Genomic DNA, 57,671 nt, shown 5'->3' on the forward strand with positions numbered 1-57,671 from the left:
CATTGATTTTAGAAATATTTCAATGCCTGTTCCTATTTCGACAGGGATGGACAGTCGAGGCACGTGTGCTTCTATGAGTGATTCACTAGGGTTTATTGTTTTGGCCGTATGCTGCACCCGATGGAAGATGTTACCACTGTAAAAGTCTATAAATACCAATCATCGAATTATGTTGAATGGAGATTCTATAAATGGGGCTGGAGTATGTGATGAAATGATGGGTATTCCAAAACCTGGAAACTCTTCGATTTACTATCTTTCCGTCCATATCCCGCCTTTCAGTCCATCAGGAACATTCTGTTTGGTGGTCGATATGACAGGCGATGGTGGATTGGGTGAGGTTATTAGTAAAAACAATTCAGTAAATATTGATTCATTATGTGGAAGGATGACAACAAATAGGCATGGCAATGGAAGAGATTGGTGATTGGAAATTATTTAAAGGATATTCTGCATTAGGTGATTCAGCCTTTTATGAATATCTGATTTTACCTGATACAATGATTCAAAGGATATAAATGTAGGTGGCAATTCTTGGGCAGGTTTGGGTAATCTTTGTTTTAATAAAGAGGAAATAAAATTGCTTTGTCAGTTTTGCAGGTCTGATAGAAACATTTGATTTTGATCGTTGCACCGGAGTGTTTTCAAATTCAAGGATCATTCAGTCGTCAATTTCAAAATAGTTTACAATTCTTTGGAGCTTGCTTCTCTCTAATTCAATCTGCTCTACATTGCAGATGAAATGGAAGTGTCTCGACTCTTTCAGCTTGATCTAGTTCATCAAATCCCTTTTTAAACAAGGATACTCTTGCTGTTATTACCACTTCTCGATATGGCGGAGGAGGTAATTTACGGCTAGCACCGGATAATAAAATTTACTGGTACATTGAATGGGGATCCGGGTGGAACTTTTCCTTATCCTTATCAATACATATGTACAGTCAGTATAATGTGAATTTGAGTGTAATTGAAAATCAGAATGTTGTTCAGGGCGGGTTGTAATCTTAATCCTATTTAGCTTTTACCTTGGCGGGAGAGAACTTATTAGGGATTACCAAATAATCCTGACTATGAGGATGGCACCCTTACTTGGGGTATTCATGCGATTCTTTGACGAATGACATTGATAAAATTTTGGAGAATGAATTAATTATTTATTCGAATCCATTCTCTGATATAATTATTTAATTCCCCGGAAAAGTTCAAAAAAGTAAGTGTTTATAACGGTTTTGGTCAAATTATTCTTGATAAGGTTAAATGAAAAAAAAACGAACTTAATCTTTCAATCTTCTGCCGGTACATATTATCTGGAATTTATCTATGAAAGGACTGTAGTTAGACGAAAAATGATTAAGATGAAATAAATAGTTTAATGATCAAGTCTTTTCCTGCTTTTAATATAATTATTGGACCTCTTTAATTTTTTGTAAATTTGTTTTGCAGAAAAAAATGAAACTAATAAACTGAGAATACATTGACTTTAAACTTTGAATTACACAAACCCCATCCTTAATAGTCAACTTCCTATCCGCCATATCCGCCAACTCATTAATATGAGTAACGATCACAAAAGTCTGGTTCATCGATTTACGGAGATCAGAAAAGTTGATGCAATGATTTTGCGGAAGCTGGATCCAGATTACCACGCTTGGTTTCATCTGCAAAAACAACAGCAGGGAGTTGATCAATGCTCTTGCAACAGCAACACGTTGTTGTTCGCCACCATAATTCAGACGGTCGATGTTCTTCACGGTCACTTAACCCTAATTGATTTAAAGCGCTTTCGCTTTTTGTAGCATCTGATTTGGAACTTCCGCCGATCCAGAGCGGCATCATGATATTTTCCAAAGCTGTGAATTCTGGTAAGGTGATGCGCCCTGAAAAACAAATCCGATCTTCTGGTTCCTAAACTGGCGATTTTTGTCACGTAGTTGTGGACTTCGATTCCATCGAGTGTCAAAATTCCGCTATCGGCATTATCTAATGTTCGAGAATAAGTAGTGTACTCTTTCCGGCACCTGAAAGCGCCGACAATGCTTACTATTTCTCCTTTATTTATTGTAAGATCGACTACCTTTGAGGACTTGTAAAGATTCGTACTTCTTGAATATTGCATTTGCTTTAATCATACATTAGCAAATGTACCTTGTGAAATTATCCACGTTTTATGACGAACTTATTGTTGGTTTTAATTTTTTATTACATTGGTCGTTGGGATTGAACTTTTTATATACAAAAATGACTCATGAAAATTAAATTTTACCTAACAAGTATTTTCTTCTTAATGGTCTTTTGTCATATGCCAGTGGCAGCAAAGAGGGGAGAGCCCATAATTTGGTTAGGTCTATTCTATTTCATGTGATAGTTCAAAAGTTTATGCTGCAACGACTGGAGGATTTATAGGTCTGATAATAATGGAAATTCATGGGTAGAAAAACATTAGCAGCGACAAAATTGTTGCATCGCAAGATAGCCTTGTCTATATTTATGTTACCGATGGTTTTAATTCTCAGTTAAAAAGTCAGTTGATTATGGTGATAATTTGTACAAGTGAATTCTACTCTTCCTAGTTTCAAATATTACTTCGCTTGCCATTTTAGGGTCTTACGTTTTTGTTGGGACAGGAAATGACGGTCGCTTTATGTCACCTGATTCCGAGGCTACCTGGATCGCTTTCGTTATATACTATCGATGCAGGTTTTTTTAAAACTAGCGAAATTACAAAATGGGAAATATTTGCAGTTACAATGCTGATACTGTTGTCATACTTCGATAGATACCGGTCAGACCTGGACATTTCAGGTTTTGGTTTTATTTATAATTACGGGTCAGAAAGCCTTACTTGGTTAATTGTTTAGGAGTAAAGGATTCATTGATTTTGCAGGAACAGCTATGGGTTTGCATAAGTCAACTGACAATGGATTACACTGGGACCAAATGTTAAATGGAATACCCGCAGCTACAATTTATGCAATAGCATCAACGGCATCTGCAGTATTTGCTTCAACGTTCAATAACCTTTATGTTTCATTTGATGATGGAAATTCCTGGGCGCTCAGTGATTCTGGAATTTCTAGCCATAAATGTCTATGATATAAAATCTGAGGCCAAAATGTTTTTATAGGAACATCATCTGCAGGGGTATTTCTATCTAATAATGACGGATCAACCTGGTCTGAAATGAATAATGGTATTGCAAATGTGACAGTCTGCAAAATTGAAGCAATACAGAATTCTTTATATTGTGTAGGGAGTAACGGATTTTATTATTCGAATGATCAGGGAGACAATTGGACTAAGAGTAATGGAGGTTTGACAGTTAATTATTTTAATTTAATGACGATCGCCGGATCAATTGTATATTGGTAGCTATGGAATTGGGTTTTTAAGTCGATTGATTTTGGAAACAACTGGACTTACAGTGCCTTTGACAGTACTAATATTTATGTATTGTATTCTTCAACCAATAATGTCTTCGCCAGCAAATCTTATGGTTGCAATTTGGGTCCTCATTTGGTATGGAGTCGATTGATAATGGCCTAGCATGCCCATTAAGTGATAGGGATTACAACATTGCCATTTAAAGACATGGCTACATTTGGAAGATATATTATTGCTGGTGGTGACTGTGATATTTAGTTGTCAGCAGATACGGGAAGAACCTGGACAATTATGTACACTTCTGATTTGCCCCGATACCGGTAATATCATCAGACTTACCTCTTCATTGTTTGTGAAGGTTCTTTGATTTTCCTTGCCACTGATGGTGGGGGTTTGTAATGTACTAGCGATACCGGTAGATCATGGGTCAGTAAAAGCATAAACATGTCCCGGCTAAGTCATACTACAAACATGGCCGTTGCGGGAATATACTTTTGCTGGCGGAGATCAAGGAGTCTATTATTCTACGGACAATGGTGATAGTTGGCTAGCAGCAAATGATGGAATTGAAATTTTTACTCAATACTATAAATAGACCTTATGTAAATGTCTAATAATTGATTCCACTTACATATATGCCGGCCTTTCAAATAATTCGATACTCTAAAGATCTCTATTTGATTTTGGAATTACAACTAATGCCGATAATTTTATTAAAAATTCTTCCGTTTCAATTTTCCCTAACCCTGCTGCTGATAATCTTAATATAGTTAGTTCGTCGAAATCAGTCCGTCGAAATTTTCAATTCAATTGGCTTTAAATACATTCTGAAAAATGTTTCTCCTAAAACGATGACGATCAATATTGAAAATTTGGCAAATGGATTTACATTACCCAGATTAATTTAAAGAGTGAATCTCTTATCAAGAAAATTGATTATTAAATAGGGTCAATGTCAAACCAATATTTGGTGAATTTATTAAGAATAAAATATACTTTATGGAAGATTATATTTCTTTCCAAGAAATTGACAATAAGCCAATTAAGTCGAAAACACGAATTTCTTTTCGAAAACAGTTTTTGTATTCAAAGGTTTTGCAGCAAATTTACAGGTAAACTTTTATTTTCAACTGTTTAACAGTATTTATAAAGCGGAATACTGATTTATTTATATGGATTACTCAAAGGCTGACCTCGTGGCCCGTAAGACATTTTATTTTATGTAAACATTTAAATATTTTCGTTAATTGCAGGTACATTTATTCACCGCAATAAATCACCAAAAAAAGTGTATCATGAATGAGCAAAAGACATGAAAAGTAATTTTCCTACGCTCGAAATACGCATTCAAAAATTGATACATTTGCTGAGGATGCTAAGAAACGTAATGAACAATTACTTTCTGAGATCCAAAACTAAAGGACGGGTTGACGGACGAACATGCAAGGTTCAACGTCTTGAAGAAGGTTATCGAAATTTGAAAGAGATCGAATCCTTCAACCAAACAAAGTATTAGTAATATGAAAGAAAAATTAGTGATGTCATCGGCGAGGTAGATCGTAGTATGTCGATGATAGATGATAACCACAAGTGAATCCACCCGAATGGGAGAATTACTGTCCATAAAAGTTTCCATTGCAAGCCACTTATCCGCTCCGATAACTCCGAAGAGCAGGAGAAAATTCCAGGCCGCTGAAAGTATCAATAAGCGCATCAAAGGACTTTGAAGACAACTATGCTGTCCAAAGACAAGCAGGAGATCTTATGCATGAGCGCCCTTCAGTTTAAGTGAAGCAATGGGAGCCTCAAAGCAGGAAAAAAGCCAGTTCAGATCAGGAAGCAATAGAACAAATCGAATACCTTACGCTTCTTGTCGACGAATATCTTGCGCAGGAAAAATTTTCTAAATAGGGCGTTCTTTGAAAATATAGTTTTGTGCATTTGCAAGATGATCCGGTTCGGTTTCTTGAATCGGTTTGTGCCTGCTCTTTCCCATTGACTTAATTCATTCCCGCATTACTTCCGGATCCTTACATAAACTCAACATTTCAATACAATTGGAGCTTCTCGTTCAATGACTACTATGGCAGGCTGCTCTTACCTCGGTAAGATTCCCTCAAAAGACAGCAGAAACCAGAACGGTCAGACCGCTCCACCCATGACTTAGGGGTTTAACAAGTCCCGGAATTAATGCGGGTTTTTTTTTACGTTTTTGTTGGTCGACTTTCGTCCTTCGAAAACGAAAAACTAAAAACGAATTACAAAAGACTAAAAACGAACAACCCAAATATACCATACCCCAATTATGCCTGAAATATCATTATTATATCTACTCATCGGAGTAATAGTTGCCCTGATCGTCGGATATGTCCTTGCGAACTCACTTGCTAAAAAGGCTGCTCTTCAAAAAGAACAGGTCGCAGGTGACAAAGCAAAGATCATTATCAAAGAAGCGGAATCAGAGGCAGAAGTGCTTAAGAAAAATAAAATTCTTGAAGCAAAAGAAAAATTCTTGCAACTGAAATCAGAACACGAAAAAGTGATCTCTGAAAAAGATAAGAATATCAATGCTGCTGAAAACAGAATCAAACAAAAAGAAACTGCTTTAGCTCAGAAGATCGAACAGACTCAGAAAAGAAAAGAATACGAAACTCTTCAGGCCAATCTGAAAAATCAGTTGGATATAATTGAAGGGAAAAAGAGGAACTTGGGAAAACAACATCAACGTCAGGTTGAACAGTTGGAAAAGATCAGCGGACTTAGTGTTGATCAGGAAAAGAGTCAGCTTGTTGAAGCATTGAAAGCAGAAGCGAAACCAGATGCCATGTCGTACATCAAAGACATCATGGAAGAAGCTAAACTTACTGTCAATAAAGAAGCGAAAAGATCGTCATTCAGACGATTCAACGTGTCGCTACTGAGCATGCTGTTGAAAATGCTGTCACAATTTTCAATATTGAAAACGACGAAGTAAAAGGACGTATCATCGGTCGCGAAGGCCGAAATATCCGCGCCCTTGAAGCTGCAACAGGAGTAGAGATCATCGTTGATGATACTCCTGAAACGATCATCCTTTCCGGATTCGATCCGGTTCGCCGTGAAATGGCTCGCCTTGCTTTACATCAACTTGTAAGCGATGGCCGGATTCACCCAGCGCGTATCGAAGAGGTCGTTGCAAAAGTGAAACGTCAGCTAGATGATGAGATCGTTGAAATTGGAAAACGTACAACTATCGACTTAGGAATTCACGGACTTGCTCCTGAACTGATCCGAATGGTCGGTCGTATGAAATACCGTTCTTCTTACGGACAAAATTTACTTCAGCACTCGCGCGAAGTGGCAAACTTATGTGCTACCATGGCTGCTGAACTTGGACTGAATGTAAAACTGGCTAAACGTGCCGGACTATTGCACGATATCGGAAAAGTTCCTGATGATGAGCCGGAATTACCGCATGCTATTTTGGGTATGAAACTGGCTGAGAAATTCAAAGAGAATCCTGAAGTATGTAATGCTATCGGTGCCCATCACGATGAGATCGAAATGAACAGTATGATCTCTCCAATCGTTCAGGTTTGTGATGCTATTTCCGGTGCACGTCCAGGTGCACGTCGTGAAGTTGTTGAATCATACATCAAACGTCTGAAGGACATGGAAGCTCTTGCGCTTTCCTATCCTGGTGTTGAGAAAACTTTTGCAATTCAGGCCGGTCGCGAATTGCGTGTAGTTGTTCAAAGTGAAAAACTGACGGACAAACAAGCTGAAGTACTTTCTTTCGACATTGCTAACAGAATTCAGACGGAGATGACTTATCCGGGTCAGGTGAAGATCACTGTGATCCGTGAAACAAGATCGGTGAATTACGCTAAGTAATTAATTTTATAAGTTCTTTAAATTATAAATGCTGATGTAAGTTTATTGCATCAGCATTTTTTAAAAAACAGAATGTCAGCAGACGAATTCGATATTATTATTGATCCAAACAGGAGAAGGTCCAATTTCAGAAAAGATCTTTGGAATTACCGGGGACTGTTTTATTTTTTGTCATGGCGTGATATTCTTGTACGTTATAAGCAAACAGTACTAGGTGTTTTGTGGAGTATCATCCGACCACTGATGACAATCTTTGTATTTACAATTATATTTGGAAGGCTTGCTAAACTTCCATCAGATGGTGTTCCATATCTCTTACTCGTTTCTGCAGGAATGATTCCATGGCAGTTTTTTGCAAACTCATTTACCGAAGCCAGCAATTCTCTGATCGCAAATGCAACCATGCTCAGCAAGGTTTATTTTCCACGTATAATTATTCCTGTAAGTTCTGTTGTTGTTTCATTCATCGATTTGCTCATATCATTTGCAATCATGATCGGAATCTACATCTGGTACCAGTTTGTACCGGACTGGCATCTGATATTTTTACCATTATTTATTTTGCAGGCAATTTTTGTAAGCATGGGACTTGGATTTTTAGTCAGTGCTTTGAATGTAAGGTACCGTGACTTCAGATACATCGTACCTTTCATTGTTCAGTTTGGTTTGTATATCTCACCCGTCGGATTTAAGACAAGTGTTGTTACCGGAGATCTGAAATATCTGTATGCTCTGAATCCAATGGTCGGAGTTATCGACGGCTTCCGTTGGTCACTACTCGGTGGAAATTTTAGTCTTGATAAAAGTACATTCGCGATCTCGTTGATCATGTCTGTCATCATATTTATAATCGGTTTCAATTACTTCCGTAAAGTAGAAAGAAACTTTGCTGATATTATCTGATCATGTCTGTAGTCATTCGCGTAGAAAATCTTACAAAGAAATATATCCTTCGGCATGAAGCAGGTCATTCCTATGTAGCTTTACGTGATGTGATTTCAGGTTCAGTGAAACGTGCTATCAAAAGAAAAGACACGTGTTACAAAGGAAGAGTTTTATGCTTTGAATGATGTATCATTTGAACTGAAAAAAGGAGAAAGAGTAGGAGTTATCGGAAGAAACGGTGCCGGTAAATCTACTTTGCTGAAAGTACTTAGCAGGATCACAGAGCCAACAACAGGCAGGGTCTCACTGAAAGGCAGAGTTGCAAGTTTACTTGAAGTCGGAACAGGATTTCACCCTGAACTTACCGGACGGGAAAATATATTTCTTAATGGTTCTATCCTCGGAATGAGAAAACAGGAAATTCGCAGGAAGTTCGACGAGATAGTAGACTTTGCAGAAGTGGAAAAATTTCTGGACACTCCTGTTAAACGATATTCATCGGGAATGTATGTCCGGCTTGCTTTTGCAGTTGCAGCACATCTTGAACCCGAGATCCTGATAGTAGATGAAGTGCTTGCAGTCGGTGATGCAGAATTCCAGAAGAAATGTCTGGGAAAAATGAATGACGTAAGTAAATCCGATGGCCGCACAGTTATTTTTGTTAGTCATAACATGGGGGCCATCAATGCTCTCTGCAGTAGTGCTATCCTGCTTGATAAAGGTCGTATCAAAGCCAATGGAAATACGGAAATGATTACCGGAATGTATTTCGGAGGCGGATTTGCTGAAGAAGGTGAATTTATTGTAGGTAAAGCCGGTAATCATGAAAAAGTGATTATAGAAAAAGCGATTCTTCGAAATGACAAAGGCACGGCACTGAATAATTTTCAATTTGGCGAAAGCATCAGTGTTGAAGTTGAACTTAATTCGCTGGAAGAATTTGAAAAACCATATTTGTGGCTTGGAATAAAAAATGGAAGAGGGCCGGTTACCGCTGCAACAGCTATGGTCGACGGATTTCGTCCTGATAAATTTGTAAAAGGAAAGAACATCGTTAAATGTACTTTCCTGAATGCACCACTCATGCCGGGACAATATTCCATCAATATGGGAATCCGTGCATCAGATGGATTGACACTGATAACAGAATCAAAAGATGTAGCAATTTTCAGCATATCAACTGTTCTTTCCGAAGTCGGATTGAACGGCGGACTGGCTGATACTCTTGCTTCAGATACCGTAAGCCCGGTTATTCCTTATGAATGGGAATTTGAAGGCAATAAAAAATATAAATTTGACATTAAGAACTATGTTAAATAACAAATCAATATTAATTACCGGTGGTACAGGGTCTTTAGGAAAAGAACTGGTAAAAACAATTTTGCATAAATGGCCTGAAGTTAAGAGACTTGTTGTTTTTTCACGCGATGAACAAAAGCAATATCAGATGGCTCAGTAATTTCCTGAATCAAAATATAAAAGCATGCGCTATTTCATTGGTGATGTCCGTGATAAAGAAAGGTTAAAACGGGCATTCTCAGGTGTTGATTATGTTATCCATGCAGCAGCAATGAAGCATGTTCATATTGCAGAATATAATCCTGATGAGTGCGTAAAAACAAATGTTGGCGGTGCTGAGAATGTAATTAAAGCAGCTCTTGATACAGATGTAACCAAAGTAGTTGCGCTTTCAACAGATAAAGCATGTGCACCAATTAATTTGTATGGTGCAACAAAATTAACTTCTGATAAATTATTTATTGCAGCAAATAATATCAAAGGAAATAAAGACCTGGTATTTTCAGTTGTACGTTACGGAAATGTAATGGGCTCAAACGGTTCTGTAATTCCCTTTTTTCTTAACAAGAAAAAAACAGGAACGCTCCCGGTTACAAATTCTGATATGACACGTTTTAATATCACACTCAAAGAAGGTGTTGATATGGTCTTATATGCTCTTGACACAGCATGGGGCGGTGAATTATTTGTGCCTAAAATCCCATCTTACAAAATTATGGATGTTGCAAATGCAATTGCTCCTGAATGTAAGCATGTGATCACCGGAATCCGTCCCGGTGAAAAGATCCATGAAGAAATGATCACCAGTTCCGATTCATTCAGCACCTATGACCTTGGACAGTATTACGTAATTCTGCCTCAGGTTCCAAACTGGAAACTGGATGATTACATTAAAAAATTCAATGCTAAAAAAGTGGAAGAAGGATTCAGTTATACTTCCAATAATAATACTGAGTGGGAATCAGTTGAAAGTTTACGGAAACTCATTGTTGAACATGTTGACTCTGATTTTAAAGTGTAATGAATAAAAAAGTGATCCCATACGGAAGACAGAATATAACAGCAGATGATATCAAAGCTGTTAGCGATACCCTGCAATCTGATTTCCTGACTCAAGGTCCGGCAATAAAGGAATTTGAAAATAATTTTGCTGAATATATTGGCGCAAAATATGCTGTGGCTGTCTCAAATGGTACTGCTGCTTTGCATTTGTGCGCACTTGCTCTAAATGTAAAAGAAGGCCAGAAAGTTATTACTAGTCCCATTACTTTCGCTGCTTCTGCAAATTGCATTCGCTATTGTGGCGGTGAAGTTATTTTTGCTGATATCGATCCTGAAACATATTTGCTCGACATAAAAAGTGTCAGGAAATTACTGGAATCAGCACCAGCAGGTACCTACCATGGAATTATCCCTGTAGATTTTGCAGGTCGCGCTGTTGTTCTTCAGGCATTCAGAAAACTTGCTGATGAATATGGTCTTTGGATTATCGAAGATGCATGTCATGCACCCGGAGGATTTTTTACAGACAGCAAAAAGAAAAATCAATCATGTGGTAACGGAACTTTTGCTGATCTGGCAATTTTTTCATTTCACCCTGTTAAACATATTGCATGTGGAGAAGGTGGGATGATCACAACAAATGATGAAAGTTTATACAAGCGATTACTAACACTTCGTACTCATGGAATCACCCGTGAGGAAAAGCTTTTGAAAATACTCCGGCTTTCGCATCCGGAGAAGATAAAGCTGATTCCTTTCCGGCTTGGTATATGGAAATGCAGGAACTCGGATTCAATTATCGTCTGACAGATTTCCAGGCAGCATTAGGATCAAGCCAACTCAAACGTGCTGATGCCGGTTTAGTAAGAAGAAGGGAAATTGCAGCTACTTACCAAAAAGCTTTTCAGGGAAAAGATTTTATAGTTAGTCAGTCAGGTGTAGTGGAAGGACATGCATATCATTTATATATTCTTGAAGTAAAGAACCGACTTGGACTTTACAATCACCTTCGTGCAAACAATATTTTTGCGCAAATTCATTATATCCCTTGCCACCTGATGCCTTACTATAAAAAATTTGGCTGGAAGGAAGGTGATATGCCGCAAGCAGAAGCCTACTATAAGAATTGTATCTCTCTGCCTATGTATCCAACTCTTACAGAAGAAGACCAGACTTTTGTGATCAATAAAATTATGGAATTCTATGGCTAGATTGGCAATTATTCCTGCTCGTAGTGGTAGCAAGCGGATTCCGGGAAAAAACATAAAAGATTTTTTCGGGAAACCTGTAATTGCCTATTCAATACAGGCAGCTTTGGATTGCGGTCTTTTCGATGAAGTAATGGTTTCAACTGACGATTTAAAGATCGCTGATATCGCAAAAGCTCATGGCGCACAAGTTCCTTTTTTAAGAAGCGAAAAAAATTCAGATGATCAGGCGACAACTCTTGAAGTTATCAAAGAAGTTCTTAATTATTATAAGACGAACCTGAATAAAAGTTTTGATCAGATCTGTTGCATTTATCCTGCTGCTCCTTTGATCAATGCTTCACAACTGAAAAAAGGTTTTGAAAAACTCACATCAGGAAAATTTGATTCTGTTTTTCCTGTTGTGGAATTCAGTTATCCTGTCTGGCGAGGAATGGAACTTTATGAAACAGGAAAAGTAAATTTTATCTGGCCGGAATTTCTCAATTCAAGAAGTCAGGATCTGAAAAAAGTTTTTCATGATGCCGGTCAATGGTATTGGATGAATGTAGCTACAATTGGAAATTCTGTTTTTACTGATAATTCATCATCAATAATCATGATGGAAGAAGAAGTACAGGACATTGATAATCCTTCTGACTGGAAATTGGCAGAATTAAAATACCGGATGCGGAATGAAGCCTAGGTTATGTATTCGAACTGATGGAAATTCTGTCATGGGACTAGGGCATTTAATGCGCTGTTTCGCTCTTGCACAGATGGTAAAATCGAAATTTTCTGTTTGCTTTTATTGTCTGGAAATTCCACCAACTTTGGCTGCCAATATTATTTCAGCCGGATTTGAATTTCATAAAATTAGTTCGGATGACAAATTTGTTGAGTCGGTAAATGGCGAAGATCTTGTTATCCTCGATGGATATCAATTCACTGAAAGTTTTCAAGTTGAATTAAAGAGAGTAGGTGTAATTCTCATTTGTATAGATGATCTCCATGATAAGCATTATTTTGCTGATCTGATTCTCAATCATGCTCCCGGAATAACATCCGGTAATTACTCCGCAGAAATTTATACTCAATTCGCCTTGGGGTCAGACTATGTTCTGCTACGTCCGGGATTTTTAAAAGCTGCTTCAGAGACCGATGTAAAACACGACAATGAAATTGCATTCATTTGTTTTGGTGGAGCCGATCCCAGGAATATGACTCAGCAGGTTTTAAAAATTGTAAGCAGTCACACTCAGTTTAAAGAGATAAACGTTGTAACCGGGTCTGCATTTACAAATGCTGAAACAATACAATCAATTGCCGATAAAGATATCCGTATAAAGTATTTTCAGTCGATTGACGATGACCGGATGCTCGCGCTCATGCAGAAATCCGGAATAGCTATCGTTCCGGCAGGTGGCATATTGCTGGAATGTCTGGCCGCAGGGTGTAATGTAATCTCAGGATTGTATGTTGACAATCAAAAATTTATTTACTCAAATTACTTGCAGGCAAACACTTTTACTGACGCCAAAGATTTCAGTGAAGTGAATATTATTTCTGCTATAAAGACTGCTGTTTCGAAACCGCAGGTTAAAAGAAAATTCTTTGATGGTAAATCGGGAATCAGAATTGAAAAAATTCTACTCAACTTAGCTGAAGCAAAAAAAATTACATTGAAAGTAGCATCAATTGAAGATACTGATACTACTTTTAAATGGGCAAATGATCCTGTAATCAGAAAACATTCTTTCAGCAAAGCTGAGATCAGAAAAGAAGAACATGTTCTCTGGTTTGAAAGAAAAATTCAATCAGAAGATTGTATCTACCTGATCGCATTAAAGGATGATATTTCTGTTGGTTCTATTCGTTTTGATCTGAATGAAGGTGATGCCCTTATCAGCTACCTGGTCGACCCACTATATCATGGTTATGGTTATGGTCAGGTATTATTGTGTAAAGGGCTTGTGTTTTTAAAAAACATAGCTGATTCAAGAGGTTATGTTCTACAAACAGTTTCGGGAAAAGTTTTCAAAGAAAACATTTCTTCTTTGAAGGCCTTCGAGCGTACCGGATTTAAAATTGAAAGTGAAACAGCAGAATACGTTACATTCACAAAACAAATAGCAGCATGAAAGAAATAAAGATCGGAAAATTTGTTATTTCAGACAGTTCGCCAGTTTTTATAATTGCTGAACTTTCTGCAAATCACAATGGGCAAATCGAACATGCAATACACACAATCAGAGAGGCAAAAAAAGCAGGTGCTGATTGTATAAAACTACAGACATATACAGCTGATACGATCACTATTGATTCAACCAATGATGATTTTAAAGTCAGTCAGGGAACATTGTGGGATGGCAGATATTTATATGATCTCTACAAAGAAGCATATACTCCGTGGGAATGGCATCAAAAACTTTTTGATGTTGCAGCTGAAGAAGGACTGATCTGTTTTTCATCGCCATTCGACAATTCAGCAGTAGATTTTCTTGAAAAATTAAATGTGCCGGCTTACAAAATTGCATCTTTCGAGATTACTGATATTCCTTTGATCGAATATGTTGCATCTAAACAAAAACCTGTTATCATTTCCACAGGAATTGCAGGCATTGATGATATTGAACTTGCACTTGATGCATGTAAACGAATGAATAATGATCAGATAATTCTTCTGAAATGTACTTCGAGTTATCCTGCAGAATTAAGTGAAGCAAATTTATTAATGGTCAAAGACCTTTCTGAAAGATTCAATGTGTTTTCAGGATTGTCGGATCACACAATGTCGAATACAGCTCCTGTTGTTGCTACTGCATTGGGTGCAAAAATAATTGAAAAGCATTTTATCATAGATAGAGCTGTTGGTGGACCTGATGCAGCATTCTCTTTAACAAAAGATGAGTTTGCAAGTATGGTTGCAGAAGTAAGGAAGGCTGAACTTTCACTTGGTGTAGTTGATTATAAATTGACACCAGGACAAGAAAAGGGAAAACAATTTTCGAGATCACTTTATGTTGTTAAAGATATTAAAGCAGGTGAATTGATAACTGAAGAAAATATTCGTTCTATCCGCCCCGGATTTGGCATGCATCCAAAAAATTACAAAGACGTAATTAATACAAAAGCAAAAAAGGACTATAAAAAAGGAGATCGGTTTTCAATCTGATTAACTTCAAGATAAAGTAAGAATGGGAAACAATGAAAAATTTGATCCGAGAGAGTTACCCGGCAATCGGAGTTGTGTACTGAATAATGAATACGGAGATACGGAGGTATTGGCCAAATATTGTGGCTTTGAAAAAGTCCCTAAACCGGTAATCGCAGAATTGCAGCATGGGTGGATGATGCCTGAGAGAAATGTAAACCCTGAATTTGTTGTTGGTAATGACGGACTTTCCCGGACCAGAAAAAATAAACAGTATCTCGTTACAAGAAGTGATCAGGCAGAATATCTGAAAGAGTGAAGGGTATACAAATGTTGAAGCTATTGGTTTCCCGATAATATATGTGGAGAAACCAAAGATCAAGCGACTTGAAAAAAGTTTATTGGTCATGCCTGTACATTCTTTATCAGATACCCGCGAACATTGGAATGATGAAGAATATGCTTCCTATATAGATTCTGTTTCTACGAACTTTGAAAAGATCGTTCTCTGTTTACATAGTTCATGTTTGAAAAAAGGAAACTGGATCAATGCATTTAAAAGAAGAAATATTGAAGTTGTACTTGGTGCTGACCCCAGAGATTGTAATACATTTCCAAGACTTGCATATCTGTTCAATAGATTTGAATATGTGACATCAAATCAAATGGGTTCACACATTGCTTATGCTGCATATTTTGGGGCGAAACCTTCGATTGCCGGTCCTGAACCGAGGTTTGATAAAACCGATTATGAGAATACAGTTTTTTATAGGAATGTACCGGAGATGCTTATATTGTTAGATGAATGGTATAAGACAGGTTACTTTAAAAAACTATTTTCTTTTCTGTATTGTGAGCCACATCTGGCCTATCAATTAATTGAATGGGCAGAATTTCAATTAGGAGAAAAGGAGAAAAAAAGTAGAGATGAATTAAGAAACATCCTTGGTTGGTCAATGAAAGACAGATTGATCTATGAATTGAAAAATAAAATCAGAAAAGTAATCAGGAAATAAATGAAGGCATCAGTCATTATACCAACTTTTAACCGGTCAGGACAGTTGTCAAGAACACTCGCAAGTCTTGTTGCTCTTGATTACGGACTTGACTTATTCGAGATTATTGTTGTCGATAATGGCTCTGTGGATGATACAAAACAAATTGTTGACTCATGTATTGTAAAATTTCCTCATCATAAGATCCGGTATTTTTTTGATAATGTTCCCGGACTTCTTACCGGTCGTCATCGGGGCGCAAAAGAAGCAAAGGGTGAGCTATTGATTTTTATTGATGACGATATTAGTGTTGAAAAAAAATGGCTGAAATCCATCGTCGAGACATTTGAAAATTATCCCGATGTGCATCTGGTGGGCGGTAAGTGTCTTCCTGCATATGAAAAAACTCCGCCTGAATGGTTGGATGCATTCTGGAAAGAACTTCCCGATGGTGGTAAAATGCTGACAGATCTCAGCCTTTGTGATTATGGCGATAAAGAAAAAGAAGTCGATCAGACGTGGATCTGGGGTTTGAATTATTCGATAAGAAAAAGTTCTTTCCTGAAATTCGGCGGTTTTCATCCTGATAACATTTCTCCGCGCTATCAACATTTCCAGGGTGATGGAGAAACCGGATTGTCCTTAAAATTGAAAGAGAATGGCGCAAAAGCGTGGTACAATCCGCAAGTTATTGTCTATCACGAAGTACCCGCGGAAAGAATGACTTATTTTTATTTTGAAAAGCGCTATTTCTATCAAGGTGTATGCAATTCCTTTACCGGGATCAGGCGAATAAAAGGTTCGAGAATCCGGAAAATTATTGCCACTTTTGTGGAAATGTCAAAGGCGCTTGCAAGAAAAATTCTCAGAACAAATGCATTCAAATTGACAAAAAATAATAATGTTAGTATTGAAGTTCAATTACTGTTTGCAAGACTCTCAGAAATGGAGAAAGCAGGTTACAGATTCCATCAGAAAATTGCATGGAGCAACCCGCAAGTAATGGAGTGGGTATTGAAAGAAAATTACTTTGATTATAAACTTCCCGAAGACTGATGCTGGAAAAAATAATTCATAATGAACAATTGCTTGCTATAATAATTGGTAATAATTATAAGCAGGATGGAATTGCATTCTTTACTGACGATAATTTTTCTCAGCAATTAGGATACATGAATCGTCCGAAAGGTTACGTCATAGAACCACATCGGCATAATCTTGTTTCTCGGGAAGTCGTGCAAACACAGGAAGTCTTATTTGTTAAATCAGGAAAAGTCCGTGTTGATTTTTATAATGACGAACAGCAATACATCGAAAGCAGAGTGCTCGTTCAAGGCGATGTAATTTTACTTGCTGCCGGTGGACATGGTTTTGAAATGCTTGAACCAAGTGAAATGATCGAAGTAAAACAAGGGCCTTACATTGGAGAAAAAGATAAAGTTCGGTTTGATCCTACATCGGATCCTAAAGTTGAAGTCAAATAATTATGATTCCTGTAAATACACCCTTGCTGAATGGCAATGAAGAAAAATATCTTCTCGAATGTATCCGTACAGGATGGATCTCTTCTGAAGGTCCATTCATAAAAGAATTCGAAGAGAAATTTTCTGCTTATGTGAATCGGAAACATGGGATAGCTGTTGCAAATGGTTCTGCTGCACTTGATATAGCTGTTCAGGCATTGCAATTATCGCCTGGTGATGAAGTGATCATGCCGGCTTTTACGATCATCTCTCCCGCGCAATCTGTTGTCAAAGCCGGTTTGATTCCTGTTCTGGTAGATAGCGATCCTGAAACATGGAACATGGATGTTTCTTTAATAGAGAATAAAATTACCTCCAGAACGAAAGCCATCATTGTTGTTCACATCTATGGTTTACCGGTAGATATGGATCCGGTACTTGCACTTTGTAAAAAACATAACTTACTTCTGATTGAAGATGCTGCAGAAATGCACGGACAAACTTACAAAGGGAAAGTCTGCGGGTCATTTGGTGATATCAGCATTTTTAGTTTTTATCCTAACAAACATATAACAACCGGCGAGGGTGGTATGATCGTTTGCGATTCTGACCATCTTGCTGCCCGCTGTCGAAAACTCCGGAATCTGGCCTTTGAACCGGATGGAAGAAGGTTCATTCATTTTGAACTTGGCTGGAATTACAGAATGACAAATATGCAGGCTGCATTGGGTCTTGCTCAACTGGAACGTATCGGAGAACATATTGAAAAGAAAAGAAAAGTCGGTAAACTTTATCAGGATGGCCTTTCCGGTCTGAAAAATTTTCAGTTTCCTAAAGTAAAAACAGAATATTCAGAAAATATTTTCTGGGTTTATGCACTCGTTGCCGAATCACAAGCATTATGTGAATCAACAGTTGAAAAACTTTCAAAGGAAAAAATTGGTACACGCCCGTTTTTCTGGTGTATGCATGAACAACCTGTTTTTCAGAATATGGGATTGTTTAAGAATGAAAAGTATCCTGTTGCTGAACGCCTTGCGCGAAATGGATTCTATCTTCCCAGTGGACTCGGACTCTCAGAGGAGGATGTGAATACTGTTATATCAACTATGAAAAAAATTTGCAGCTGATCTGTATTCGGAGAAGTAATTAATCAATCTATCTATGAAGATCGCAGTTTGGATTTTATCTGATTATAAGCAGCAAATGGGAGGCGGTTTCGCTCTCTATGATAAGTTTATTCAGATGATTGATGCATTTCAGTTTTCAGAAGAACTGGAAGTTTGCTTTGTCGGTCATAATCCCGCTTCGAATTATAATTTTAAAAAGAAATATATTCAGCTAAATTATTTTCATAGTCTTACTGAAAACAGAACCGGAAAACCGTCTGCATTATCTGCATTCATTCATAATAAACTGGCACGTTACTCCCATAGAATTCCAGTTCTTAATAAACGAGAGCGGAAACAATTGGATGCAAATGATGTTGATCTGATCTTTTATCCTGTTCAGGGTTTCAGAAAAATCCCTGATTTCCCATTTGTAGTTTCTAACTGGGATATTGGACACAAAGCTTCCTATGCCTTACCGGAATTAGGGATGAATTATTCATTTGATTATCGTGATAAATGGTATTCAAAAGGAATTTTTAAAGCACTAATGGTTTTCGCTGAATCAGAATCCGGACGGGAAGAACTATTGTACTATACCCGGTTGAATCCACAACGTGTGCAGATCATTCCTTTATTTCCGGGTGGAGTAGTAAACATAAAAACAGATAAGTCGATTACTGCTTCAAAGATCGATAAACTTTCCTTGCAGTTCCTGCACAATTCTGGGCACATAAAAACCATTACAATTTATTACTTGCATTTAAAAAATTGCAATCAGATTTTCCTGACCTAAAACTTGTACTTACAGGATCTGATAAAGGAAATAAAGAATATATCAGAGATGTTGTCAGTAAGCTAAACCTGACTAACAATGTTTTATTTCCCGGGTTTGTAGACAATGAAACAATGGTTGGTTTTTATTCGCATGCTTCAGCGATGATCATGCCTTCTTTTTTAGGACCGACAAATATGCCGCAGCTTGAAGCACGCGAATTGAATTGCCCTGTGTTATGCTCCAATCTTCCCGGACATATTGAAATGATGGGAGCGGGAGCTTTGTATTTCAATCCTGCTGATCATATTGAAATGTATGAACAGATGAAAAAAATTCTCGACATTCAATTTAAAGAGGATCTGTTGAAGAAAGCAGCTGATAAATTATCGACTTCGTTCTTCACTCCTGAAAATGCATTGAAGCAGCTTGATCTGCACCTGAAAAATTTAATTCCTGTTCGTAAAAGCTGGGGAAAAAGCAGTAAAATCTTTTAAACGCCGGCTATGAAATTCTCTGTTATCATCCCATCTTATAATCAGGAAAGGTTTATCGGAAGTACACTTGAAAATGTTGTGAGGCTGAAAAGTGATGCTGCAGAAAAGGGAACTGAAATTGAGATAATACTTATAGATAGTGAATCAAATGCTGAAGTGCAAAAGATCATTTCTTTGTTCAGAAAAGATCTCGATCACATAGATATCAGTAAAGACAAAGGGCAATACGACGCAATTAATAAAGGATTGAAAATTTGCTCGGGCGATTACTGGACATGGTTGAATACAGATGATCATATCGATATCAATGGATTTTTCAAATTGGTGGAAATCCTGAAGAAGGATCCTGATATTGATTATATCTATGGCGGCATTCAATATATGGATACTGATAACAAGCTTATCAAGGATGTAAAAGCAAAAATATTTACTCTTGATTCGTTGGTCAATTTAGATCCCGGGATCTATCAGCCCGGTTCATTTTTTAAAACATCATTTACAAGAACTGTCGGAGAAATTTCTGCTTACAGATGCTGCTTTGATTATGAATATATTCTCAGATGCCTGAAGAAGGACGCAAAAATTTATGTATGCGACTTTCCTTTATCGAGATTCCGGTATTACAGCGATTCAAAGACAGGTTCGATGATTCCTGTATTTATCAGGGAACAATTGCTCATTAGCAAAGATTTTGGTCGTAAGCCTTACAGCAAACTTACCTGGTTCTCAAATTTACGTTTGCTGAAACATAGATTATTCCCACGCCAATGAAAAAAGTTCTTTTATTGGCGGATGAAGCATCTTCACATACACAGAAATGGGCTGATGCAGTTAAAGCAAACGGTTTTGATGTCCGGATCTTTTCGATTCGGAGTTCTGATAAAAGTGATCTGCAAAAAGCTTCTTACATTCAAAATCTTTCCCGGTTGAAAAAAACGATCAGTGATTACAAACCGGATCTTATGCATGCGCATTACGCAACAAGTTATGGCTTGCTTGCTGCACTATCCGGGTTCAAGCCTTATCTGATCTCTGTCTGGGGTTCTGATATTTTTGATTTTCCTAAAAGATCTTTCTTTCACAGACAAATTCTGAAATATAATTTAAGAAATTCGAAATGTGTAGTTTCATCAAGTAACGTGATGGCGCAAGAAGTCAGAAAGTATTTTTCCGGACCAATTGAAATTATACCTTTTGGAATTGATCTCGCAGTTTTCACAAGAGTTGCTACAAGAAAGAAAATGCTTACTATCGGTATCATTAAATCCATGGAGGACTACTACGGAATTGAAGAACTGATCAGAGCATTCAAAAGTGTAAGGGAGAATAATTCTGATACCGAATTAAAATTACTTTTGATCGGTGGCGGAACAAAAATTGAAAAATATAAGCAAATCGTTTCCGGTCTGGGATTAAATGAGTTCGTGGAATTCCGGGGTAAGATCTCTCAGGATCTTGTTCCTGCTGCGCATAATGAAATTGATATTTTTGTGAATCCTTCTGTTCATGAAAGTTTTGGTGTAAGCGTGCTTGAAGCATCAGCTTGTGAAAATCCGGTTGTGGCTACTAATGTCGGTGGATTAAAAGAAGTTGTCGTAAATAATTCCACCGGATTGATAGTGGAGCAGGGAAATCAGAATGAATTGATAAAAGCAATCTCTTATTTTGTTGAGAACAGAGAACAAATTGATATTTTTGGAAAACGAGGACGTGCATTTGTTTCCGGAAATTATGACCAGAGCAATGTCCGCCATAAGATCAAAGATCTTTATACTTCGTTTTTAAAATCAGGAAAGCAATGAAAATACTAACAGTAGTAGGAGCGAGACCTCAATTTGTTAAAGCTGCTGCAGTCAGCAGAGAACTTCGGTTGCATCCATCGATTCAGGAGATCATACTTCATACGGGTCAGCATTACGATGATAAAATGTCGGAAGTTTTTTTCCGCGAAATGGATATTCCTGAACCTTTTTTGAATCTGGAAATTCATGCATCTACTCATGGTGATATGACCGGACAAATGCTCATTGGAATAGAAAAGGCCTTGGTCAAAGAAAAGCCTGATGCGGTTTTAGTTTATGGTGATACAAATTCAACTTTAGCAGGAGCACTTGCTGCTTCAAAATTACAGATCAAACTTATTCATGTTGAAGCCGGATTACGAAGTTTTAATATGGCTATGCCTGAAGAAGTAAACAGAATTTTAACAGACCGGATCTCTGATTTACTTTGCTGTCCTACCGATCAATCACTATTGAATCTGAAAGCTGAAGGGTTTGATACTTTTGGAAGTGCTGTTGTAAAGACCGGAGATGTAATGCAGGATGCAGCAATGTTTTATTCTGAACGTTCAGCAGCTCACTCAACTATAGTCAAAAGTTTATCCTTTGAAAAGTATATACTTTGCACATTACATCGTCAGGAAAATACTGATGACCCCATAAGGTTAAAAAATATTATAGAAGCGATCAATGAAATTCACAAACAGATTCCCGTTGTGTTGCCAATTCATCCAAGAACAAAAAAGAAATTAGAAGCGACAGGGCTTGTTTTGGAATGTAAAACAATTGAACCTGTTGGATATTTTGATATGATCGAACTGATCAAACACTCATCTTTAGTAATGACTGATAGTGGCGGTTTGCAAAAAGAAGCATATTTCTTTTCAAAACTTTGTGTTACTCTGCGTGAGGAAACAGAATGGATTGAATTGATTGAAAATAAATTTAACGTTCTTGCCGGAGCTGATAAACAGAAAATTGTTTCTATGGTAAACGATTCACTCAATCGCAAATTCGCGGCAGGTTCAGATTTGTATGGTGGTGGAAAAGCATCGTCAAATATTGTAGAAGCTATTAAGAAATATATCTGAAATGCGCCTGCTAATTCTCACACAATATTTTCCGCCTGAAGTGGGTGCCCCGCAGAATCGGTTATTCGAATTAGCGGTTCGACTTCAGAAGATGGGGGTTGACGTGACGATTTTAACCGCAATGCCGAACTATCCGAAGATGATCATTCACAGTGATTATGTAGGGAAAAAATACTGTTATGAAGAGATCGATCAGCTAAAAGTTCATCGGTCTTCTATATTTGTTTCGACTGATCGTTCAATCATCAAACGTCTGCTCAATTATTTTTCTTTTGTATATAGCTCTTATCGCATCGGAAAGAAAAAGACAGGGAAGTTTGATTATATATTTTGCGAAAGTCCACCGCTCTTTCTGGGTATATCTGCATACCTGCTTGCGAAAAGCAAAAATGCGAAACTGATCTTTAATGTATCAGATCTTTGGCCGGAAAGTGCAGAGAAACTTGGACTGGTTACCAATAAACTACTACTAAAAATTTCTACCTGGCTGGAAGAATTTCTTTACAGGAAATCAGCTTTAATTACCGGTCAGACGAAAGGAATTGTGGCAAATATAAAATCAAGGTTCCCACAAAAAATTGTTTACTGGCTGCCCAATGGTGTCGACCTGAGTTATTATGATCCTACACTTTATACAGCAGATTGGAAAAAAACTGCAGGATTCAAAGATTAAGATAAGATCTTTTTCTATGGTGGTATAATTGGTTACGCGCAGGGGCTGGATATAATTTTGAATGCAGCTCTTCAGCTTAAAGATAGAAATGAAATCAAATTCTTATTGCTGGGAGATGGACCGGAAAAGGAACGATTAGTTGAAAAACCAAGGTCGCTGGGATTAGAGAATATTTATTTCCGGGCTCCCGTTACTAAAAAGGAAATGCCGCATATTGTTGCAGCAATAACAGCATCAATTATTCCACTAAAGAAACTGGACTTATTCAAAGGAGCAATTCCTTCAAAAATATTTGAATCTCTGGCCATGAAAAAGCCGATATTGCTCGGTGTGGATGGTGAAGCGAAAGAACTGTTTATCGATGAAGGTAAGTGTGGCATGTTCTTTACTCCTGAGTCAGAGGAGGAGTTAGTAAGAAGTATTTTATATGTATGCGAACATCCTGAGGATGTTAAAGTCTGGGCCGAGAATGCCAGAAATTATGTTGACAAGAAGTTTAACCGTAACTCAATTGCTGAGAATTTTTTCCGTCTTTTAACGGAGAATAAAAATTGAATTTTTATTACTTAAGTAAATCAGGTCCAGATACTGAAACAGAAAAATGATCCAAAAATTAAAAAATACTTTTTTGAATTTTGGATATATTCTGCCTCTATCGCTTTCTTTTCTCTTGCCATTTGGGATCAATTATACCTTGATAATTATTATCTGGGCAATGTTTTTTTTGTTTTTTAATGATACCGGTAAAGCTTTAAAGAATATCTTTTATACAAAGTGGAGTTATGTCCTTATTGGATATTTTTTGATCCATGCCATCGGATATTTTTTTTCCGAAAATAAGGGAGTTGCATTATTTGCAATAGAAAAAAAACTTGGCTTCCTGATCTTTCCATTATTCATATTCTCCTCCGCTTATACAACAAAACAAGTCAACAAGATCATAGATGCATTCATTGCAGCGTGTATACTTTCATCCCTTTTTTGTATTGCAAGAACTATCTATAGATATTTTGCCGATGGGGTAAATGATTTCTACTATAAAGAATTCTCGTACTTTTTACATCCCAGTTACTTTGCAATGTACCTGATTTTTGCGATCATACTTTTGATCTTAGTCGTTAAAAGGAGATCTACAGAGGTGAAGAGGAGTTATATTTATTCCATTTTCCTGCTGTTCATCGTAGCGATCTATTTCTGTAGTTCAAAAATGGGATTGTTATCTGCATTACTGGTATTACCGTTGACTTTTATTATTTCGGAGAAAGTGAATGCGAAAATTCTATCCGGAACTCTTTTGATTCTGGTGGCTGGTCTTTTTGTAACGAACAAATTTTTCCCGGAGCCATTTGACAGAATGAAAATGGCAGCAAATGTTATGTTTTCAAAAAAGGCAATTGATAAAAGTGATGTGGAAAGTACAGCTGTTCGAATTTTGATCTGGGAAGAATCTGTGAAAATTATAAAGGAAAATTTCCTTTTCGGAACAACGCCAGGTGATTTGACCGATAAGCTGAATGAAGCATACCAAAAAAATGGATTGACTGGTGCTTATGCCAATAGCTTGAATGCTCATAATCAGTTTTTGCAAACATTTATCGGAACAGGAATTATCGGATTTATTTTATTACTCCTGATGACAGTCTATGCATTGGTTTATGCAATTATCCGAAAGTATTATTTGCTGGCGCTCTTCAGCCTTTTGGTCATTTGTAATTTTATGGTTGAATCAATGTTACAGGTTCATGCCGGGTTTATCTTTTTTGTGTTTTTCTTTTGTCTGCTTATTCGTTACGATCTTACAGATAAAGCTGAAAGGCGCGCAATTTGACCCTAAAATATGTATGAAATTACACAGAATAGCGAAAAATTGCCGTTATTTTTTTTTATCTTCGTCCCTCTAAACTTGATACTGTGATTTCGGTTTAAAACAAATGAAAGCTTGAATAAATGATTCCTTTTCACCACCCAGGATCGATCAGAAAATTATTGATGAAGTTGTTGATACCTAAAATCAGGGTGGATTACGACCGGACCTAAAACAAAAAAATTTGAAAAACTTCTCGCAGAATATTGCGGGAATAAAAGAACTATTTGCCTGAATTCTGCTACTGCCGGATTAGAGATCATGTTGATCTGGTTTGGAGTCAAAGAAGGCGATGAAGTTATTCTCCCATCATACACTTATTCAGCAACAGCAAATGTAATTATGCATTGCGGCGCTAAGCCTGTTTTTGTTGACGTAAAATCTGATTTCAATATCGATCCTGAAAAAGTAAAGGCTGCTATCACTTCAAGAACAAAAGTAATCATGCCTGTTGATTTTGGTGGCTGGCCTTGCGATTATAATGCATTGAATGAATTAGTGAATGATCCGGAAATAAAAAATCTTTTTTCACCTGCATCAGATGAGCAAAAAAAACTGGGAAGAATTTTCGTTCTCGCAGATGCTGCTCACTCTCTGGGCGCTAAACAGAACGGGAACAAGTCAGGTACTCTAACCGATTGTTCTGTGTTTTCATTCCATGCTGTGAAAAATCTTACAACGGCTGAAGGTGGAGCAGTGGCATTAAATTTTGCTCATCTCGACAATGATAAATTGTATGATGAACTTTGTGTAAAGACTTTGCATGGACAAAACAAAGATGCACTTGCAAAAATGCAAAAAGGAAACTGGCGATATGATATTGTAGAAGCCGGTTACAAAATGAATATGACCGATATTCTTGCAGCTATCGGACTTGTTGAACTTGAGAGATACGAAAGCGAAACTCTTGTAAAAAGAAAGGCGATCTGTCAGGCCTACAATAAAGCATTCGGAAGTAAATCCTGGGCTATTTTACCTGATATGGAAAATTCAACTCAGGAATCGTCATATCATTTGTATCCCTTGAGAATTTCCGGTATCGATGAAGCGAAACGAGATAAGATCATGCAGCAGATCTTCGACAAAGATATCAGCGTCAATGTGCATTTTATCCCTGTTCCAATGATGTCTTTCTATAAATCACGTGGCTATTCAATTGAAGATTACCCTGTCTGTTACCGGAATTATTCCTGTGAAATCTCATTACCTGTCTTTTTTGACCTCACTTTTAGCCAAATTGAACAAATATCCCAATCTGTTATACAATCCGTAGAAGAAGAATTATATATTCGCACCCTATGAAAAAACTCCTTTATCTGCTAGTTCTGTTATCTGCTTCTGTCCTGGGTCAGGAAAATGATTTTCGTGGCCGCTCAGAGATCGTATTACAGCAGTTTGTCAAAAATGAATTCCTGAACATATATAAGCAAATTGATACAGCATCAATTTCAAAGATTGATACCGCTTCAATTGCCAAAAGCTGGAAAAACCTGATTCAACAGAATGGTAAATATGTGAAAAACCTGAAAGTTGAAAAAAGTCAGCAAGGAAATTTTGAAGTATATGCCTACACCTTGCAATTTGAAAAAAATGAAATTACGTTTCGTCTGATCTGGGGCACAAATAAAAAGATCAAAGGTTATTATTTTACACCGGTAGATAAACGACCGAAATATCAGGTTCCATCATATCACAATGCTGCTGCTGCGAAAGAGAAAAAAGTTCTGTTGACAACCGGAGAATTCAGAATCCCCGGAAGTCTGGTGATTCCTAATACTCCCGGAAAACACCCGGTGGTAATTTTAGTTCATGGTTCAGGTGCAAATGATCGCGATGAAACATTTGGCCCATTAAAGCCTTTCAGAGATCTGACATCCGGATTAACTGCTCAGGGTATTGCCGTTCTGCGATTTGAAAAAAGAACAAGAATTTTCAAATCAAAGATGTCACACTATTCTCCAAATTATACTGTGAAACAAGAAGTACTTGAAGATGTTCAGCGGGCGATTGAAGTTGCTAAAGCAGATACTTCTATCGATACGACACAGATCTATATTTGTGGACATAGTTTTGGTGGAATGATGCTCCCACGAATTGCAAAAGAGAATCCTTCAATCAAAGGGTTGATCTACCTTACTCCGAATGCACGGAGACTTGAGGACCTTTTCGTAGCTCAGGCTGAATACATAGCAAATGAGATCACTGATCCTGCAAGAAAAAAAGCTGTTGTTGATTCTATCAAAGTTTTACGTGATAAAGTAAAATCATTATCATCGAATGCAGCAGTTGATAGTTCTCGTATCTTTGATTCACCGGTATCTTTGTGGTATGAGTTAAGAAACTATGATCCGATTGAAACTGCAAAAACATTGGATATGCCAATGCTTTTCATTTTCGGCGGACGTGATTATCAGGTAACTTCAATTGATTCCGATAAATGGTTTTCTTCATTTAAATCAAATGAAAAAGCAGCCTTTAAGATGTATCCAAATTTGAATCACTTTCTAATCGCCGGAGAGGGAAAAAGTCTTCCTGCAGAATATGAAAAACCCGGAAATGTGGATGAAGGTCTGATAAATGATATCAGCACTTGGATTAAAGGGGTTAAATAAAGAACGATTAATGATATGGTTAAGGGGTAATATGAATAAGTTTCTCATCAGGTTTTTTGACATTGTATTTTCATTGGCAGGATTGATCGTTTTTTCTCCGATCCTTGCATTGATTGCATTAACGATCGTTTTGGATTCATCCGGACCGGTTATTTTCAGACAGTGGCGCGTGGGGAAAAATAACTCAGATTTCAGACTCTTTAAATTCAGAACAATGAATATCAATTCCGATAAAATGGGATTGATCACTGTAGGTTCAAGAGACCCACGTATCACTCGCGTTGGTATTTTTCTAAGAAGATTCAAACTGGATGAACTTCCGCAACTTTTAAATGTTCTATTTGGACAAATGAGCCTTGTTGGACCCAGACCGGAGGTTCGTCGTTATGCAGACCTTTATACACCTGCACATCAAACGCTTGTATTATCAGTAAGACCCGGTATTACTGATTTTGCATCTATCGAATACTCAAATGAGAATGAATTACTGAGTAAAGTCACTGATCCGGAACATTTTTATATTAATGAAGTATTACCTGCCAAAATTAAGCTCAATCTTATCTTCATCGAAAATCCTACTTTTGGTAATTATATGCGCATTATCTTTCGCACCGTTGGAAAAATCCTTACACACTAGTTAAATAATCAAAAATCTAATCAACATCATTCTCCAGGTCGTTTCAAACTATTAATTTTGGTAGTCTTAAAAGGGGTGGAAAAAATTTTATTTAATAATTGAACTATGAGAGTTAAAATTTCGTTTTTAAAAGTGCACGGCAGTAGTGGCACCGTGCCACTTCATCACCAGAAAATTATTTCTGCGTTTCTGGAAGAAGTCATTAGAGAAATGCCAATCAAGTCTGAATTCTACAATTTCTCTTCGCTTAAAGGAACTTCAAAAGTTCAAGCCGGACAAATCAGATTTCTTTCTTCAAAAGTTTCTTTGGTCCTGTCTGCGCCGGAACCTGAGTTTCTTCAAATGTTAGTGAATGAGATCTTCGAACGCCGCCTGGTCAGCTTCGCAAAATTGACTTTGGTTCCAAAGTCATACGATGTTATGCCTGATCCGGAATTCAAGACTGTGATGAAATACGTATGTATTTCTCCAATGATCGCTCAACCACCGTTTGAATCAGATGAAGCCGGAAATATTCCGGAAGCTATGGATCCAAGGAATCAGGAGTTCTCTGACTTGTTCTATGATGCTATTATCGACCGTATGGAAAAAGCCGGCTTTAGTGAAAAGCAATTAAGCGAATTCGCTGAATTCGAAATTATGCCGGATGCTACCTATGTTCAAAAGATAGCAGACACGCACAAAAAGTTTGCAAGGATCTACAAGAACAACAGCAACGAAACTATCTTCGGATACCTGTTGCCATTTAGCTTGCATGCTCATCCACAGGTTCAGAAATTTATCTGGGAATGCGGACTTGGATTGAACACCATCCAAGGCTATGGTATGATTGATGTCGTTAGTTCTATGGCGCCTGCAGCTATTGCTGACCCTGAAGAAGCTTCATCAGTTTCCGATAGTGCAACAGCTGAAGAGTAGACTTAATCAAGTCCCTGCTTAGCAAACTTCTTGTATTTTACTATACCGTCAGATTCAACTATTACGATGTAGATTCCCCTCAGTAAATTCTGTAGGGGAAGCTCTCTTTGTAATATAAAATCACTTGATGAAATATTGAAATAATCTGTGTAGTGTAGCCCACCCATGAAATCGTAAACATAAAGGGTTACACTGCCGGGTAGTTTCTTGTATATGTAAAATTGCACAGGATTGTAGGTAACTGCTGTGGGAAAAAAGTCGAAGTCGAATGATTCGCAAGGTCCATAGGTCCAGCTATTGTAAGTTAGTCCACCAATGTTGTACGCTGCACAATCACTTCTGTAGGTAACTACATCGCAGCCGCAAACAGGATTGTATTCTGCTGAACACTGATTGTAATATGGATCAGGCGTTCTCGTTGAATCTAAACATTGTGAAGAAGCCGTAAATGTAAATGCCAGAAGGCCGATTATCAGAAGAATTCGCATATCTCAAAGGTAATTCAAATTAGAGCACTTTTCAAGTGGCAAGTGGTTAAATAAAAGCCGATCTTGACAACCTGATCCGGTGGATAGTAACACCGTTTTACTTTATTTGCACCAAATTGAATTTCCTCGCCCATATTTTTCTTTCCGGAAACGATGATCAGCTGATGATCGGAAACTTCATCGCTGATTATATCAAGGGAAATAAGAAGGATCTTTTCCCTGATCAGATCCGGAAAGGTATTGAACTTCACAGGGCCATTGATGACTATACCGACCATCATCCTGTAACGGAAGATAGTAAAGCTCGTCTGAGACCAAAATACAGAAAGTATTCCGGAGTCATTGTAGACCTTTATTATGACCATTTTCTGGCTCGTAATTTTGATATGTATAGCGAAATTCCTCTACCGGAATTCACTCAAAGAACATATGCTATACTGCTTGAAAATCAAGATGTACTGCCTGATGGTGTAAAGCAATTTCTACCTTATATGATTGAAAGAAACTGGCTGCAGAACTATGCTACAATTGAAGGGATCGGGAGGACTTTAACAGGTCTTTCAAAAAGGGTTTCCTTTGAAAATAAGATGGATGAATCGGTTCATGATCTTCAGGCGGACTATGCAATTTATAAAAATGAATTTCATCGCTTTTTCCCACAGTTGATTACCTTTGCCGCCGGTAAAAAAATCTAATGCTACTATACCTGAAGGTTAAGCCGAATCAGCGGTCCGATAAAATCGAACAAACCCCTGAAGGCTGGCAGGTTCGCCTGAAAGCCCCTGCAATCGACGGAAAAGCAAACGAACACCTCATAAATTACCTTTCAGACGTGTTAGACCTACCGAAATCTGCGATTCTTCTCAAGAAAGGCCAGACGAATAAATTTAAGTGTCTTGAAATTGATCTTTCAGAAGAATTGGTGATCAAACTGCTTGAAGCAGAATCGAAAAAGTAATCTGCACATGAAAATGTGAATAACTCGATCTCCTGAAATCCTTTCCTGACAAGGCTTCTGTTAATTTTAGCATCTTGCTAAAAGATGGTTTGTTGTACAAAAATTGAATATTTATACTAATGGCTGAAAAAATAAAACCCGCACACGAATATAACGAAGACAGTATCCGGTCCCTCGACTGGAAAGAACATATTCGTACCCGTCCGGGAATGTACATCGGTAAACTCGGTGATGGTTCTTCGAAAGACGATGGTATCTATGTTTTGCTGAAGGAAGTAATCGATAATTCAATCGATGAACACGTAATGGGCTACGGGAAAACTATAGAAGTGAAAATCGAAAACGGAGTTGTCTCTGTCCGCGATTTCGGACGTGGAATTCCGCTTGGAAAAGTTGTTGAATGTGTTTCAAAAATAAATACCGGTGGTAAATATGATAGCAAAGCTTTTCAAAAATCAGTTGGTCTGAATGGAGTAGGTACAAAAGCCGTGAATGCACTTTCCGGTGAATTTATAGTTCAGTCATTCCGTGAAGGCCGCACAAAATATGCATCATTCAGCAAAGGAAATCTTGTAAAAGACGAACGCGAAAAAAGTACTACAGAAAAGAACGGAACGATCATGTCATTCGTTCCCGATGGTACTATTTTCAGAAACTGGAAATACAATCCGGAATATGTTTCTGCAATGTTGTGGAACTATGTTTATCTGAACAAAGGTTTAACAATAGAATATAACGGTGAGAAATTTTTCTCTGAAAATGGTCTTAAAGATCTGCTTGAGAATAACCTTACCGACGAATTGCTTTATCCTATCGTTCATATTCATGGCGACGATATTGAAGTGGCATTTACACATACTACTTCTTATGGTGAAGATTATTTTTCATTCGTAAACGGACAACATACAACACAAGGCGGTACACATCAGGCTGCTTTCCGTGAAGCAATTGTCAAAACTATCCGTGAATTTTTTAAGAAAGATTTTGATCCCAGTGACGTCCGTACTTCTATAACTGCAGCTATCAGCGTGAGAGTACAGGAGCCGGTTTTCGAATCACAGACAAAAACTAAACTTGGTTCATTGACCCGTGAGCCGAATGGCCTTGCTATCCGGACCTGGATCAATGATTTTATCAAGACAGCTCTTGATAATTATCTTCACAAACATCCTGAAGTTGCAAAAGCACTGGAATTAAAAATTCAGCAAAGCGAACGTGAACGGAAAGAGATCGCAGGGATCAAAAAACTTGCAAATGAAAGAGCAAAAAAGGCAAACCTGCATAATAGAAAACTTCGCGATTGTCGTGTCCATTTGAATACACGACATATCGACCGTGATGAATCTACTATCTTTATTACAGAGGGAGATTCTGCCAGCGGGTCGATCACAAAAGCACGTGATATAAATTTGCAGGCAGTTTTCAGTCTGAAAGGAAAACCACTGAATTGTTTCAGCATGACTAAAAAAGTTGTGTATGAAAACGAAGAATTCAATCTGCTGCAAAATGCATTGAACATAGAAGACGGTCTGGATGAATTACGTTACGGAAAGATCGTGATCGCTACCGATGCCGATGTCGATGGAATGCACATTCGTTTATTGCTAATGACTTTCTTCCTTCAGTTCTTTCCTGAACTGATCAGAAGTGGTCACGTTTATATTTTGCAGACACCTTTATTCCGTGTTCGGAACAAAAAAGAAACGATCTATTGTTACAGTGATCCGGAAAGAGTGCGGGCCATTGAAAAACTGGGACCAAAACCGGAGATCACCCGTTTCAAAGGATTGGGAGAGATCTCTCCTGATGAATTCTCACACTTCATAGGCAAAAATATCCGCCTTGAACCTGTTATGCTTTCACAGGAAGAAACAATTCATCACCTACTCGAATATTACATGGGAAAAAATTCTCCTGAACGCCAGGAATTTATTATCCGGAATCTTCGTGTAGAAAAAGATGAAGTCAAAGCTCCTAAGCAAGTAGAAGAGCCTGCAGAAATTGATTAATTATTTTAGAATAAGTTATAAGACTGATCATGTCTAAAAAGAAAAAAGAAAAATCCGATGAAGCTGCACCATTAGGCGAAGTTCGCGAACTGACCCGATCGGTACATGTCAACGGTATGTATGAGAACTGGTTTTTGGATTACGCATCGTATGTAATTCTTGAACGCGCAGTTCCACATATAAATGATGGATTAAAGCCTGTTCAACGCCGTATTCTTCACTCGATGTGGGAAATGGAAGACGGTCGTTACAACAAAGTGGCCAATGTCATCGGACATTCCATGAAGTATCATCCGCATGGGGATGCTTCTATTGGTGATGCCATGGTGCAGTTAGGTCAGAAAGATATTCTGATCGACATGCAGGGAAACTGGGGAAATATTTTCACCGGCGATAGCGCTGCAGCTGCCCGATATATTGAAGCACGTTTATCAAAATTTGCTCTTGAAGTAGTCTTCAATCCGAAAACAACAAACTGGCAACTTAGTTACGATGGAAGAAACCGCGAACCGGTAACTCTTCCCGTGAAGTTTCCATTGTTGCTCGCTCAGGGAGTTGAAGGTATTGCTGTCGGACTTGCATGTAAAATTCTGCCGCATAATTTCAATGAACTGATTGAGGCTTCTATCGACATTCTTCGAAATAAGAAAGTCAATATCATGCCTGATTTTCCAACAGGTGGTATTGCTGATTTCAGTAAATATAATGAAGGATTAAGAGGCGGCCGGATTCGTGTTCGTGCCAAAATTGAAAAACGTGATAAGAAGACTCTTGTTATCACTGAAATTCCATTTGGTACTACTACAACTTCACTTATCGAGACGATCCTGAATGCCAATGACAAAGGAAAGATCAAGGTTAAAAAAGTTGAAGACAATACAGCTGCTGTAGTTGAGATCATGATTCACCTTCATAGTGATTCATACGAAGACATCGACAAAACTGTAGATGCTCTATATGCTTTCACCGATTGTGAAGTTTCTATATCTCCTAACTCCTGTGTGATCGTGGAAGACAAACCACGGTTCATGAGTGTTAATGATATTCTGAAATACAATACTGAACAAACTCAGGCTCTCCTCAAAAGAGAACTTGAGATCCGGATGTCTGAACTTGAAGAAGACTGGCATTTCAGTTCATTGATCAAGATCTTCATTGAGAAACGCATCTATCGTAATATTGAAGAATGTAAAACATGGGAATCTGTAATCGAGACAATCGATGATGGACTTAAACCGTATAAAAAGAAATTTAAACGCGAGATTACCCGTGATGATATTATTTCACTCACAGAAGTAAAGATCAAACGTATCTCAAGATTTGATGTGAAAGAGCAGGATGAAAAGATCCGTGGTCTGGAAGATCAGATGAAAGAAGTTGCAGCACATCTTGCCAACATTCGTAATTATACAATTGCATGGTATAAAGATCTGCTCAAGAAATATGGCAAAGGCAGAGAACGCAAAACTGAGATCGGTTCATTCGAACAGGTTGTTGCTTCTGAGGTAATGATCAACAGTCAGAAACTTTATGTCAACCGTGAAGATGGTTTCGCAGGGTTCAGCCTGAAGAAAGATGAATTCGTAAGCGATTGTTCTACGCTCGACGAGATCATAGTCTTCCGTGGCGATGGTACAATGATCGTTTCAAAAGTTGATGACAAAAAATATGTCGGTAAAGATGTGCGGTACATTGCCATCTATCGCAAAACCGAAGTTGAACCGGTTTACAACATCATCTATCAAGATGGAAAAGGTGGAAACATCATGGCCAAGAGATTCACTGTCGGCGGTTATACACGCGATAAGGAATATGTCCTGACAAAAGGTGCTGAAGGTTCCAAACTTTTATGGTTCTCTATTTCCGGAATTGACGATGCTGAAACAGTTCGGGTCATGCTTCGTCCGAAACCGAAATTAAGGATCACACAAGTTGATGTGAACTTCAACGAACATGAAGTAAAGGGCAGGGGTACCAATGGAAATATCGTTTCCCGCCATTCTGCGAGTAAGGTCATTAAGTTGAGTGATGCCAAACCTTCACAAAAGCCTGTTCAGGCAACTTTGGAAGCAGTAACAAAGCAGGTTCCGGTAAAACCTAAAGCAGCACCGGCGCCGGCTCCTAAAGCAACTAAAAAGCCAGAAGGGAAATCGACACCAAAAAAAGCAAGTCCACTCCACGAAGAAAAAGCGGTAACAGTAGAGTGGGACTTCAACGGAAAAAAAGATAGTATCTCTTCCGACCGCGACCGTATTCTGTCTGAGCTCGAACAAAAAGCAAAGGATAAAAAGACACAGACGAAAATGGATTTTTAAATTAATGATGATTAATGAATAATAGGCGGCCTGCAATTTTGGAATTGCAGGCCGCTTTTGTCTATATAAAAACCTGCGCAAATCTGCGATCCCGAAAGCTATCGACTAGGCATCAACGTAAAAACAAACGAAAAATTTGATCCGTAGACTTGAGATAATTTATTAAAAAATATTTTTTCAACTTAGTCTAAATTGCCGTCAGCTAAAGCTTAATGTCATTTGGTGAAGACGAAGGAAATATTTGCAGTTAATTTATAGGTTGTCAGGCCCGGGGGGGCCCCCCCTGTGACTTTGGCCCCCCACGACACCCCCCCCCCCCCCCCGGGGGGGGCGAACTCTCAAACCCCCGGACACCCAACACAAAAACAACAACTGGGGAAAAACCGGAAGGCAAAGCCAAACCAAATAAAATTGGAAAATGAAAACAGATGGGGCCCCGGACCCGGCCTTGGGGGGGGGGCCCCGCCCCCGGGGGCCGCCCCTCCCGGTGGCGGGGACCCCCGAGGGGGCAACGGGGGCTTCTAAATTTGTTAAATGTTTTGGCTTAGAAACCGTTAATCCATCTCATCAATTTATCATCTCTATTTCCCTATCTTTACAATTATGAAACGAATCCTCATTTCCGTATTCTTCATTGTGGCTTTCTTAAATGCTAAGGCATCATTTCTTTTGATACCGATGGATGATACACAGAAGAATCATTTGAAAGCTTACGGCATAGCTTATTTCGCTTTGCAAAACAATCTGGATGTAAAATGGCTCCTTAACTATAAAGGCGGAAGTTTTCTATTCGGAAATACAACTACTCTTGAAAAGGAATGCGCGATAAGAGGTGTAACCAGTCAGATAATTGCCGACGCACAGGCAAATGCTATTATTACCGAGATCACCAATCCTGAAGTAAATATGGATGTGATTAAACTGGAAGTTGCCCCGAAGATCGCTGTTTATTCTCTAAAAATAAATTGCCATGGGATGATGCAGTTACAATGGTTTTAAAATATGCGGAAATTCCTTATGATGTTGTTTATGATGAAGAAGTAATTCAGGGAAAACTTCCTCTGTATGACTGGCTGCATTTACACCACGAAGATTTTACCGGACAGTATGGACGATTCTATTCAGCTTTCAGAAATGCTGCATGGTATCAGGAAGATGTCCGCTTACAGGAAGCATCAGCGGCCAAGCTTGGTTTCGCAAAAGTATCTCAGCTAAAACTTGCAGTCGCACAAAAGATCCGGGATTTCACTTCCGGCGGAGGTTATCTTTTTGCCATGTGTTCAGCAACCGATAGCTATGATATTGCTTTGGCAGCAGAAGGTGTGGATATCTGCAGAGAAATGTTTGATGGCGATGGTTCGGATCCAAACATGAATACGAAACTAGATTTCAATAAATGTTTTGCATTCCATGATTTCAAATTGATTACCGAACCGACTGTATATGAATTCAGTCAGATCGATAATACTGAAGCCAGACCGGCTTTACCACAGACGGAAGATTTCTTCACGCTTTTCGAATTCTCTGCTAAATGGGATCCTGTTCCAACAATGCTTTGTCAGAATCACGAGCAAGTTATCAAAGGTTTTATGGGTCAGACGACTGCTTTCAAAAAGAAGTTTATTAAATCCGAAGTCCTCATTTTAGGTGAAACAAAAGTTGAGAATGAAGCCCGGTACATTCATGGCGAATACGGAAAAGGTACCTGGACATTTTACGGCGGACATGATCCTGAAGATTATCAGCATCAGGTAAACGATCCGCAAACTGATCTGGCATTACATCCAAATTCTCCGGGCTATCGACTTATTCTGAATAATATTTTGTTTCCGGCGGCTAAGAAGAAAAAGCAAAAAACATGATTGCTACTAATATGAGTTTTGTCTAAGAAGTTTTTTTTAAATTAAGAGATTAAAAATAGTTGCATATGAAAAGTTTTATAATTTCTACATTTTCTTTTTCCTATTTGCAGGTAATTGTTATTCGCAAAGTGGAGACGAGATGAAAAAGGAATTTCAGATTAAATATAATCAAGTGAATGACTCGATTAAAGATCAAAAGTTTATTCTTCGGGAAATGTCAATGAGGAGCGCTTATTATATGGCTGTTATAGATTCAATTGAATTTGGCAATCGTCTGGATTCAATTAAAAAATTAGAGAAAAAGTAATAGCTCTAAAATCTACTGATCAAAAAACCTCCACGTCACACCAAATCGAAAGACCATACCTGGTTGTGCATAGTGTGGAACAAGGAAATACGCCTTTTTCCCAATATTATCACCGACATTTTCCATTTTTAAAAAGATCTGTGCTGATTTTATTTTTGCTCGAACGAAAACATCAGCTCTCAGGTAACCACCGGTTTTTATTTCATTTTGATAATAGAATAGGGCAGTAGCAGGCATAAAATCATCAGAATAATAAGATGAACTGTAAGCAAAATTAAATCCTGTACTCATCATTAGTTTGTTTCCAAATAAACCTTTTTCATAGTACAATGCATGCTGACTGAAGAGCGGAGACAGATGGATTTTATCTTCATTGTCATTTTTCTGAATTGAAATAGAATTCAGAAAATAAATTGTTCTGAACTTAAATGTTTTTTCAATTTTCAATTGATCAACTGTTAGTTTGTTTCCTAATTGATCCGGAGTCGATTCACTATTAATGAAAGGTGAATTCTCAATTTGTGTACGGCTTGCTGTTATCGCAAACCTGTATTTAATTAAATTGTAATTAAATTGTATAGAATTGGATTTGATCTTTGAAAATTCCTTTTCCCAGATAAAATTATTGCTAAGATATTCTAACAAATAAAAATCAGGAGAATATTGCCCGATGGAGATCTTTCCGCCAAACGATCCGAAGAAATATTGTTTTGTATGAACTTCTACATCAGTCTGGAAATTCCCATTATCGTGACCACTTAAAACATATTTACTGGAAACGGTTGCATTGAAATCTGATGAGTCATATTTGGAAATGATTTTTCCAGAAGCTGCAATGTTGTCCCAAGAGTATTTATTTTTTTGTTCGTACTTGGTGGTCTGATGTTCGATAGCTGCCGATAATGACCAGTTCCTGAAAAATGCAGAACTCCTTTGTTGATCCGCCGGAAGGATAACTGCGAATTCGTTTTTCAGATTATCGCTGTGTAATGAATCATATGTAATTTGAGAATCGAAAAAGTTTGAATAGAAAGAACTGTCAGGTGTGGCGTCTGAATATGCAAAAGTGTTTCTTTCGAAAGTAATATTATGATTGATTCGAAGCGATGGAATAGAAACAGTTTTTCCGACTGAATCAGTTTGGCTCCCACCAAAATCATAATACTGACTCAGATTAAATCTCTTTGTACGATAGGTTTGCTTTGCATCGGAAATTTTCCATCCTAATCCGCGGAGGCCGACATTATCAACATTGCCTAACACAAATGCTGAATCGGATGACAATCCGCCGTTCATTTGATTTTCTATTGAATTCCAGTAAGCATGGGCAAATAAATTATACTTGCTGTTATTAGACTTTAGTGAAGTGAACAATAAGAAATCACCTTTATATGTGTCGCTGAAAAACATGTAGTCTTTCACACTGAACAGTCCAAATGAGAACCCTACATTCCAGATCTTCATTACATTCTGGGTATGTACTATATCAATTACTTGTTCTTTGAATGTTCCACTGTGATATTCAATTGCAGTAAATTTTTTATTGACAGAATAATATCGGACACTATCTGCCTTTAATTGATAGATGTCGTAACTCCTGATTGTTGTTCTGGTTTGGAGTTCACTCATATTCACAAACCAGGGTGACTGAGCTGCACTTCCCGGAACTCCCAGATATTTATAATTATTATCTGATGCAACATTAACTCTGTCAAGTGAATAAAGTGAGGTATCAGGTTTACGGAAGTTGGGATTGCCATCCCTGAAATCCAATTCATGAATGTACCTGATTGAGGTTGGAACAGTTACGATTGCGCTGTCAGGCTTAGAGCCAAAACTGGAAAAATGTACAAATAATAAAACGCAGAATACCAGTGCCGTTTTCAAACGCATTTAGACCTTAATTTACGGTGCCGAAGGTAGCTAAAATGTTTAATAGAACAGGAATTCTGGCAGGTTATATGGTTTCATCAGGCATAACTATGGCCATAATAATATACAGTAAAACACCGGTTCCAAACAATAGAACAGAAGCTACAAACAGAATCCGGATAAATGTTGGATCCTGATCAAAGTAGTCACCCAGACCCCCGCATACACCGAGGAATTTCTTATTTTTTCTTACCAGTCTTTTCTTCATTTTACTATATTTTGAAGTAAATTTATGACTTTATTTGTAATCGGAAAATTAATTTATCAAATGCCATTTGAATTGAGGGGTGACCGGATCTTATGAAAACTTTTTTACAAGAACTTGCTGTTGAGATAAAAAATAAGTTCAATGAAAATACAGGGCAAGTCTGTGTGGTATTTCCTACCAGAAGGGCAGGATTGTTTTTCAAAAGGAACTTGCCAAGCTCTATGATGTGCCATTTTGGTCTCCACAGATCTTTTCAATTCAGGACTATTTGCTGAAACTGGCTGATGCTAATATTCCGGATCAAATAACTTTATTGTTCGAATTATACGAAGTATATCACCATTATTTTCCGAATGAAGAATTTGACGCTTTCTATCCCTGGGGTGAATTACTCATCAAGGACTTCGATGACCTTGATAAATATCTTGCTCCCACATCCAAGGTATTTGCAACTGTAAATGATCTCCATCAGATCGATGCAGATTTCGGTTTACCGGAAGAAGATATGGAGCGATTAAAACTATTCTGGAGAAATTTCTTTGAACATGATCTTTCACGATTGAAATCAGAATTTGTAAACACGTGGAAAAATCTGAATGATATCTATACTGAGTTTCGTACAAAGCTTAAGACAAAAGGCTGGGCATATGAAGGAATGGCATACAGGAATCTTGCTGAGAATTTAACGATGAATTCTTTCGATTCAATGAATGAGTATTCGCATACTGTATTTGCAGGTTTCTATGCAATGTCGCCTGCGGAAGAAAAGATCATGTCATTTCTGATCAATGAAGGAAAAGCAAGTTCGTATTGGGATACTGATTCGTATTACACAAATGATCATGGTCAGGAAGCCGGAAAGTTTATCCGTGAGAACCGATTGATCAAAGATGATTACAAATGGAAGTCTGATCATTTCAAAGATATTCCAAAAAAAATTCAGTTTGCCGGAATTCCTTTAATGGTTGGACAAACCCGATACGCCGGACAGATCTTACAGGAGATGATCGATAAAGGTGAGTTTGTTCCGGAAAAGACTGCAGTAGTTTTGCCTGATGAAAAATTACTTTTTCCCGTTCTGTATTCTATTCCTGAAGCTGTAGAGGATATTAACGTAACAATGGGTTATCCACTTCGGCAAACTCCTTTGTTTAATTTGTTCGAGACGTTAACAGCACTTCAGAAAAATGCACGTTTGGAAAATGATGGAAATTATTCGTTCTATTTCCGTGATGTTAAAAAATTGCTTGATCATACTTACATTCGGCTGGCAGGAGGAAAAGTAATAGGAGTCTGGCTTGAGAAAATAAAGGAAAATTATATCCGCATCTCTTCAAAAAAAATAATTGAAGATTCGGGATCAGAATTTTTTAAATTACTTTTTACAATTCCGGCAACGATAGATGAAGTATTTGCATGGTCTCAGTCAATTCTGCGGACTATTCTGGAAGCAATGAGCCACCAGGACTTTAAATTTCACAGACTCGAATCAGAATTCATTTATACATTTTTCACACAGTTGAAAAGACTGGAGGATATTTTACTCAAACAAAAAGCAAAGCCGACTATTTCTACCTTCTGGAAGATCTTTAAGGAAGTTACTCAATCAGTAAGAATACCATTTTCAGGTGAACCTTTGAAAGGACTTCAGGTAATGGGTTTTCTTGAAACTCGTGTACTTGATTTTGAGAATGTGATCCTGCTTTCAGTAAATGAAGATGTATTACCTGCTGCCGGGAATTCGCCTTCTTTTATTCCTTTCAATATCAGAAAAGCATTTGGTTTGCCGACCTATGAAGAGCAACATGCAGTTTCTGCATTTCACTTTTACAGATTACTCCAGAGAGCGAAAAATATTTTTCTTTTATATAACACCGAACCCAAAGCATTAACAGCAGGCGAACGATCAAGGTTTTTATTGCAGATCGAACATGAATTAAAAACAAGATTTCCTGAATCTATTTCTATCACTAAAAAAGTAATCACAACACCGATTCTGAAAGAAAAGATTTCCGAAATCACAATCGAAAAATCGGATGTTGTCCTTAAAGAACTTTATAGATATTCTTCTGACCTCTCATCAGAGCCAAAAGCTAAACTTAGTGCATCCGGACTTCAGTCTTATATAGCATGTCCGCTTCGTTTTTATTTCCGTTACATCGCAGGCCTTTCGGAAATTGAAGAGCTGGAAGAAAATATGGAGGCGGCGACTTTTGGTAAAGTTTTGCATAAAGCAATGCAGTTGATCTATACAGAACTTCATGGTATTGATGAAAAAAAATTACAGCACTTAAAATCGTCAATAAATACTTTTGTCGATCAGGCAATTCACGAAGAGTTTCTTGCTATTGATCAGTTGGAAGGTAAAAACATTCTTCTCAGAAACGTTATCCGGGAATTGATTTCACAGATACTTGATACCGACAAAGAATATTTGCCTTTTAAAATTCTCCAATTGGAAAAGATGTTACAAACTTGTTTGAGTTTCAGCCCGGGAAAGTTGTAAAGTTGTTTGGTATTATTGACAGGGTAGACGAGAAGGACGGTGGCTTAAGGATCGTTGATTATAAAACAGGGAAAGTTGAAAAGCGAAAACCTGCAGCGATAGAAGATTATTTCAGTGATGTAGATTACAAAGAACAATTTCAGGCAATGTATTATGCATATCTTACAAATATTTCAATTCCGGGAAGACAGATAACTGTTGGTTTGATGGCACTAAAGACAATGAAAGAAGGAATCTGGATGCTCAATAATAATGAACCATTTTCTTCAGATCAGTTTTTGCAATTTGAAACAAGTTTGAAAAAGTTGATTACGGAGATCTTTGATCCTGCCATTCCATTTACTCAGACTCAGGATGAGAGCAGATGTTTGTATTGTGCTTATAAGGAAATGTGTCACAGAGGTGAATAAAAAAAGGGCGATATTTTTTAAGTATCGCCCTTTCTATTTATTCAAACTAACAATTTCTATTCAATTACAAGTCTTTGTGTTTCGAAAGTTAGATTTTCGCTTCTTACACTTACGATGTAAACACCTTTTGCAATTTTATCAAGATTAACTTCAAATGAATTGAAACCAATAGCAGATTTCATTTGTTGATCTGAAACCAGATTGCCAAGCATGTCGGTAATTTTTATTGCAAATTTTTCATTCTCACTTGCATTAAATGTAATGTTCACATTTCCTTTTGTTGGATTTGGATATACATTAAATGCACTCTCTGTAATAGCTTCAGTGTTTTCAATTCCATTTCTGCAGCCAAGATTCACTGCTACATTTTTCTGACCCGGTTGTCCTGACCCACAATTGTTATTTGCATTCGCTCTTACGATTGCTGAACTTGTGGTAGCGCTTGTATAATTTACAATTGCTGATGAACCTGATGGCGTAATTGTAGCTCCACCTGTAACAGTCCAGTTCCATGATGTTGCAATTGATGTAGTGGTTGCAGAGTATGAAACCGAGTTGTTCGATTTACATACAGCATCTGATCCTGTTACAGTCGGTATAGCTGGGCGGGAAGTTACAGTGTAACAACGTTGAGGACTCGCACCGCAAGCATTCAAGGCGCTAACACATATGTTTCCTGCTGCTGAAGTGAATGCAGGAGTGAAGTTGACATTGATTGACAATCCATTTGTACTATTGATTGTAACTCCTGAAGGAACTGTCCACTGATAATTTGTTGCACCTGCAACAGGAGCTATCGAATATAACTGATTCGTTAGTCCACATAGTCCTGCTCCTAATCCGGAAATTGATCCCGGTTGGGTTGGAGTTGAAAATACAGTGAAAGATTTTGACGAGCTGCCACAATAGTTGAATCCGGTGACAGTAACTATTCCTGAAGTCCAGCCTGGTCCAAAGTTAATCACTTGAGACGATGTAGTACTTGTTAAAGTAGTTGCTCCCAAGGTTGCATTTCCTGTAACAGACCAAACATATGATGTTGCTCCCGGTACCACGGCAATTGAATAAGTTGAAGATGAATTCGCGCAAACATAATTCGAGCCACTTACCGCACCAAGTATTGGATTGCCGGTAACTATCATTCCTCTTACTGCACTATTTGAATAGCAGTTTGTCGAGTAAACCTGAACTGAACCCTGACCAAATCCTGCAGGAAGATTAACAGTAATTGTATTTGTTCCCTGTCCTGAAAGAATAGTGATTCCGCCGGAAACGGTCCAGTTAAATCCAAGTGCATTATTTGCTGTGGTTGAATAAGTCGCTGTCGAAGGACCACAAGCAATAGCCGGTCCAACAATAATGGTTGGTTGTGTCGGATAGGTTGTGATTACAGGTATGTTTTTAGAGACCTGAAGTCCAGGTCCACAAATATTCACACCTGCAACACTGATGAATCCACCGTTATAGTTTGAACTGAATGATAGTGTAATAGAATTTGTTGTTGAACTTCCGGTTGCACCATTTGGTAATGTCCAAACATAAGATGTAGCACCAGGTACAACAGAAACACTATAAACAATTCCTGAACTATTGCGACAAGCTGCTGATGGTCCAGAAATTGGACCTGGAGCTTGAAGCAAAGTTGCAGTTGGATTTCCAACAGTTGCAAAAGCAGATCCGGTACAGCCGTTAGCATCTGTAATGATCACAGAATAATTTCCTGGTAACAATCCTGATGCTGTTGCAGTTGTTTGTGATCCGGCATTGGCAGACCATAGGTAAGAATAACTTCCTGTACCACCTGTTGCGATAACTGAAGCAGAACCATCATTACCCGAACATCCCGGAATCGTTGCAGTAGTACTTCCTTCAACTTTGGATGGCTGCGATAATGAAACTTCGACTGATCCCGGACAACCATTCGCATCAATAATTGAATAGGTTGCTGTTCCGGCAAACTGACTGAATGAGCCTGTGCCAATGTAAGGAACAGTACCACCGGTCGCTGTTACCATTACAGCTGTTGAGTTTCCAAAACACTGTATAGTTCCTGATGTTGCTGTTATTTGTAAAGAATCAGGTTGAGTTATGATAAATGAATCAACAACTGAAGTACAACCCATTGAATCAGTTGCAATGACGTGGAAAATTCCTGCTGCTAAATCATCAGTATTGGCAAAATTTAATGACTTAGTGCATATTCCTGGATTTCCTGCTCCCATGTACTTGCAAAAGAAACCTCGTGGACATTCCGAATTACTACTACATGCGTCTCTTGCTTTGTCAATATAAGAGTAAGTAAGTTCAAAAGTGATATTTCCTATTCCACCACTTGTTATAAGTTCAACAGATCCTTCACTGCCACCATAACATAAGACGTTAGTCAATACATTTGGAGTAACAGTAAGAGCAGCTGGTTCTGTAATTGTATATGTTCCAGAAGCACTGCTTCCAAGACTATCAATTACAGTTAAAGTATAATTTCCCGGTGCCAGACCAACGTTCGTAGGAGTTGTAACTCCATTACTCCATGTATATGTATATGGCGGTGTACCACCATAAACCGGTACACTGATATTGCCATCATTTACTCCCCAACAAGAAACATTTGTTACTGTAGCAGTTCCGACTTGTGGATCATTTGGTACATTGATATCAATTGGTCCTGCGATTATCGGTTTAACACCATCACATTCTCCCCATTTCAAAAGATAATCTGATTCGATAGTTCCTGCAATGCTAATTCCCATTGCTACTGAATACAAATTTCTGACTGCTGCTCTGATGCAATGTTGTCCTGCAGGTAAGAATTTTTGATATTGAATATGTTCCGGTGTTGACCATGAACTTACACTTCCAAAGATGGTTCCCGGATCTTCTGCAAGATAGAATTCAGCATAGTCATCGGCAAGTGCATTGAAATCAAATTTGACTGTGTCAGCTTTGCAAAGACAGAAACAATATTCGAATTCATAAGCTGAATCAGGAGCAGGATTTGAATATTCATCTCTGTAATGATTGTAAGCTGAAATCCATTGACCATTACCTAAAGCACTTGGCCATGACGGATGCTTCGCAATCGTCCATGCAGAATATGGTTTTGCGGCTGTAATGTCAGGCGTAGCATGAACTACTGACCAGCCACCGTCCGAAACATTTGTTCCATATGTACTATTAGTATTGTGATCAAATCCTGTACTCATAACAAGTGATGTAGTAAGTATTGAATCCGGACAATCAGGCTGACAACCTTTGAATGAGATATCGTCAATACCATAGTCATTTCCTGAATAACCGAAGTTCGTTTGGAATAAAAATAATTCTGCTGAAGTAATGTCGGTTGATGGTGTCCATGTACCAACATATTGTGTCCACTGATTTGGAATTGCTGAGCTAACTACGGAATGTAAAGTATAGATTGTATTATTTAAAACATCACGAACTTGCAGTGACATTGATGGTTTTGGTGAAGGCTGTGAAATTTTTGGATGGATCCAATAACTAAAGACATATGTTTTACCACCTGTTAGTGTACCTAAATTTTGTGACCATATTGTTGCCGGAGCTGAATCGTGTCCATCAATGATGAGGAAATTATAAGGGCCTGAAGTTCCACTAACTGTATTTGAATGATCAGCTATATTCAAAAGTAATCCACATTTAGATTGAGCATTAGTTCCAATGCAGTAAGAATTAAATGAACATAAGCATGATAGACTTAAACTACTACCTATGCTGGCAGAAGAATTTCTAAAATCTCCATTTACAACAAGTTCTTTTCCTAATGGATTCAGTGAATCGCAACAGTTGATTGGAGTTATTGTGAAATTGCTTGATGAAGTACAGCCGTTATTATCAGTAAGAGTGAATGTATATGTACCTGCTGCGAAAGTTGCTATCGTAGTTATCGATGATCCATTTGAGAGCACTCCCGGTGTTGCCCAGGGTTGAATTATATAACTATAGTCACCTGTTCCACCTGATGCAGTAATGCCTATCGGACCCTGTTCACCGAAGCAAAGGTCAGTTGGCGGAGTTAACGTAACGGATATTGGTAAGGGTTCTGATACCACAAAAGTTTCTGTGTATGTACAACCATTTCCATCTACACCTGTAATGATGTATGATCCTGCAGGCAGGTTATCAAAACTATAATTTTCTGATAAGATTGGATTCACACTATTTGGGTCAGGATCAATCACAACAGTAAATCCCGGAAGACCTCCTAATACTTGTCCATAAATACGACCTGAACTTTGTCCACTGCACAATACGTTTTCTACTGTTGCAGTAACCAAGACAGAGTAAACACTTATGCAAACGAAATCTGAATCTGAACAGCCCGAAGCGTCTGTTACTAAAAGCATGTAACAAGTACTGATATTCGGACAAACAGTTGTTGTATTGCTATTCGATATTAAAGTGCGCTCAGGCATTTTGTACCATGACATTGTTGTACCTGCATAAGTTGGACTTGCCAGAGTAGCACAACTTCCGGCACATATTTCTTGATCAGTACCGGCATCCACTTCAGGAAAATCATCGCATGGAGAAAGTGACATACAAATGTTGTCAATTTCTCCCCATGATACTTCACTGGCATCATCGATCGGACTGTCATTGGTTACACTGATTGTTAGAGTTGTGTAATCTGCATCAGCAATCCACTCATCTAATTCATATGTTACCCATGTTCCGGTATTTGTAATGTCAATTGACGTTCCGACCACTGATCTTGCAATAGCACCTGTAGTAGGGGAATTGTCAAGCAATGTTCCGTTTGAAGCTCGGAATAAAAATCTCACAAACTGATCTGCTGTCGGTGGAGTATTGATATCATTCCATCTTGCACAGAAGCAAAGTTTATACTTATGTCCTTCTAAGATTTGAGCAGGAATAGTTTGTTGTATTGATTCTGCAGAAAATTTATTTCCCCACATTCTCACATAGCCATTATCCTGACAGCCTTGTGCAACAATTATCTGAGGAGAATTAGTTGCTCTGCTCCAGTTTGAAACGGTACCACCGGAACCAATATTTCCGGACACCGTCAGACCATCTGTAAATCCTGAATTTTGAACGAAGCTTCCAATGCAACAACAATTTATTTCTTCAACAGTTGTAGTGGTTGTTGTAACACACCCTGCAGCATCGGTAATAATAATTGTATAATCATCGGCTGCATAAATTTGAGGCGTTGTAAAAGGAATATTATTCGTAATTGTACCTTGAGTATAGCCTGGCGTAATTGTATAAGAGTAGTTTGCATTTCCGCCATTTACTGTAAGGATAAGAGCACCTTGTTCACCAATACAAACGTCAGATGGAGGTGTAACATTTACTGAAAGTGTACTTAAGGATATGCATACAGTATCAGAATATTCACATAGAGTAATTGGATCAATAACCTTGAATTCATAACAGCCCTCGCCAATTACTGTAGGATCCGAAGTTGCTTGACCGGAATTTATTAAACCTCCATTTAGCGGTGTCCAAATAATTTGTGCGCCGGCAATATTTGTTGTCCCATGTAAAGCAATCCCTGAATTTGAGTTGCATACTACTGTATCACGTCCTGCATTAGCAAACAAAAATGATGTCTTGCATGAACCATGTTTCAAAAGATGATTTCCGGAAATTGTTCCACTTATATCAATACCAAGCGGCCCACCAGCGTTTCTGAGATCAGCTTTCAATCGATGACTTCCTTTCTCTAAGAAAATGGTATATAAAAAATTTTGTTGTCCGGCTTGTTGTCCAGTGAGAGTTACTGATTGATAATATAATGTATTCGAAAAATTATTTACATAGATAGCCAGCGAATCATCAGCAAGACTATGTAAATCAAACGTTACTGAATCGTCTTCACACAAACAGAATTCATAGTCAAATGTAAATGGTAAGTCCGAATACAAATTACTTCCAGCATAACCTGAAGCATCAATTGAAATCCATTGACTTAGTGGGAACGGGAAAAAGTTGGGGTTGTTAAAGGGATTATAATATATCGTACTTCCACTTGCAGGAAGCGTTAATGAAGACCAACTTGGTTGCTGTGTGATTGCCCAATTAAGTTCAGTTGCTCCGATACCCAAAGCTGAATTTGTGTTTTCATTATATCCTGTATTAATAACTAATGATGGAGTTGTGTTCAGACTGTTACATGTAAAACAATCTTCTCTTGTTCCTTGAATTGCAAATTCATAGTCATTTTCATCACAATCGTCGTTAATAATATGGACAGTTGCTGTCTTAATTCCTGACGCAAGAGGAGAAAAAGTAATTATAAACGTTGCTGAATTTCCGGGTAGAATAGGGGATGCAGGAGTAAGTCCACTGATTGTAAAATCACTTCCTGAAACTGAAAGACTAAGTATGTTTAATGGTGAAGTTCCCGTATTGAATATTGTATATGTCTGTGATACACTATTTGTAAGATTTACAGTTCCAAAATCTGTATGATCTGAAACATCAGCAGTCACATCGCCATCCTGAATGATTATACCATTTCCTTTGATTTCAATTTCAGCTACATCGATTGTTCCGGAACAACTGCTGCCAATACTAACTGCGCCAGGTGCAATCCAGTTTGAAGTAGGTCCATCCAGCGTGAAATTTCTAAGATCGCCAAGCAAAGAGTTTGTTTTACTATCAAAAGGTTTTATTTCTAGAGGATTTGATTGTGCATCAAATCCCTGATTGAATTTATAGTAAGCTAATAGTCCTGGTTCTGCACCCGACAATTCACAATTCTTTGTGAGAATTAACTCGCCGCAATCTCTTGCATAATCCCAGATTCTTAGTTCATCATAAATTCCAACACAATTTGTGTTTTGCTCAGGCTCATCGAAGTCAGATGCTTCGGCACCTATAATTGTGGAATTGTCAATATTGTAAACAATAGGGTAAATGCCACCTGCATCATTACTTGCAACCATGATTCCATCGACAAATAATTTATTGTAGCGACCATCATATGTCATTGCTAAGTGATGCCAGCCCGATGATAATCCTGAACAATTGAAAGAAGCAATACCATATGTTCCATTTCTGAAAACCCATGAACTTAACATATTTCCCGGGTCAAATTCAATTGAATATCCTCCGCCTTGAGTATTCCCTATAATTGTTTTATCAAGTACAGCTGCCCAATCTGATTGATGAAGCCAGATTTCAACAGTAAGTTCTGGTTCAGGTTTGATTAAACTATTTGGACCAAGACTTATATAGTCATCAATGCCATCAAAATCTAATGCTTCAGCAGGACAACTTTCTAAGATGACACAAACTATATCTGAAGCAGTACATCCGGTTAGTGGATCTGTGACTGTAAATTCATAGCAGCCTTCTCCTGAAACCATCAGGTCAGTTGTGCCTTGTCCTCCGGAAATAGAACCCTGGCCAAGAGCTGTCCATACAATTGAAGCGCCAATTACATTCGTTGTTCCTTGAAGAAAGAGTGGTGCATTGATTTGACATGTTGTTTGATCAAATCCTGCATCTGCTGTAATTTCATCTACAATTATAGAAGTTGTAGTTGATTCACCAAGTATATTTCCAACAGTTAAAGTATATGTTGTTCCACCAGTTAAATTGATGATAGTAGAATCATTGATCATTGTCCCACCTGACCATGAATAGGTATATGGCCCGCAACAACTGATTACATGGGCTTGAATTGTATCACAACCTATTCGATCTAATGTTACTTCCAGTCCTGTTGAATTAAAACAAACATTATCAAATCCTCTGATCTCTCCGGCATTTCCAAATTGATCTGCTTCAAATAATATTGCATCTAAATGATTTGTTACAGGATCCCAGTCGTTTGCATTTGTTCCGGCTATAGGTGTCCAAACTCCATTCGGAGAAGTTGGCATTGGGTTGCAATTTGTAATCGGTGCACAGATTCTTAACCATCCATCTGTTTCACGAATATAATTGTTTGCTGTGTATTTAAATCCCTTAGGACCACGCATAATGTAAAATACCGGTTGTGCTGCTAAAACAGCAGTGTTATCTGCATCTTCAAACAATTTAATATCATAACAGAATTCACCGCAACACCAGCGACCATTAAAGTCAATACCTGTTTCAACTTTGGACGGCCCATCAATGTCAAATGCACTGATATAATAATCATTTGTTCCAAGTTGAGATCCTGAATTGCTTATTGATAAACTTACATTTGGTGAAGCAGTATCAGGAATCCATCCATGAAGATCATTGTCATTAAAATCCCGGCATTCAGTTTCAATACAAGGGCAATTTACTACAAGTATACTGTTGTTGATTGTTTCATTTTGTTGAGTTGCCGGATTAAAATAGGTATAAGTCAGCACTTGTAATCCTAAACTCGCCGGATGCATTGGATGAAAAACGCCATTTGCATCTACACCAAACCCGGAATAAGTTCCACCCGTTGGAGTTGCACCTGACAATTGAAGTGGAGCATCGCCACTGCAGATCTCAGCATATGTATCAGGCCAGCTTAGTACACTGGAAGGTTCAACGCAACCGGGACAAGGAGGGAATGAACCTGAGAACTGACAGGACACCCCAAGCAGAATATTGGATTCGATGTTCAGGAGATCTGCGGCTTCGACAAAACCATCTCCATTCAAATCAGTACAGACGTAACCATTTAAAAATAAAACGATATCATCAGAAACAATATCCCTGTCCATTTCATTGATGATGCAATCATGATTTACATCACCTGTATAAAGGGCATATACTCCGGATTCAACTTCAATTACATTTCCTCCGAAAGAGTTTGATGCTGTTGTAGTGAAATCATACACAGTTATATTTGAAAGCATGACAGGATCAGCACTCATCGTTTGTAAGGTATTCCTATGGCAGATGTTCAGATAATACTCTGATCCGGTTAATGAAGATACCGTAACAATACATGACCCGTCTGATTTCAAAGTTCCTGTAACTGTTTCTTGTACTGCGAAGGTCATCGGATCGATAAGTTTGACAGTAATATTGTCCACATCAGTGGCGTCCATACTTAATCCGGAATTAAATAATAGCGGATTCATTGTACCGCCGGAAATGTAATACCCCTGTAGAAATAATTTGAGTTCTAAGGTTGCAGAGTTAACTGTCTGTATAAAACAGAAAACAAGTGCCAGCAATGCTATGATTGCTTTTTTTGGAGAGAATAGTTCTGAATTCATGTGCTTGATATTTGTAATATTAGCTGATGTGTGTCTTGGAATAGACAACATAAATGAAGTCAGAATAAAAGTACTTTTCTCAGTAGTTTATTCTACGGTCGTTTTTTCAAATAAAAGGTCAAATCGGTAACATTAACGGTAATTGCCGATTTAAGAAAATGTACATGAACCAACAGTGACACGAGGCAGGAAGTTTAAACAGGATGATGATTTCAGCGTAAACTCATAGCCTCAACAAATTCATCTTTTTTCCTTCGTGAAATTTCAACATTCGAGCCATCACTCATTTGAACAAAATATCCGTCTGTACGACTGAATTGTTTTACATGTTTTAAATTAATAAGATGTGATTTATGAATTCTGAAAAAGTTAAATTCATTCAATAATGTTTCATACTCTTTAATTCCTTTTGCCGCAGTGTACTTTTCATTCAAACTGAAGATATAGGTGTAATTTACGTCAGCTTCAAGTCTGATGATCTCATCAGTTGATAAAAACACCAAGCCGTTTTGAATTGGTACAGCCAGCTTATGAACTCTTTCGGATTGAAGATTCTCGACAAGTCCCTTGTACTGGGCCTGATGATTATAGTTTATTTCCTTGATGGCTTTTTTTGTGGATTCTATAAGATCCGATGCTTCGACTGGTTTGAGTAAGAAATCGATAGCAGAAAATTTTATTGCCTTTATTGCATAGTGAGAATGAGCAGTAACAAAAATAATTTTAAAGTTTACTTCGTCGAACATATTGAGCAGATCGAATGCACTCCTTTCTGATAATTCAATGTCCAAGAAAACTAATTGTGGTGAATTTAACCTGATAAGATGATATGCCTCTGCAGTTGATCCGGCTTCATCAATCACCTGGATCATCGGACAATTTTCCCGTAATAGTTTTTTAAGAGAATTCCGGTTTGCTTTTTCGTCATCGACTATTATTGCTGAAATCATAAAATTTTCAAAGGTTAACTCTCAAATATAATTAAATTTTATGATAATTCAATTTCAACTCTGGTTCCTATAGAAGCTTGATTTTTATCTTTTAAATCAATTATTTCGGCTTTAATTCCTTTATTATATGCTTTATTAAATGCTTCAATGCGTTCAAATGTCAAACGGGACCCGAATGACGTATGCTTTCCACGATTTTCCGAATTCCAGTTGGCAGAATCAATTCGACCAATTCCGTTGTCTTCGATGGCAATTAATATGTATTGATTTTTCTTCTGCACATAAATGAATATTTTTCCTTTTCCTGCCAGTTTATCAATTCCATGTTTGATTGCATTTTCAACAAAAGGTTGTAACAATAAAGAAGGAACCATGATGTCATCTGTATCGATTTCCGGATCAATAATTATTTCGAATTGGAATCCATCTTCAAATCGTTGCATTTCCAGAAATGCATAACTTCTGAGAGCTTGCAGTTCTTCTTCTAAAGAAACTTCCTGCACAGAAGAATTGTCTAAAGTATATCTCACTAATTTTGCAAATGACGTCAGATATTTTTCTGCAGAAGCAAGATCGTTTTCCTGCATATAATTTCGGATGGAATTCATTACATTAAATATGAAATGTGGATTCATCTGAGCCCGCATAGCAGTGAGCTGAAGTGAAGCTTGTTTCTTCTCATTATCATATTTTTCCTGAAATAATAAAATCCTTCTTTTGTAGAAAATATAAATTGATATCATTAATAGGATAAATATAATAGTCCTGAACCAGATCGTTTTCCACCAAGGTGATAGTATAGTGAAGCTTAACACTGCGGGCTGTTTACTCCACAACCCTGAATTGTTCATTGCTTTTACTGATAATGAATATTTACCGGGATCAAGTGAAAGAAATTCAACTTCACGATTTATTGTTGTCCCTACAATTGAATCATGGCCATTAAACAGTATATATTTGTAGGATTGATTCTTTCTACTTTTAAACATTGGTGATTCGAAGCCAATACTAAAAGTGTTCAATTTGTAGGGAAAGATATATTTATCACTTATTGTTGTATCAGAATTGTTTACCTGAAATCTGGTAAATTTTACGATAGGCGAATATTTATTTTCAAAATCTGAATGTGAGGAAAAAAACACAATACCTTTCTTTGAAGCTAGCCAAACTGTATCGTTTAATATAGCTATGTCATTGATTTCATTGTCCGGAATTCCTTCTTTAATGCCAATATTTTTTATTTCATATGTAAATTTTGAAAAATCTGAGAACTCAATAACGCTTATTCCGTTATTTGAAGCGCACCAGATTTTTCCTCTATCTATCGCAATCTTTCGAATTGTATTACTGCACAAACCGTTTGACTCCCCAATTGTTTTTAAACTACTGTCTTTCATCATAATCATTAATCCATGACCAACAGTAGCAAAACATAAACTTTCATTAATGGTATCTATATCATCAATCCTGAAATTGCTTAAACGATCGTTAAATTGATAAAATTTATTATTTTTAATGTCAAACTTGACTACCCCGTCAATACTTCCAATTATTAAATTATTATCAGTATTGGAAAAAATGCATGTCATTTTTGAATTTAGTTTGCATAACTCCGTTATTGAATCATTTGTTATCTGAAGCAACTTATCGTAGCATCCTGAAAATAATCCAAACTTATTTCTGGTAAAATTGATAGTTGCATTTTTAGTTCGTGCATACTTTATATAATTGAATTTATTTTTACTTAAATATGTTATGTTATCATTTCCAACATATAGGCTTAAATCTTCACGATCAAAATACAAACTTGTTATTGTGGGGCTTTCAAATTTTTTATCAAATACTGTCATTTCAGTAGTATTTATTTTTGCTAATGCAGCAGGAAAATAACCTGCATAAATATACTTGTCGTCACAAGTTAATGCTTGTGGCGCCTGCATTCTATCGTTCGAAACATAGTTTTTAACTTCGTGGTTTGGCAGATAGAAAATGCCATCGTTGATTGATGTCACCCAATAACCATTTTCTTTATCCTGCATTATATTGCTGATATAATTTCCATGCAGATATGATTTGCTTTTTGAAAGATCAGTAGTGGAATCAAAAAAGTATAAACCATTCTTTGTACATACCCACAAATTCTGAAATAAATCTTCAGTCATGTTAATTATTCCGTGAGGAACTTCTCCAACTTTTAAAAATGATTTATTTTTTAACTCAAATATGGTGGTGCCAATTGAAAATAATAACCTGTCATTTTTAAGTCGTACAGCACAAAGTTTACCGTCAGTCTTGTTTTGAAAGATAAAGCTAGTCGCACCATTTTTTGTCAGATGAAGAAGCCTTGTTGTATATCCTGGTTTTAATCCCGTTCCAATTGCATCGGCTTTTCTGGAATCAACTCTTTCATCAATTGAAATGAATGGAATATTGTTAATATTATGTGGCTTGATTCTGATGGTGACAATTCCTTTGGAATTAATAAGGTATTGGCCATATGTACTGCCAATATATATGGTTTCATTTTTATCTACAAAAATTGACAATTGAAAGCTTCCATTTATAAGCCCCTTAATTCTGTCATTGTAACGGTAAGCATTTATTTTTCCACCTTCATAAAAAAAGACCCGCCCTGAAAATGTAATCATCCAGATCCGTCCTTTAATATCCTGAAATAATCTGAAAACTACATTGTCATGTAATCCTTCCTTTGTTCCAAACGTTTTAAACTCATAACCATTATATCTGACAACACCTCTGTCTGTCGCAAACCACATGTAGCCATCCGAGTCCTGCATGGCTTCATAAATTTGAGAGGTTGGCAAACCATCATTAGTGGTGAAATGCTGAAAATAGGTTTGAGGTCCGAGCCCGGAACTTTTTACCGTTAAGAAAACAAGAAATATAGTGACTGAAATTAAATTCCTTAAAAACATATATACCTTAAAAATATAAAATCTTTCGTAGGATACAAATTAAAGGAGTTTTTCTGCTAAATACTCCTTTAAAAACAAAAAAAAACCACCTGAACTCAGGTGGTTTTTCTGCTTTTCATTATTGAATAGTCAATTAGTCAACAATTACTTTCAGTGATCTCTTTTCAGAATCACTTGTCAGATATCCGAAATAAATTCCTTTCTGATATTCCGATACATTTAATTCGATATGGTTTTATCCAACTTCTGATTCAAATGCTCTTGTATAAACTACTCTTCCCTGAATATCAAGTAAAGAAAGTGTATATGATTTTTGAACTTCAGAATTGAAGTCAATATTTAATAGATCATGAACCGGATTTGGATAAGCACTTAACTCAAGTGATGGTGCTGAAATTTCTTCAGTAACATTATTGCTGATTTCACGTGCGGCTACAACAACAATTGTCGTAGGTAATGAAGTAGAGAAACATCCACCTGCATTATATGCTCTCACTGTGTAAACTCCAGCACTTGTTACATTGATCGAACGACTTGTTGCGCCTGTTGACCACAGATAACCACCTGCTGTTGTTGATGTCAGGGTAACTGAACCACCTGAAACAATTACAGGAGAACCACTCAAAGAGATTGTAGGTACTGCAGGCGGAGTACATCCGCTTTTGCTGACGATCGCTGCAGTTGATGTTGCTTTACAACCATTGCTTCCCGTAACAGTAACACGATATGCACCTTGTGTTGAGACAACAATTGATCTTGATGTCTGAGTCGTTGACCATAGATATGCGTTAGCTGTAGTTGAAGTTAATGTCACACTTGGATGAGATGTTGTTAATGACAAAGAACCGTTTGCAGAAATTGAAGGTGTTGTAGGGGCAGTTAACATTGTAACTGTATTGTTTGTCGATTGTGCAGAACAATTCGGTCCGCTATAAGCACGTACCCAATAAGTTCCTGCTGCAGATACATTGATCGTTCGTGTAGTAGCTCCTGTTGACCATAAATAACCATTTGCTGCAGACGATGTAAGGGTTAAAATTGAACCCGGACAAACGTTTAATGAACTGCTTGCAGTTACAGTTGGAGTCGTTGGACCACTGTTTGCATTTACAGTCGTAACAGCAGAAGTTCCACCACAACCACCTGAATTTGTTGTTACAGAATAACTTCCGGAAGCAGATACAGTGATTGATTGTGTCGTAGCACCGTTACTCCATAGATAAGAAGATGCCGAACTGGAAGATAAAACTACACTGCCACCTGCACAAAATGATGTTGAGCCATTGGCTGAAACTGTTGGAGTAGAGCCGGAGGTTGTAATTGAAACTATTGCAGGAGTTGATGTTGCATTTGTTCCACTTGAATTAGTTACACGTACTGTATATGATCCCGGACTTGTTACTGTTATTGAACGTGTTGTTTGTCCACCGGGACTCCATAAATATTGTGAACCGCTATTAGCTGTTAATACAACAGATCCTCCTGAACAAAAACTTAATGGACCACTTGCGCTGATTGTAGCAGTAGCAGTCGTTGTTTTTGGCATATAAGTGTAGTGGAACCATGCGTAACCCTGTAAATTGATATACTGTTTCCATGATCCGGTTTCAGCTGTATAATGTGCGCTATAAGTTTGATATGCTTTTGTAAAAGGATTTGATTGTAGCCATGGGCCCATAAATGAAGATTCACTACTAAATAAAGGAATGATTTTAACAGATGTATTCATACTGGCAACCATTTGAAGTCTGCCTCGTGAATATGAAAACAGATCAGCATCAGTTGGACGGTAAGCATGAAGCAAAATCCGGTCTGCTCTTGTAGTTAGTTGTTGCATTTGACCTTGTGCCGGCCATCCAAGATAGATTTCTGATGTTAAACCATATTGAGCTGTCAATACATCAATCTTTTTGAATTCGATCCATGCAAATCTCCACGCCCCTGCTGAATCGCAACTGTACCCATTTGGAGAAAGATATCTGCTGCAGTACAATGCAGATATGCTTGACTGATTCCAGAATTCGAATTCGTAATTGAATACATCAAATCTCTCATTTGCTGAGGTTCTGCCATTGTTATAAGGAACAATGTAATTTGAGAAGAACGAAGCGATCTCTCCTGATGCACCCATTTGAGTAATTCCATAATTGGCACGTGCTCTGCTTAAAAAAGCTGCAACATTATTCTTAACAGTTGTACTGGTCCAGTTTAATGAACCTAAGTCATAAAAAATAATGTAGTTGTAACCATTTCCCTGTGCATAGTCAAGAATGGCGTTTTCCTGGGTGGTATTTCCCAACCAGCTATTAATGCCTTTCAAATAGAAAGCGCGTACATTACTTGATTGACCATACGAAGTCAAGCAAATCAGGAATAATCCTGCCAACAATTTCATTACCTTTTGGT

General features: G+C 37.6%; 34 protein-coding genes and 9 pseudogenes. 34 read left to right on the plus strand and 9 right to left on the minus strand.

The genetic code is table 11. The features are described from left to right. Window positions 1-169: 169 nt before the first annotated feature. Window positions 170-427: a hypothetical protein gene (locus tag IPL24_00005; protein MBK8362109.1), complete on the plus strand. Its 258-nt coding sequence runs from the start codon at window positions 170-172 to the stop codon at window positions 425-427. 1,072 nt (window positions 428-1,499) lie between these two features. Here IPL24_00005 and IPL24_00010 read toward each other — a convergent pair. Continuing rightward, window positions 1,500-2,129: pseudogene (locus tag IPL24_00010) on the minus strand (ABC transporter ATP-binding protein). A 721-nt stretch (window positions 2,130-2,850) separates the two neighbouring features. Here IPL24_00010 and IPL24_00015 point away from each other — a divergent pair. Beyond that, the gene (locus IPL24_00015) at window positions 2,851-3,093 is read left to right on the plus strand and encodes a hypothetical protein (GenBank protein MBK8362110.1); all 243 of its coding nucleotides are present in this window, start codon (window positions 2,851-2,853) and stop codon (window positions 3,091-3,093) included. 87 nt (window positions 3,094-3,180) lie between these two features. After that, window positions 3,181-3,369: a hypothetical protein gene (locus tag IPL24_00020; protein ID MBK8362111.1), complete on the plus strand. Its 189-nt coding sequence runs from the start codon at window positions 3,181-3,183 to the stop codon at window positions 3,367-3,369. Between the two features lie 1,387 nt (window positions 3,370-4,756). On the opposite strand, the gene IPL24_00025 is transcribed toward IPL24_00020, so the two are convergent. Then, window positions 4,757-5,095 carry a hypothetical protein gene (locus tag IPL24_00025; GenBank protein ID MBK8362112.1) on the minus strand — a complete coding sequence of 113 codons (339 nt, stop codon included), beginning with the start codon at window positions 5,093-5,095 and terminating at the stop codon, window positions 4,757-4,759. A gap of 591 nt (window positions 5,096-5,686) precedes the next feature. On the opposite strand from IPL24_00025, the pseudogene rny reads away from it, so the two are divergent. The 24 genes and pseudogenes from rny to cas6 all read left to right on the plus strand — a co-directional run bounded on the left by rny (window position 5,687) and on the right by cas6 (window position 29,196). Continuing rightward, a pseudogene (gene rny, locus IPL24_00030) lies at window positions 5,687-7,254 on the plus strand (ribonuclease Y). A 72-nt stretch (window positions 7,255-7,326) separates the two neighbouring features. Then, complete coding sequence (locus IPL24_00035) at window positions 7,327-8,157, plus strand: ABC transporter permease (GenBank protein MBK8362113.1); 831 nt, start codon at window positions 7,327-7,329, stop codon at window positions 8,155-8,157. Window positions 8,158-8,159: 2 nt separating this feature from the next. After that, window positions 8,160-9,459: pseudogene (locus IPL24_00040) on the plus strand (ABC transporter ATP-binding protein). Continuing rightward, window positions 9,449-10,459: pseudogene (gene pseB / locus IPL24_00045) on the plus strand (UDP-N-acetylglucosamine 4,6-dehydratase (inverting)). The pseudogenes IPL24_00040 and pseB overlap by 11 nt, the downstream one beginning before the upstream one ends. Beyond that, window positions 10,459-11,651, plus strand: a pseudogene (gene pseC, locus IPL24_00050) (UDP-4-amino-4,6-dideoxy-N-acetyl-beta-L-altrosamine transaminase). The pseudogenes pseB and pseC overlap by 1 nt, the downstream one beginning before the upstream one ends. Further along, window positions 11,644-12,333, plus strand: coding sequence for a pseudaminic acid cytidylyltransferase (gene pseF / locus IPL24_00055; GenBank protein ID MBK8362114.1), 690 nt, complete (start codon window positions 11,644-11,646; stop codon window positions 12,331-12,333). Before pseC ends, pseF begins: the two are co-directional and overlap by 8 nt. Continuing rightward, the gene (gene pseG / locus IPL24_00060) at window positions 12,323-13,768 is read left to right on the plus strand and encodes a UDP-2,4-diacetamido-2,4,6-trideoxy-beta-L-altropyranose hydrolase (GenBank protein MBK8362115.1); all 1,446 of its coding nucleotides are present in this window, start codon (window positions 12,323-12,325) and stop codon (window positions 13,766-13,768) included. The genes pseF and pseG overlap by 11 nt, the downstream gene beginning before the upstream one ends. Next, a complete protein-coding gene (pseI, locus tag IPL24_00065; protein MBK8362116.1) occupies window positions 13,765-14,802 on the plus strand; it encodes a pseudaminic acid synthase in 1,038 nt (345 codons plus the stop codon). The genes pseG and pseI overlap by 4 nt, the downstream gene beginning before the upstream one ends. A 22-nt stretch (window positions 14,803-14,824) precedes the next feature. Further along, a complete protein-coding gene (locus tag IPL24_00070) occupies window positions 14,825-15,100 on the plus strand; it encodes a hypothetical protein (GenBank protein ID MBK8362117.1) in 276 nt (91 codons plus the stop codon). 88 nt (window positions 15,101-15,188) lie between these two features. Then, entirely contained in the window at window positions 15,189-15,797 is a 609-nt protein-coding gene (locus IPL24_00075; GenBank protein ID MBK8362118.1) for a hypothetical protein, read from the plus strand. Next, window positions 15,798-16,832: a glycosyltransferase family 2 protein gene (locus tag IPL24_00080; protein ID MBK8362119.1), complete on the plus strand. Its 1,035-nt coding sequence runs from the start codon at window positions 15,798-15,800 to the stop codon at window positions 16,830-16,832. It begins immediately after the preceding gene. Next, window positions 16,832-17,260: a hypothetical protein gene (locus IPL24_00085; protein ID MBK8362120.1), complete on the plus strand. Its 429-nt coding sequence runs from the start codon at window positions 16,832-16,834 to the stop codon at window positions 17,258-17,260. The genes IPL24_00080 and IPL24_00085 overlap by 1 nt, the downstream gene beginning before the upstream one ends. 2 nt (window positions 17,261-17,262) lie before the next feature. Next, window positions 17,263-18,369: a DegT/DnrJ/EryC1/StrS family aminotransferase gene (locus tag IPL24_00090; GenBank protein ID MBK8362121.1), complete on the plus strand. Its 1,107-nt coding sequence runs from the start codon at window positions 17,263-17,265 to the stop codon at window positions 18,367-18,369. A gap of 34 nt (window positions 18,370-18,403) precedes the next feature. Then, window positions 18,404-19,144: a hypothetical protein gene (locus IPL24_00095; protein MBK8362122.1), complete on the plus strand. Its 741-nt coding sequence runs from the start codon at window positions 18,404-18,406 to the stop codon at window positions 19,142-19,144. Next, window positions 19,066-19,620: pseudogene (locus tag IPL24_00100) on the plus strand (glycosyltransferase). The gene IPL24_00095 and the pseudogene IPL24_00100 overlap by 79 nt, the downstream one beginning before the upstream one ends. Before the next feature lie 9 nt (window positions 19,621-19,629). Continuing rightward, window positions 19,630-20,391: a glycosyltransferase gene (locus IPL24_00105; protein MBK8362123.1), complete on the plus strand. Its 762-nt coding sequence runs from the start codon at window positions 19,630-19,632 to the stop codon at window positions 20,389-20,391. Further along, the gene (locus tag IPL24_00110; protein MBK8362124.1) at window positions 20,388-21,422 is read left to right on the plus strand and encodes a glycosyltransferase; all 1,035 of its coding nucleotides are present in this window, start codon (window positions 20,388-20,390) and stop codon (window positions 21,420-21,422) included. Before IPL24_00105 ends, IPL24_00110 begins: the two co-directional genes overlap by 4 nt. Further along, window positions 21,419-22,492 (plus strand): UDP-N-acetylglucosamine 2-epimerase (non-hydrolyzing), encoded by a 1,074-nt coding sequence (gene wecB, locus IPL24_00115; protein MBK8362125.1) that lies wholly within the window; start codon window positions 21,419-21,421, stop codon window positions 22,490-22,492. Before IPL24_00110 ends, wecB begins: the two co-directional genes overlap by 4 nt. Before the next feature lies 1 nt (window position 22,493). Beyond that, a pseudogene (locus IPL24_00120) lies at window positions 22,494-23,720 on the plus strand (glycosyltransferase family 4 protein). 46 nt (window positions 23,721-23,766) lie between these two features. Further along, on the plus strand, window positions 23,767-24,993 hold the full coding sequence (locus IPL24_00125) for an O-antigen ligase family protein (protein MBK8362126.1): 1,227 nt from the start codon (window positions 23,767-23,769) through the stop codon (window positions 24,991-24,993). A 115-nt stretch (window positions 24,994-25,108) separates the two neighbouring features. Beyond that, window positions 25,109-26,331, plus strand: a pseudogene (locus IPL24_00130) (DegT/DnrJ/EryC1/StrS family aminotransferase). Continuing rightward, window positions 26,328-27,641: an alpha/beta hydrolase gene (locus tag IPL24_00135; protein MBK8362127.1), complete on the plus strand. Its 1,314-nt coding sequence runs from the start codon at window positions 26,328-26,330 to the stop codon at window positions 27,639-27,641. The pseudogene IPL24_00130 and the gene IPL24_00135 overlap by 4 nt, the downstream one beginning before the upstream one ends. 10 nt (window positions 27,642-27,651) lie before the next feature. Beyond that, window positions 27,652-28,278, plus strand: a complete 627-nt coding sequence (locus IPL24_00140; GenBank protein MBK8362128.1) for a sugar transferase — start codon at window positions 27,652-27,654, stop codon at window positions 28,276-28,278. A 105-nt stretch (window positions 28,279-28,383) separates the two neighbouring features. Continuing rightward, window positions 28,384-29,196 carry a CRISPR-associated endoribonuclease Cas6 gene (gene cas6, locus IPL24_00145; protein MBK8362129.1) on the plus strand — a complete coding sequence of 271 codons (813 nt, stop codon included), beginning with the start codon at window positions 28,384-28,386 and terminating at the stop codon, window positions 29,194-29,196. 2 nt (window positions 29,197-29,198) lie between these two features. Here the strand turns inward: cas6 and IPL24_00150 are convergent, their stop codons facing one another. Further along, complete coding sequence (locus IPL24_00150) at window positions 29,199-29,684, minus strand: T9SS type A sorting domain-containing protein (protein ID MBK8362130.1); 486 nt, start codon at window positions 29,682-29,684, stop codon at window positions 29,199-29,201. A gap of 116 nt (window positions 29,685-29,800) precedes the next feature. Between IPL24_00150 and IPL24_00155 the strand changes: the two genes are divergently transcribed. From IPL24_00155 to IPL24_00175, 5 genes and pseudogenes are all read left to right on the plus strand, one after another. After that, window positions 29,801-30,379, plus strand: a complete 579-nt coding sequence (locus tag IPL24_00155; protein ID MBK8362131.1) for a DUF479 domain-containing protein — start codon at window positions 29,801-29,803, stop codon at window positions 30,377-30,379. Further along, entirely contained in the window at window positions 30,379-30,642 is a 264-nt protein-coding gene (locus IPL24_00160) for a DUF167 domain-containing protein (GenBank protein ID MBK8362132.1), read from the plus strand. Before IPL24_00155 ends, IPL24_00160 begins: the two co-directional genes overlap by 1 nt. 119 nt (window positions 30,643-30,761) lie before the next feature. Then, on the plus strand, window positions 30,762-32,651 hold the full coding sequence (locus tag IPL24_00165) for a type IIA DNA topoisomerase subunit B (GenBank protein MBK8362133.1): 1,890 nt from the start codon (window positions 30,762-30,764) through the stop codon (window positions 32,649-32,651). Between the two features lie 29 nt (window positions 32,652-32,680). After that, window positions 32,681-34,966, plus strand: a complete 2,286-nt coding sequence (locus IPL24_00170; protein ID MBK8362134.1) for a DNA gyrase/topoisomerase IV subunit A — start codon at window positions 32,681-32,683, stop codon at window positions 34,964-34,966. A 603-nt stretch (window positions 34,967-35,569) separates the two neighbouring features. Further along, window positions 35,570-36,828 (plus strand): annotated as a pseudogene (locus IPL24_00175) (asparagine synthetase B). A gap of 319 nt (window positions 36,829-37,147) precedes the next feature. Here the strand turns inward: IPL24_00175 and IPL24_00180 are convergent. Both IPL24_00180 and IPL24_00185 read right to left on the minus strand, forming a co-directional pair. Further along, on the minus strand, window positions 37,148-39,028 hold the full coding sequence (locus tag IPL24_00180) for a hypothetical protein (GenBank protein ID MBK8362135.1): 1,881 nt from the start codon (window positions 39,026-39,028) through the stop codon (window positions 37,148-37,150). A gap of 64 nt (window positions 39,029-39,092) precedes the next feature. Then, on the minus strand, window positions 39,093-39,275 hold the full coding sequence (locus IPL24_00185; protein MBK8362136.1) for a PspC domain-containing protein: 183 nt from the start codon (window positions 39,273-39,275) through the stop codon (window positions 39,093-39,095). Window positions 39,276-39,501: 226 nt separating this feature from the next. Here IPL24_00185 and IPL24_00190 point away from each other — a divergent pair, with 226 nt between their 5' ends. Both IPL24_00190 and IPL24_00195 read left to right on the plus strand, forming a co-directional pair. Next, a complete protein-coding gene (locus IPL24_00190; protein ID MBK8362137.1) occupies window positions 39,502-41,781 on the plus strand; it encodes a PD-(D/E)XK nuclease family protein in 2,280 nt (759 codons plus the stop codon). Then, on the plus strand, window positions 41,751-42,191 hold the full coding sequence (locus IPL24_00195; protein ID MBK8362138.1) for a PD-(D/E)XK nuclease family protein: 441 nt from the start codon (window positions 41,751-41,753) through the stop codon (window positions 42,189-42,191). The genes IPL24_00190 and IPL24_00195 overlap by 31 nt, the downstream gene beginning before the upstream one ends. 56 nt (window positions 42,192-42,247) lie before the next feature. Here IPL24_00195 and IPL24_00200 read toward each other — a convergent pair whose 3' ends face one another. The 4 genes from IPL24_00200 to IPL24_00215 form a co-directional block, all read right to left on the minus strand. Further along, on the minus strand, window positions 42,248-51,379 hold the full coding sequence (locus IPL24_00200; GenBank protein MBK8362139.1) for a choice-of-anchor D domain-containing protein: 9,132 nt from the start codon (window positions 51,377-51,379) through the stop codon (window positions 42,248-42,250). Window positions 51,380-51,591: 212 nt separating this feature from the next. Continuing rightward, window positions 51,592-52,329: a response regulator transcription factor gene (locus IPL24_00205; GenBank protein MBK8362140.1), complete on the minus strand. Its 738-nt coding sequence runs from the start codon at window positions 52,327-52,329 to the stop codon at window positions 51,592-51,594. Window positions 52,330-52,367: 38 nt separating this feature from the next. Then, entirely contained in the window at window positions 52,368-55,154 is a 2,787-nt protein-coding gene (locus IPL24_00210) for a histidine kinase (GenBank protein ID MBK8362141.1), read from the minus strand. Window positions 55,155-55,500: 346 nt separating this feature from the next. Continuing rightward, window positions 55,501-57,660, minus strand: a complete 2,160-nt coding sequence (locus tag IPL24_00215) for a hypothetical protein (GenBank protein ID MBK8362142.1) — start codon at window positions 57,658-57,660, stop codon at window positions 55,501-55,503. Window positions 57,661-57,671 lie beyond the last annotated feature (11 nt).

The organism is Bacteroidota bacterium (genome assembly GCA_016711505.1).
Classification (GTDB): Bacteria; Bacteroidota; Bacteroidia; order AKYH767-A; family 2013-40CM-41-45; genus JADKIH01.

What these genes read in the sequence shown, in the direction of transcription:
- IPL24_00150 (MBK8362130.1), bottom strand. Translation starts at nt 29,684, where the DNA reads ATGCGAATTCTTCTGATAATCGGCCTTCTGGCATTTACATTTACGGCT.
- IPL24_00105 (MBK8362123.1), top strand. Translation starts at nt 19,630, where the DNA reads ATGAAATTCTCTGTTATCATCCCATCTTATAATCAGGAAAGGTTTATC.
- IPL24_00025 (MBK8362112.1), bottom strand. Translation starts at nt 5,095, where the DNA reads ATGCGCTTATTGATACTTTCAGCGGCCTGGAATTTTCTCCTGCTCTTC.
- IPL24_00125 (MBK8362126.1), top strand. Translation starts at nt 23,767, where the DNA reads ATGATCCAAAAATTAAAAAATACTTTTTTGAATTTTGGATATATTCTG.
- IPL24_00205 (MBK8362140.1), bottom strand. Translation starts at nt 52,329, where the DNA reads ATGATTTCAGCAATAATAGTCGATGACGAAAAAGCAAACCGGAATTCT.
- IPL24_00095 (MBK8362122.1), top strand. Translation starts at nt 18,404, where the DNA reads ATGAAGATCGCAGTTTGGATTTTATCTGATTATAAGCAGCAAATGGGA.
- IPL24_00090 (MBK8362121.1), top strand. Translation starts at nt 17,263, where the DNA reads ATGATTCCTGTAAATACACCCTTGCTGAATGGCAATGAAGAAAAATAT.
- pseF (MBK8362114.1), top strand. Translation starts at nt 11,644, where the DNA reads ATGGCTAGATTGGCAATTATTCCTGCTCGTAGTGGTAGCAAGCGGATT.
- IPL24_00215 (MBK8362142.1), bottom strand. Translation starts at nt 57,660, where the DNA reads ATGAAATTGTTGGCAGGATTATTCCTGATTTGCTTGACTTCGTATGGT.
- cas6 (MBK8362129.1), top strand. Translation starts at nt 28,384, where the DNA reads ATGAGAGTTAAAATTTCGTTTTTAAAAGTGCACGGCAGTAGTGGCACC.
- IPL24_00165 (MBK8362133.1), top strand. Translation starts at nt 30,762, where the DNA reads ATGGCTGAAAAAATAAAACCCGCACACGAATATAACGAAGACAGTATC.
- IPL24_00075 (MBK8362118.1), top strand. Translation starts at nt 15,189, where the DNA reads ATGCCTGTACATTCTTTATCAGATACCCGCGAACATTGGAATGATGAA.
- wecB (MBK8362125.1), top strand. Translation starts at nt 21,419, where the DNA reads ATGAAAATACTAACAGTAGTAGGAGCGAGACCTCAATTTGTTAAAGCT.
- IPL24_00005 (MBK8362109.1), top strand. Translation starts at nt 170, where the DNA reads ATGTTGAATGGAGATTCTATAAATGGGGCTGGAGTATGTGATGAAATG.
- IPL24_00035 (MBK8362113.1), top strand. Translation starts at nt 7,327, where the DNA reads ATGTCAGCAGACGAATTCGATATTATTATTGATCCAAACAGGAGAAGG.
- IPL24_00135 (MBK8362127.1), top strand. Translation starts at nt 26,328, where the DNA reads ATGAAAAAACTCCTTTATCTGCTAGTTCTGTTATCTGCTTCTGTCCTG.
- IPL24_00140 (MBK8362128.1), top strand. Translation starts at nt 27,652, where the DNA reads ATGATATGGTTAAGGGGTAATATGAATAAGTTTCTCATCAGGTTTTTT.
- IPL24_00085 (MBK8362120.1), top strand. Translation starts at nt 16,832, where the DNA reads ATGCTGGAAAAAATAATTCATAATGAACAATTGCTTGCTATAATAATT.
- IPL24_00185 (MBK8362136.1), bottom strand. Translation starts at nt 39,275, where the DNA reads ATGAAGAAAAGACTGGTAAGAAAAAATAAGAAATTCCTCGGTGTATGC.
- IPL24_00170 (MBK8362134.1), top strand. Translation starts at nt 32,681, where the DNA reads ATGTCTAAAAAGAAAAAAGAAAAATCCGATGAAGCTGCACCATTAGGC.
- IPL24_00110 (MBK8362124.1), top strand. Translation starts at nt 20,388, where the DNA reads ATGAAAAAAGTTCTTTTATTGGCGGATGAAGCATCTTCACATACACAG.
- pseG (MBK8362115.1), top strand. Translation starts at nt 12,323, where the DNA reads ATGAAGCCTAGGTTATGTATTCGAACTGATGGAAATTCTGTCATGGGA.
- IPL24_00160 (MBK8362132.1), top strand. Translation starts at nt 30,379, where the DNA reads ATGCTACTATACCTGAAGGTTAAGCCGAATCAGCGGTCCGATAAAATC.
- IPL24_00070 (MBK8362117.1), top strand. Translation starts at nt 14,825, where the DNA reads ATGGGAAACAATGAAAAATTTGATCCGAGAGAGTTACCCGGCAATCGG.
- IPL24_00180 (MBK8362135.1), bottom strand. Translation starts at nt 39,028, where the DNA reads ATGCGTTTGAAAACGGCACTGGTATTCTGCGTTTTATTATTTGTACAT.
- IPL24_00200 (MBK8362139.1), bottom strand. Translation starts at nt 51,379, where the DNA reads ATGAATTCAGAACTATTCTCTCCAAAAAAAGCAATCATAGCATTGCTG.
- IPL24_00020 (MBK8362111.1), top strand. Translation starts at nt 3,181, where the DNA reads ATGAATAATGGTATTGCAAATGTGACAGTCTGCAAAATTGAAGCAATA.
- pseI (MBK8362116.1), top strand. Translation starts at nt 13,765, where the DNA reads ATGAAAGAAATAAAGATCGGAAAATTTGTTATTTCAGACAGTTCGCCA.
- IPL24_00080 (MBK8362119.1), top strand. Translation starts at nt 15,798, where the DNA reads ATGAAGGCATCAGTCATTATACCAACTTTTAACCGGTCAGGACAGTTG.